Here is a 57671-nt window from a genome sequence, read left to right as displayed (position 1 = left end):
CGTCAAACGCGCGGACAATTTTGGTCGCTTGAGTAAATACGATTGGCTTAGGTTGACCCGTTGAACCAGAGGTCATTGTAAGAATAAAAGGAGCGTTAATATCTGCAAGAAAAGAATCACAATGCTCACCAGACAATGACATTAGCGAAGCCATGTCCTTTGCCCCGTCAATATGACCGCCTAACGAAATGATTTTGTCGCTAGGCAATACATCGTTTTTTACTAGTTGATTTGCAACACTTACCCATGCAATCGCGTAACTGCAATCAGCTACCTGTAACGCTTTTGATAATGCATGCCCTTTAAGCGTCAAAGGCAATGGAGCCAATGCTACTCCCAGTTTAGCTGCCGCTAATAGGCAATAAGCAAACTCTAAATTGTTTGGACAAAATAACGCCAACTTATCACCTGATTTTATGCCAAATTGTATTAAACCTGCCGCTAAATGATCTACCTTATCAATTAACTGCTGATAACATATGGATGTATTTTGGTATACGCAGGCTATCTTATCGGGTTGGCTCACTGCATGAGATTGAACTAACTGGTAAATATTATTATTATGCATTTGGATCCCACATCACAAAATTAAATTGTTCATCGGCTAAAGGGAATAACTGTTGGGTTGTAGTATATTCAACAGAGTCGATAGGCGTTGACACAAACCCCATATATTTATTGAGCAAATTGACGAATTTATTATCTTTGTGGATCACGGCAAGCCAAATAGCGTTGGGATGACTGGCTTTACAAAAATCAAGCTGCCATTGAAGGGTCAACATAGCCAAATTAAAAGGCACATCATTGCGTGCTGTAAACCAACCACCATATAAATAATCATGCGAGTTTGCAGATACATACTGGTGCCATACATACATAGCAGGAATACCTATTTTCTCAACAACATACGATTTTCTTTCACTTCGAAACCACCATAAGTAATGTTCAAGCCTTGGAATATCTGTGTTAATGGTCATCTTTTGTGAATTACTTGGTAAATTCCTAGCAATTAAGTAATTATTTACATCGCTATCCTCAACCTCGCGTACTGCGTATTGCGTGGTAAGTTGGGCAATGTGGTTTGCGTCCCTTACTTGGCTACTTATGTCAGTTACGTCAAACTCCTGCGCTTGCAAAATTGCAGCAACTCTCTTTACACCTAAACCATCAACAGTAACAATTGCATTATGGCGTAGCTTTTTAATACGAGGTAAACAACAAATAAAGCCACCCAGCTGAGCGCCTAATAAACATGCTTGGGAATCTGTGAATTCATCTAGATGTAAAAAGTGCCCTAATTGCTGTAAGTGAGTTATATCATTTTCTTGATTAGCTGCGATAGAAAATGTGATTGCAGGTACTTTTAATGCGGCCAGCTCGTATAACGATGTACCCAATGCTCCAATAAATAAATCAGTATTGCGGTATTCGTTTGCTATAGATAAAGGAGAACATAAAATCGTTATGTTTTTAAATTTCTCCCCAAGGCGAGTAATAACCTGTTTATTTTCAGCTTTAGGACCAACTACAACCGTAAATTGGATTTGACTATGTAGCTCATGAGGTACTGAATTAACTAATGATGCAAAAATGCTAAGATCGCCACCACCACCTAAAGAACAAAGAATATTCGTTTTATTTTTACTTTTTGAAACGTGCGTATTCAAAGTTTGGCTAAATGGGGGGGCTAATAATGAAAAATCAGGCCCTAAAAAATGACGAGTTTTTGCTGATGATTTTTTATCATAGCGTTTGTGGGTTAGCTCTCCCACCCACTTAGCATCGAATAAAAAATCACAATCATGTTCTCTGCCTAAGTCATCAAATACCGCTAATTTTGCGCCTACACTACCAATTTGTTTTTCATATTCAATATCTAAATCGTAATGATCGAGTATTACCAAATCAGCATTTGAGGTTTTTATTACGCTTAGTAAAGTAGCAATATCTTGTTTGGACGCCGTTTTAACAAAATGTATATCATCACATATCAGCTTTTGTATAAAAGGCGCTAAATCAGCTTGTTGAATATCCAAAACCAAAGTGAGGCTAGCTTGAGTATTTGACTGCAACTCAAGCAGCAGCCACTTTATACGCATTAAATGGCCAATACCTAAACACGTAGAAACTCGAGCTACAATATTCATTGCTTACTCAATAGCGTTTCAATCAAACCACCCACAGTTGCATTATTTTCATCCATGAGTTCATCAGGGCTCAGATGAATATTAGTAAGCATCTCAAGCTCCATAATCATGCTAAGAATTTCAAATGAATCAATGCTACCTGAACCAGTAAAATTAAAGTGATTAATATTTTTCTTTGAAATACTAATACCGCGTGCGATTAAAAAATCACAAAAAAAACCTTGTAATAACTCTTCATTTATCATGCTAATTATTCCATATCCTGCCAACATAGCTGTGTACCGCGAGGTAAAAATAGGCGCGCCTTCCTACCAATAACATTCGGTAATTCTTTTGGGGCTAACTCACCACCACCTGGTCGAAGATTCGCAACATTATCAACGGTTAAAATCTCTCCTGATTCAATATCTTTAGTCGTGTATAAGCAACGGCGATTAGGTGAAGGTTTAAGGGGATAATGTACTATTCCAATCGCTTTTTCGACTTGTCGAACACCATGTATTAATGCTTTAAGTTCATCTGGTGTCATTGAAAAAAAGCTATCAGCCGTTTCATCATCTTTGCTTAATACAAAATGTTTTTCGATAACATGTGCGCCAAAAGCGACTGATGCTATGGGTACATCATTACCTAAAGTATGATCTGAAAGCCCCACTGGGCACTTAAAACTATCCGCTAGATGAGGAATTGTGGCTAAATTTATTGACTCTGCAGGGGCTGGATAAGTACTAGTACATTTTAATACGCACAACTCTTTTACCCCCGCTTGCTCTGCAACTTGAACCGCATCAGTTATTTCAGCAAGGGTTGCACCACCGGTTGACATGATCATCGGTTTTCCAGTTGCTGCGACTTTTCGAATCAGCGCATGATCAATCAACTCAGGTGAAGCAATTTTATATGCCGGTGAATCTAACGATTCCAATAAATCCACAGCAGAGTCATCAAATGGAGAAGAGAAAATTGTTATACCTATTTCATTTGCCAATTGGACCAACGGAGCATGAAAATCCCATGGCATATATGCACCTTCGTAAAGATCATATAAGTATTGCCCTTTCCATGGCCCAGTTGCTTCAAAGTGCGGTAATTTACAATCCATCGTTAAAGTATCTGCACGGTACGTTTGCAACTTGATTGCATCCGCTCCAGCCTCTTTAGCCGCCCTTACCAACGCCTTTGCCTGCTCTAAATCTTGCCCGTGATTAGCTGACATTTCGGCAATAATATACACAGGGTAGCCTGACCCGATAGTTCTACCATTAATGGTAATTTCAGAATTAAACGCCATTTACGATCCCTAAATTGCACTGTCAAAAACCATTACATTTAAGCAAACTTTATACCTAAACCTATTCGACTAGCTTATAAATTAATAAATCACATTGATCCAAAAGGATTTTAACCTTTAAGTTATGTGCAAGAGTGTAATGATTTGCTATATTTATCTCAATAATAATTATGATTACCATTAAACATGTCTGATGTATTAGTAATAATTCAAGCACGTATGACATCAACTCGATTGCCTGCAAAAGTGATGTTACCACTGTGTGGCAAACCCGTGTTACAAGTTATGCTTGAACGCTTACCTAGTTGGCATAAACATATCATTATTGCAACGACGAATGATGGAACTGAACAACCCATTTTAGATTTGTGCGCGCAGTTAAATATAAAAACCTATCAAGGCGACACGCACGACGTGCTAAGTCGTTATTATTTAGCTGCAAAGCATTATGGCGCAAAACCATCAACAACCATAGTCAGGTTAACCAGTGATTGCCCCTTGATTGATGAAGCGCTTTGTACGCAAGTCATTAATGAAAGAACGAGTCAAAATTATGACATGGTTAATTTAGGCCCGCACAGTGGTTACCCTAGGGGACTAGATTGTTGTGCTTTTTCTTTCAAATTATTAGAAAATACTTATTTAAAAGCCACATCACCCGCCGATCGTGAACATGTGACGTTAGGCATGGCAAAATTTAATACCATAACGACCCACACATTCAGTGCGCATGAAGATTATAGCCACTTTCGCCTAACACTTGATGAACCAGACGATTACAAAGCAATTACCGCTGTTTATGATCATTTTTTGAATAAAGTTGATTTTTCTTATAATGATTTAATAAAAACATTAAAGGAAAACCCTTACCTCACCGATATAAATAAACACGTAGAGCAAAAATCTACTTAAGTTAGGCATAATAATTGTATGTCATTGAACATTATATTTATGACTACCAAAGAATTAGAGAATATTAAATGAATCCAAAAACAATATTAGTTACCGGTGCAACTGGCTATAAAGGAACCGTATTGGTTCCAAAGCTACTGGCTTTAGGCCATCGCGTAATCGCATTTGACACCCAATGGTTTGGTAATTTTTTGCCCTCTCATGACAACCTCTCAGTCATTAAAGGTGACGTACGCGACACTGATACGATTAACTTAGACGGTGTGGATTCTATTATTCATCTTGCTTCTATCGCAAACGATCCCTGTGGTGATTTAAACCCTAAATTAACATGGGAAGTGAGTGCGTTAGCAACTATGCGCTTAGCCGATAAAGCAAAGCGCTCTGGGGTGAAGCAGTTTATTTATGCGTCATCTGGTAGCGTATACGGTATCAAAGATGAAGAACATGTAACTGAAGACTTAACGCTTGAACCTATTTCAGAATACAACAAAACAAAAATGGTTGCAGAGCGTGTTTTACTTAGTTATGCCAGCGATATGGCGGTACAAATTGTTCGCCCAGCAACCGTATGCGGCGTATCTAAACGTATGCGTTTAGATGTTTCTGTTAATATGCTGACAATGCAAGCTCTGAAAAATGGAAAGATTACGGTTTTTGGTGGCGATCAAGTCAGACCAAATATTCATATTGACGATATCACGGATCTCTATATTTATATGTTAGATAATCCAGATAAAGTCTCAGGTGTGTTTAATGCAGGGTTTGAAAATATTTCAATTATGGATATTGCAAAAATGGTGCAGGCTAAAATAGCGTGTGAGATTGATGTAACGCCTTCAAATGACCCTCGTTGTTACCGTATTAACTCAGATAAATTACTCGCAACTGGTTTTACACCCAATAAAAATGTCGACACTGCCATTATCGAAATTATTACAGCTTACAAACAAGGTTTACTAAAAGATGAAGATCATTTTTACAACCTTAAATGGATGCAAAGAGAGGTTCTATGATTAACAACCAGCGAACCCCAGCGGTACCTAATGATTTAGTAGAAGACCTAACAACAAACTATATAGCCAGCCTAACGGCTGTGCTAAAACAGCTAGATAGCAAAAAAATTAAAATCCTTGTTGATGCTTTGCTAACTATGAAAGCAAATAATGGCACGTTGTATTTATGTGGAAATGGTGGTTCGGCTGCAAATGCAATCCACCTAGCAAATGACTTTACATTTGGTATAAGCCCGCAAGGTAATGCACTTAAAGTTGAAGCGTTACCTGCTAACAGCTCTGTTTTAACTTGCTTAGGTAATGATATTGGTTATGAAAATATCTTTGCACATCAGCTAAAAGTTAAAGCGAATAGTCATGATATTTTACTAATTTTATCTGGCAGTGGTAACTCTGAAAATATAATTAGAGCGACTCAACAAGCACTCGATATTGGTATGAAAACAGTCGGTATTTTAGGATTTTGTGGCGGTAAAGTTAAGCCTATGCTTGACCAAGTTTTCCATTTCGAAATCCAGGATATGCAAATATCAGAAGATACCCAAGTTATTGTCGGGCATATTTTAATGAAAGCTCTTTATCTGGAATTACAAAATGACTGACTCACCAATTATTGTTATAGGAAGTAATTCTTTTTCTGGCGCCTCTTTTTGCTCTCACATGCTAAAGCAAGGTAAAAAAATCCTCGCGATCAGCCGCTCTAGTGAACCCGTTAATGCCCTGTTACCTTATAAATGGCAAGATTGCCACACAACGAATCTAGCATTTAAACAACTCGATTTAAATCATCATTTAGATGACATATTAACACATATCAAACAAGAGAATGTTGGCACAGTTTATAACTTTGCAGCCCAAAGTATGGTGGGACAAAGCTGGGAATACCCAGAGCATTGGTTTATGACCAACGCAGTGTCAACTATCAAATTACACAATGCACTTCGTCAACTCGACAGTTTAGATAAATACATACATATCTCTACACCTGAAGTGTACGGTAGCTGCGAAGGATTGGTTCCTGAGCATCGGAACTACCAACCAAGCACGCCCTATGCTGTATCACGAGCTGCTGCTGATATGAGTCTTCATACATTTTCTGATGTTTATGATTTCCCTGTTGTTTTTACTAGAGCAGCCAACGTGTTCGGTGAAGGACAACAACTGTATAGAATAATTCCAAAAACAATACTGTCTATATTATTAGGCAAAAAGCTACCGCTTCATGGTGGCGGCTACTCTACTCGCTCATTTATCCATATTGATGATGTGTCTAGTGCAACACAGTTAATTGGAGAGCAAGGACGTAATGGCGAAATTTATCATATTTCAACAAAGCGTATGATCACAATCCGCGCAATTGTGGAGATGTTATGCAAAATGTTAAACGTCCCATTTGAACAGACATGTGAAATAACAGGTGACCGACTTGGTAAAGACGCTGCTTACCTGCTTGATACTCAAAAAATCAGATCAGAATTACAATGGCAAGACAGTATTTCACTCGAAGACGGCCTTGCCAAAACAATTGATTGGGTCAAAAGCAACCTTGATACTCTAAAAACACAACCACATAACTATATTCATAAAGCCTGAGGTATTCATGCTAGGAAAAGAATTAGATTTATTAAAAAACTACCCTAAATCAAAAAGAGACACCAAGGGAAGAGCCAATGTAATTACCGAAGCTGATAGAGAAATTGCTCGCCAATATGGTAAAGATTTTTTTGATGGTGATCGTACCTATGGATACGGTGGTTTTAGCTACATGTCTCGCTTTTGGCAACCGGTTGTTCCTGATCTTCAATCTCACTTTCAATTAACAAAAGAAAGTTCTTTACTGGATGTAGGTTGCGCCAAAGGCTTCATGCTCTATGACCTGCAACAGCATATCAAAGGTATAAAATTAGCTGGGTTGGATATTTCTAGTTATGCTTTAGAGCATGCCAAAGAAGAAGTTAAGCACTTACTTCAACAAGGGGATGCAAAGAGTTTACCTTTCGATGACGACAGCTTTGATGTCGTTATGTCAATCAATACTATCCATAATTTAGATGAAAAAGAATGTGCTATCGCGTTACAAGAAATTGAACGTGTAAGTAAAGGAAAGTCATTTATAACTGTTGATGCCTATCGAAATGATGAAGAAAAAGAGCGTATGCTCGAATGGGCATTAACCGCAAAGACCATCATGCATGTTGATGATTGGAAGGTATTCTTTAAAGACCATGGTTACACTGGCGATTTTTACTGGTTCATACCATAGAGATAACTATGAATTTAGAGCAAATAGCAGCAAAAATACGATACACATTATGTGACGTATCGAGTAAAACAAAAACCCCACACTTGGGTAGTTCACTGTCATGTACTGATATATTAACAGCACTTTATTGGCAAGTACTCAATGTAGAACCATCAACACCATCAATGCCAAGCAGGGATTACTTCTTGCTTGGTAAAGGCCATGCTGCAAGTGCACTTTATACCACACTTGCCTACAGGGGTTTTTACCCAGTGGTAGATCTTTATCAACACGGCCAAACCGACTCTGTTTTTGAAGAGCACCCCGGCATAAACTCCCCTAAAGGAGTTGATACCGTTTCGGGATCACTTGGCCATGCACTTTCACTTGCAACAGGTATGGCATTAACCTGTAAAATTCAAAAAAAAACTAATCGCTTTTATGTTCTCATGGGCGATGGTGAGCTCAATGAAGGAACGATTTGGGAAGCGGCCATGTTTGCAGCCGGTAAAAAACTATCCAATCTCGTTGCCATCATTGATTTTAATAAACTTCAAGGCACTGGTGAAAGCTGTGAAATAATGCACCTTGAACCATTAGAAGAAAAATGGCGGGCATTTGGCTGGCACACAATTCGCCTTGATGGTCATGATATTTTGGCTATCAGCGACGCTTTAAAGGATGCGCAATCTTACGACAAACCGGTGTGTATAATCGCTGATACAATTAAAGGAAAAGGTATTTCTTTCATGGAAAACGATAACAACTGGCATTATCGTATACCAACTCAAGATGAAGTTGAAAAAGCAAAACAGGAGTTGGGGCTAAAATGAGAAATGCATTTGCAAATTGTTTGACCGAATTAGCTAAATCCGACACCAGTTTAATGCTTTTCTACGCTGATATCGGTAATCGTTTATTCAATAATCTAAAAGAAATTGCTCCCGATAGAACAATCAATGCAGGCATCGCCGAAGCAAATATGGCATCAATGGCTGCGGGCTCCGCAATGATGGGCCAAAAACCTTTTATTTATACCATTACGCCATTTACTACAGCGAGAAACTTTGAACAAATAAAAATAGATATCGCTTATCAAAACCAACCCGTTATCATCGTTGGCACGGGCTCAGGCTTATCCTATGCTAATTTAGGGCCCACACATCATTCGTTTGAAGATATCGCGTTAATGCGAAGCTTGCCAAATATGAATATTGTATGTCCTGCCGATTCAGACGAACTTAGCGTATTAATGCCCCAATTAATCAAACTCAACCAGCCGTGTTACTTTAGAATTGGTAAAAAAAATGAGCCAAAGGTTCACAAAATTTTACCTGACTTAAAGTTTGGACATGCATATACAATGCAAGAGGGTCAAACAGTCGCAATATTAGCAACGGGCACGATTATGCCACTCGCAAATGATTTGTTCATTGAACTTCAAAGTAAAGGCATTAACGCCGAGCTTGTCAGTTTTCATACAGTAAAACCCCTTGATACTCAATATTTAGCCTTAGCTTGTGAGCGCTTTGAACATATAATCACTCTTGAAGAACACAATGTGAATGGCGGCTTTGGCAGTGCCGTACTTGAATATATTAGTGAACAACCTAAAACACCAAGAGTACACCGTTTTGGTATCCCTGATAAATTTATTGATCAAGTTCATAGTACTGAAGATGCACGTAAAAAAGCAGGTTTAACTGTTTTAGATATAATCACAACACTAAAAAATAGAGCTGTAATATGATTATCGGTATCGATTTTGATAATACTATTGCTGACTATACAGGTGTGTTTCATCGCGTTGGAGTGAAATTAGGCTGGCTTCCAAAAGAAGTGGGACAAACAAAAGAAGATGTGAAAGCATACTTTATTAATGCTGGAAATGAACCAAAGTGGACTGAATTACAAGGTATCGTATATGGGAAAGAAATTAACCAAGCTAAACCATACCTAGGTTGCCTAGAGGCAATAAAAAGCTTAAAAAAAGAAGGTCATAGTATTTTCATCGTGTCGCATAAGACTAAATACCCAATTATTGGTGATAAAACTAACTTTCATATTGCGGCCACTAATTGGCTAAAAAGTCATGGTTTTACTAATTGTACCGATGGACCTATTGCCTCTGAAAACATATCATTTCATGAAAAACAAGAAATAAAAATAAATCGGATTTCAACTCTCCAATGTGATTTTTTTATTGATGATCTTAGTAGTGTCTTAAATAGCGCTTTATTTCCATTACCAACAGAAAAAATTCTTTTTAATCAAAAGCCACATCCGAGCATTGAGTTAAATACGAGTGATTGGAAGAAAGTTCATCCAATGATTAACTCTTTCATAAATAGGAGGAATTAAAATGGTGATTTGGCTAACAGGTCGTCAAGGTGCAGGGAAGACAACCTTGGCAAAAATATTGCATAACATATTGGATGAAAAGTTAAACAAAGTAATCCTTCTTGATGGAGATAAACTGCGTGAGGTTTTGGGTAATCAAAATTACGATAACGACTCTCGCTCAGCACTAGCAATGACTTATGCTAGGCTATCAAACATGCTATCTCAACAAGGAGCTACCGTTATTTGTGCAACAGTATCCATGTTTCACAGTGTCAGGGAATGGAACAGGTCAAATAACGCACAATATTTTGAAGTGTATATTAAAGTTGAACCTGACGTATTAATTAAAAGAAACCAAAAACAGCTATATTCCGAAGCTGCGCTAAATAATAAGAATTATCTACATGGGTATGATATTCCTTTTGAAGAACCATTAGCACCGGATTTAATACTTAATAATAACGGTCTAGAAACGCCGCTTGAAGCAGTCAACAAAATTGTAATGGAATTAATAAAATGAAAAAAAAACTTGGTGATTTCACTGGCCTAGCAAAAAATTACTCATTATATAGACCTAGTTACTGCCCTTTAGTATGTAAAGCCATTTTAGGGTTAATCGATAAGAATAATAATGAGATCGATTTTGTAGATGTCGGTGCTGGTACTGGTATTTGGACTCGTATGATCAACCACGCTGGCTTAAATAGTACTGTCGCAATTGAGCCTAATGATGATATGAGAAAGCATGGTATTTTGGACAGTCAAAAAACAAACATCACCTGGGTAAATGGCTCTGGTGAAAATACAACGCTAAATGACAACAGTGCCGATTTACTTTCCATGGCTTCATCATTTCACTGGGTAGATTTTGAAAAAGCAATAAAAGAATTTTCTCGAGTACTACGCCCGGGCGGTTTTTTTACAGCAGTATGGAATCCTCGACATATTGAGTGCAATCCATTACTTGTCGAAATTGAAGAAAAGTTATATGAAATAGCGCCTCATATAAAACGCGTGTCATCTGGGAACTCTGATTTTACCGATACACTAACAGAACGTCTAAGAAATGCCGATGTATTCTCCGATGCTATTTACTTAGAAGGGTTTCATACTATAAAACAAACACCTGAAGAGTATTTAGGCGTCTGGTGGTCAGTGAACGATATTCGAGCACAAGCAGGTGAAGATAAATTTATGCAATTTATGGCTTTTGTCGAAGAAAAAACAAGTAACTTAGATTTTATTGAGACAACTTATAAAACAAGAGCTTGGCTAGCTAGAGTCCGTTAGAATGATTTTTACTACCAAATCGCAAAATCTAATCTCTTTACAGAACATTTTAACAACTGCGAAGATACTCCCGCAATTTTGTTTTACAGCAGAACAATGGAAAAATGAATCTAACGATGTTCTGAATAGTTTTTTTACATTATATAAATGGAGTGATAAAAAGCTAATTGTAAGAAGTAGTGCTGTCTGTGAGGATAGCGCCTTTCAATCATATGCTGGTTATTATGACTCCATACTCAATGTCGAAGGAGTGAAAAAACTAGAAAGTGCGATAGAAAGTGTTTATCAATCATTTGAAAACTACACCCCTAATGATGAAATATTCATTCAACCGATGCTGGAAAATGTAGACATTAGCGGAGTCGCTTTTACAAAAGATCCTTCTAACAATACGCCTTACTATGTTTTAAACTACTCATTGTCCAGTTCAACTGACGCCATAACCGCAGGTACTTCCAATGAGAATGTCAGTTATATATCAAAGCAATTTGATGGATTAGATAAAGAGTCTTGGCAATTTAAATTATGCTCTCTATGTAAAGAACTCGAAAAAATATATGGGCTTGATGCACTAGATATTGAATTTGCAGTTGATAAAAATAAACATTTATACCTATTTCAAGTTAGACCCTTGATAATTAAAAGCCTAGATAATTTTTGCGATCAAGAACATTTTAAAATATTAAAAACGCTAGAAGCAACTATAAGTAGATTCATAAAGCCACACCCTTATTTAAATGGAGAGCGCTCTGTTTTAGGCATTATGCCTGATTGGAATCCAGCCGAAATTATTGGTGTTCGACCTCGCCCACTCGCTCTTTCTTTATATAAAGAGTTAATTACCGATTCAACATGGGCATATCAAAGAAATAATTATGGTTATAAGCAACTAAGAAGCTTTCCTCTTTTACTTTCCTTAGCTGGCTTACCTTATATTGATGTAAGAGTAAGTTTTAATTCATTTATACCTAAAGATACACCTGATAGGCTTGCTGAAAAATTAGTTAATTATTATATAAACGAATTAAAAAATGCCCCCGAAAAGCATGACAAAGTTGAGTTTGATATTATATTTTCTTGCTTTACTTTAGATTTGAATGAGCGTTTAAAACGCTTAAGTGAAGCTGGATTTTCCGAATCTGAATTAATAACATTCACTGAATCACTAAAAAAATTAACAAATAATATAATTAAAAATGATGGCTTATGGAAAAAAGACATCGAAAAGATTAACACACTCCCTAATCGTCGAATAAAAATATTAAGTAGCGGCTTATCTAAAGTAGAGAAAATCCACTGGTTGCTGGAAGATTGTAAAAGATATGGCACACTTCCATTTGCAGGGCTTGCGAGAGCTGGTTTTATTGCGGTGCAATTTTTACGCTCAATGGTTGCTAAAAATATAATAACAGAGCAAGACTACAATAAGTTTTTGTCTTCAATTGCGACTGTTAGTTCCACATTAAAACAAGATTTCATTAACCTCCCTCTATCAAGTTTTTTACAGCAGTATGGGCATCTTCGCCCAGGCACATACGACATACTTTCTCCTCGTTATGACAAGGCACCAGAGCGTTACTTTAATCAATCAGATAAAAATGTTAAAGAGCAAACTTTCGATAACTTTACTTTGAGTTTAGAACAGCTTTCCGCTCTTAAAGAGTTATTAGAAAAAAGTGGCATTGAACATGATGTGATATCTCTGTTCTCATTTATAAAAGGTGCAATAGAGGGAAGAGAATATGCCAAGTTTATCTTCACTCATAGCCTAAGTGATGCTCTTGAGCTTATTACAGAGTTAGGACTTGAACATCAGTTAAATACAGATGATATGTCATATGTTGATATATCATCCATACTTAAAACTTATTCAAGTAGCGATGATCTACTAAATATTATTAAAAGCTCTATCGATACTGGGAAAAAAAATCACCTAAAAGCACAGCAGATCACACTCCCGCCACTAATATCGAGTCCATCTGATGCATACTTTTTTAACATGCCTGAAGGTGAACCTAACTATATTACACAAGGTAAAATAACTGCCGAAACAACGATGAATCCAGCTGCATATGAAGAACTGGCAGGAAAAATTGTTTTTATTCCTTCAGCAGATCCTGGATTTGATTGGTTGTTTTCTCATCCAATTGCAGGGCTTATTACTAAATATGGGGGATGTAATAGCCATATGGCGATTAGAGCTGGTGAGCTTAATATACCTTCAGTTATCGGCGCGGGTGAAATTTTATATGCAAAATGGCTTAAAGCCGAAAAATTAGAGCTAGATGCAAACAATAAAAAAGTGATAATTATCAGATGAAATTAATTGGTATAACACAACGAGTTGATATTCATCCAACCTATGGTGAACGTCGTGATGCTTTAGATCAGCGATGGTATCAATTCTTTTTATATTGCGGATTCATACCAATTCTAATCCCTAACTGTATAAAAACTTGTCGTGCTCTGCTTGCTAGAGTCCAGTTAGATGGCTTTGTTTTCACAGGAGGCAATTCGCCAATGCACTATGCTGGGGATGCCCCAGAAAGAGATGATGTAGAGGCTTTTCTAATAGAACATTGCGAAACTGTAGGCTTACCTATTCTAGGCGTATGCAGAGGGATGCAAATGATACAACTTCATTATGGTGGCTCGTTAGACTGTATAAAAGGCCACGTTAATAAGATAATTGAAATAAAAACGGATGAAGAGCAGTTACCTAGATTTGTAAACTCATATCATACTCTAGGGACCACTACAACAAAAAAGCCTTTATTAACAAAAGCTAAAAGTAGTGACAATATAGTCAAAGCAATAGAGCATAGCCGCTATAGTATCTTTGGGATTATGTGGCACCCTGAAAGAAATACCCCCTACTGCGATGAAGATATACAACTTTTCAAGGATATATTTTAAAATGAAAGCCATTATACTTGCCGCAGGTACAGGCTCAAGACTCGAGCATTTAACAACAGATAAGCCAAAGTGCTTAGTGGAGTTATGGCACGAACCATTGCTTAAAAGGCAATTACGCCAACTCAATTCTTTAGGAATAAAAGACACATTAGTCATCACTGGGTTTAAAAGTGAAGCAATATTAGAGTATACAAATAACATTGTGATTAATACTGAATACGATAGCTCGAATATGGTATTTAGCTTAGCTAAGTCAATCGATTGGATTAAAAAACATGCTGACGAAGAATTCATTGTTCTCTATGCAGACATTGCCTACCATACCGATACATTAAAAGAACTAATTAAGCATAAGTCTTCATTCCCTTTAACTGTCCTTGGTAATTTAAAATGGCAAGAACTTTGGGAAATGCGTATGGAAAACCCATATGATGACGCTGAAAGCTTTATATACAATGATCAATTAACATTAACAAATATTGGCAATAAGCTTACAAGTCAATCACAAGCAATGGCCCAATTTATGGGGATGTTTAAAGTAGAAGCAACAGTGCTAATAGAGCAACTGCAACTATTTATTAATGAATCTCATGATTTTAGTGTAAAAAATATGTATATGACTTCGCTTTTACAAAAATTAGCGAACCAATATTTCGTCGACGTACTTTTAATCGACGGTCGCTGGATTGAACTTGATACATTAGCTGATTACACTCTTTATAGTACACAAAATCGCCTTTTCTTTGGCTTAGACTAAGAATAATAAATGTATACAATAATATATGGTATAAGTTCACCGACAGAACTATTTTTAAAATCTTCAATCAATACAGGTAATAATCTATTTGCTTGTACGGATGGTGGAGAGTCCTACAAAGGCACTCAAGCTCTTAGCCTTGAAGATTTGGCGTTAGTCCCTCATGATCAAATTGATAGAATTATTATTTGTTCCATGTTTGTTTCTGAAATATGTAATGGTTTACGTGAAAAAGGCCTGCCATTAGAGCGCACTTATTTTTTTGACCATACAAAGAAAAAACTAATTCATTACAATGCATTATTAGCTAAGCAAGTCAGTAGTGAAGATATCTTATATGCCGTTTACGACCTATCAGTTCATTTAGCATGTTTTGATGTAATTAACTTTGTGGTGTTAGCTGAAATTGCGAGAATAGAGCAACATAAAACATATATTCAATTTATTTTAGTCCACGATCGTTCAACAGTCGGTGAAAACTTTAATACACTTCGATTTCATGATGCTGATGATTACGCATGGCGGATTGAGAAAATAGTCAAAACAGTTTTTACCTGTGTTCCTAGCTACATATCTATTACTGAATTTCCTTTTAAAGAGGACGCTTTTATTTTCCTTGCAACAAAAGAGAACGTCTTCCCTGAATCGTATTATACAAATAAAAAGTCACCCGCTATCAACACTCTCTTACTAAGAAGTGTACCTTTGAAATATGATATGAGCGTCCTCAGCGCACCTTTAGTAGGTAAAAATCTTGCTGCATCTTTTTTAAATTCATTACCCGATAATAAAAAGATCATCGTAATAACACTTCGAGAATACGAAGCGCAGCCAAAAAGAAATAGTGACATTGCTCAGTGGTCTGCATTCCTTGATTCACTTGATTTGACAATATATTGCCCTGTGATTATAAGAGATACATATCAAAGCACTGAAAAACCTGACGACAGGTTAAAAAAATACATCCACTGCCCCCAGGCTTCAATGGACTTTTGTGTCCGTTTAGCACTGTACGAACTAGCCTATATTAATATGGGAGTCTCTAGTGGGCCTAACTACAGTATTAGCTTTGTTAAGGGTGCCCGCTCTATAATTTTCCAAATGATTGATGAAAACAACCCTGCGAGCTCATCTTGGACAGCAAAGCGTTCGGGTTTAGAAATAGGAAAAGATTTTTTCTTTAATGATAGTAAACTTCAAATGACTATTTGGGAAAAAGACGACTTGAATCATCTACAGCACGCTTTCGATATATTAGTAGCGCGTATTAATAAATTAACAAAAATCAATCCCCAACAAGCAGGTCAGTAATATGAACTTTAAAGTCGCGGTCGGAGTATGCTATGGCAGAGGGGGCTCTTTTTTTCTCCACTCACTCCTTGATGGGCATCCAGAAGTCATTAGCCTCCCCCCTTATATGATGAACTTGGCTCAGCATATTTTTAATACAGCGGATCTTGAAAATAAAGAATTTACCGAACAATTCATCTTAGACTTTAACAATCTATTTGTTGAAAGTTACTCTCAGTGTGTTAGTAACCAGTATATTAACTTTAATAATAATATGGCTAGAACGCAAACAGGGTTACTAAATTTAGATAAGAAAAAGTTTAAAGAAGCGCTTATTTTAGAGTTAGAAAATAAGCCTAAAGCATTCAATATTCGATTTATAGCTATTCATATTATTATATATCAGCTTCTAGGCATTAACACTTCAGATAAAAAAGTTATTTTTTATCAATTACATACTCCTAATTATACTGTAATGAGGAAAATGTATGACGAGTTCAATCACTTATTAGTTTGCCATTCAGTAAGAGATCCTATCGCGTCTTTTATTAGGATGTCTCTTGCTCATTGCAATGACTTGCAAAAGTTACCTGACTATGAAATATCGTTAGGGAGATCTACGGTTGAGTCATGCTTTAGACATTTCTTATATGCTGGAAGCGATCTAACTGGATGTGAAAACAGTAAGAGCCTAGCGATAAAGTTAGAACAACTCCATGCAACCCCTCAACAAACACTTCAACTGGTTACCTCATTTTTACAAATAGGATGGCATGATATTTTACTTGCTGAGACGATTAATCATGGTCAAAATTGGCAAGGGATCATCGGGGATACTACAGGCTTTAATCTTGAAAAAACATTAAACAATAATAGAAAGTATCGCTCTTATGTTGATGAATATGACTTAATTCGATTAGAAAAAATTGCTCGCCAACGTTTTTTAAAATGGGAATACCCTCTGCAATATGAAGATATCACAGAAAAATTAGATTTTGAAAAACCCTATGCTTTCGAGACGTTTTCATTAACTGTATCGAATAAAAATAAAAACCTAACAGATAGAAATGTTGATGCCGATATAACAGTCTGTAGAGGCGAATTACATACAGCCATCCTTAAAACGATCAATTATATGCCAGAGCAATTTGGTGCATTTACCTCAATTTCAACAAATGAGTAATTATTATGGATAACCAAGAACCAACTTATATAGAAGACTACCATGACTTTTTAGACGAAACAGAGCAATCAAAGTTGGGGCTAATGAGTAATGGAACATGGGATCTGGATCCAAGACGCCTCGGTATTATGCTTTCACGATATAAATTTGTATCAAAGATGCTCTCTGGACATAAAAAAACGGTGGAGATTGGTTGTGGTGATGCATTTGGTAGTCGTGTCGTCAGACAAGAAGTTAAGGAACTAACCGTTGCCGATATAGAGCCTCGTTTTATCGAAGATATTATTAAACGTAACTCTGTTAAATGGCCATTAATCCCTGTTGTACATGATATTTTAGAGAAGCCATTTGAGAGCACATTTGATTCGGCCTATTCCTTAGATGTACTTGAACATATTCCAGCAAAATTTGAAGATACATTTATCAATAATATAAAACTATCGCTCAACAATGACGGGGTTGTCATTTTAGGTATGCCATCGTTAGAATCTCAACAATATGCATCACCAGCAAGTAAAGCAGGCCATATCAATTGTAAATCTGGCCATGAATTTAAAGCGCTATGTGATAAGCATTTTAAGCATGTGTTTTTATTTTCTATGAATGATGAAGTTGTCCATACAGGCTTTTATCCTATGGCACACTATTTACTTGCTTTGTGTGTTAAGTAATTAAATGAACGATTTTTTATATAAGCATTTAAAAGCTCCCTGTCATATAAATGAAATTTCAGGCGGTGCAAATAGTCGTGTCTTTAATGTTAAAGATAGTGGAAATGAGTATATATTTAAGCAGTTTTTTACTAAGAACAATGATTATAAAGTTAAGTGTGAGCGAGAATTTTCATTTTTAAAGGCACTAACCCAATATAAAGAAAATAACACAGCTACACCAGTTGCCTGCGATATTGAGTTGGGTTATTTACTTATGTCAAAACTACCTGGTGAGAAAGTAACTCAACCAACAGAACAAAATATAAAAAGTGCATTTAGTTTTATTGTTAATTGTAACTCTCAGCAGCAAAAATTACAGATAATAAATGCAAAAGATGCGGTAAAAAAATTAGCTGACTTTGAATTACTTGTTACTAATCGGTTTTCAATAATTCAAAAGCAAGAAGTTATTTCATCAGCTTTTTTAAGTTTAGTTGAAAATAAAATAATGCCTTTTTTTTATAAAGTACAAAAAGACAACCGTCAACTTAATGGGCAAATGTCGCTTGACTGCAATTACTTATCGCCTTCAGATTTCGGTTTTCATAATATTTTAATAGATCAGAATGAGCTTTATTTTTATGATTTTGAGTATGCTGGCATCGACTCACTTTGGAAACTTACAGCCGATTTTTTCTCTCAACCTCAAATCCCTGTGCCTATTGATAAAATAAGCATTATTAAAGAGTTGCCGTTATTTGGTTTTTTAACTAAAAACAAAAGAGAATTTATAACCGCTTTTCAAATGACTAGAATTAAATGGTGTTTTATTATTGGTAATGTCTTTATTTCAGAAATATATAAAAGAAGGGAATTTGCGGATAAAGCACATATTTTAGATGAAGAAAACACCATAGCAAAAATAGAACGTTATTTAATTGAAACGCATTTTCAAACAAAAATATTAGAAGATATTCTTTAAGGATTATAGCTTGTGAAATGTATCATTTGTAATAATGAAATATCCTCAAGTGTGGATATGTTACATATTAATAAACCAATTGCATCTGATTGTCGAAACGTAAGTTTTACTGCTGATATTTTCCAATGCCAACATTGCCAGCATTATCAAAAGAATATAGATGCTCATTATTTAAATAACATAAATGAAATCTACACTCACTATCGACCTTACTCAGTTCAAAATGGTAAAGAGCAGCTTAATTTTACTGCAGATATCCCCTTTACTCGTTGTAGTGAAATACTAAAAATATCAGAGGAATTTTTGCCTCACGCAAATGCTCAATTTATTGATATAGGTACTGGCAGCGGTGTAATGTTAGAGGCTGTTTCACAGCGTTATTCAAACTGGACTAAAAGTGCACATGATGTATCGGGTGATTACCAGTTAAACTTAACTCAGAAATATAACCTTGCCTCTTTTTATAAAGGCAACTTAAGTAAGATAGATCATCGTTTTGATATAATTACATTGATTCATGTTTTAGAGCATATTACTTCACCACCTCAATTTTTAGATAGTATTAATGCCTTATTGTCTAATAATGGCATAGCCGTAATTCAAGTGCCTAATATTGCCGAGAATGAATGGGACTTTTCTATTTATGATCATGTTTCACATTTCACAAAACATACATTAAAAACACTACTTGATCAGCATTTTAAAAACGTATTCTTTCCTATCAAACAATTAAATAAAGAGATTACTGTTTTAGTATCAAACACCCATACCTTCCCAAAACAAGCGACAAGCCCAATAAAAAATGAGCAGCCACTTTTAGAATCATTTAATCTAAAAATACAGCAGCTGAAAAAATTACCAGCCTGCCACATCTTAGGGACGGGTCCAGCAGCGAGCTTTTGTGCTCATTTTTTAGGTGAAAAATTTCTTGGCTGGGTCGATGAAGATCCTTTAAAAATAGGCAAGGTTATGGCAAATAAAACGATACAAGATGCGAGTGAGCTTCATACATCTCCAATCTTTCTACCTTACCCCTTGTCACAAGTTGAGCAAATAAAAAATCGACTTCCGCAAAATAATTATATTTACTAAATGGAAATACATAAATGAAAGCTGCAGTGTTATTTAAAACAGGAGAGCCTTTAAGAGTGATAGATAACCTCGTTGCTCCTACACTCATAAGAGGGCAAATAAAAGTAGATATCATCTATACTGGGTTATGCCACTCACAACTAATGGAAGCCAAAGGGCTTAGAGGTGAAGATAAATACTTACCTCATTTATTAGGTCACGAAGCTGTCGCAAAAGTAAAAGAAATTGGTCCGCAAGTAAGTAAGGTCGCGATTGGCGATATTGTTGTGCTTGGTTGGATAAAGGGGGAAGGAATAGATGCCCCAGGTGGTATTTATACATACAACGACATTAAAATTAATGCAGGTAGCGTAACCACATTCTCTGAAGAATCCATTGTCTCTGAAAATAGAGTCGTTAAGCTTCCAGAAGGTATGCCATTACAGCTTGCTATACTGCTGGGCTGTGCGTTACCAACAGGTGCAGGGCTAGTTTTAAATCAACTAAAGCCCAAAGAAGACACTAATATTGCCATATTCGGTCTAGGCGGCATTGGTCTAAGTGCACTGATCACAACAACATTATTCAAACCAAATAAACTGATTGCTGTTGATATTGAGCCTGAAAAGCTTGAGTTGGCTAAAGCCTTAGGTGCCACTCACTGCTTTAATGCAAATTCACCAACTTACCTAGAAGAAATTAAAGAGTTAACTTCGGGCGGATGTGATTATACCGTTGAGGCGGGGGGGACATGTCGCTCCATAGAAGCCGCCTTTGAAGTAACAAAAGAGCAAGGAGGTGAATGTATTTTTGCCTCTCACCCTAAAGAAGGTGAAAAGATAAGCTTAGAGCCACACGCCTTTCATCGTGGAAAAAAGATATCTGGTAGCTGGGGTGGTAATTCGTACCCAGACTCTGATATACCCAAACTAGTAAATTTATACAAAGAGCATAATCTACCTCTTGATAAACTACTCTCAGCTAGCTACTCATTAGATGACATAAATAATGCGCTGAACGACCTCGATGAACGAAAAATAACTCGTGCATTAATTTCTATCAACCCACAATTAGATCCAATTAATAACTCATGAATATAGATAACCCAACATTAATAATTGGCGGTGATTCTGTTGTTGGTCGTTATCTACGTGATGAAAATCCCGATTACTTTTATACCTCTAGAAAAGAGAATAGCGAAGCTATTTACTTCGACTTACTCCAGCTAGATAGTTTCAACATAATTGAAAAAGCGATTGTTGAGTATAAAATCAGCACGGTAATTATACTTGCCAGTATAACATCCATTAAACAATGCGAACTGCAGCCTGAACTTACCCTACTCGTAAATGTACAGCGAACTAAATTATTACTTGAAAAAGTGAATAAACTCGGCTGTTTTGTTGTTTTTATATCTACTAATCATGTGTTTGATTGTAAATCAGCTTACAGTGTATGGGATGGGATTAAATCACCCTGCTCAAATTATGGACAACAAAAGCTTCAGGTTGAAAACTATATCGTCGAAAATAATTTTAATGCGAGTATTATTAGACCATCTAAAATTATTCATCGCCCATACTCTTTAATTGAAAGCATGATCGAATCTCTTAACAAAAAGCAGGTGTTTAATGCATTCAATGACCATTACTTTGCGCCAATATCAATTCAGTTTTTTTCAACACTGTTAAAACTGATCATTCAAAATAAAAAGAAAGGGATTTTTCAAATTAGTGGAAAATCAGATCTAAGCTATTATGTTTTTTTAAGAATGCTTGCGAGTAAATTAGACTTAAACTCATCTTTAATCACACCTGTAAGTGCACTCTCAAAAGGTGTTACTCCAAATAAATATGGAACCCTTGAAGCGTATAATACTCTAACCAATACTTTACTATATCAATCTATTGAAGATACCATAAACGATTACTGCCAAGAAAATTAAGGTCATAAAGTGAAAAGAAAAACGGTTTTAGTCATCGGCAATTTCGATATACTCCATCCTGGGCATATTAGGTTGCTAAAGTTCGCTAAAGAATGCGGTGATTACCTTATAGTCGCAGTGAATAATGACAGTAATATGCTAATAAAAAGTAGGGTGTCAGAATTGCATCGCCTTGAAATGGTTCAATCACTTGAGTGTGTGGATGAAGCATTTTTGACTGAACTATGCAGTAATTCTTTAATTGCAAATTATCAGCCTTACGCAGTTGTAAAGGGTAAAGAGTTTGAAGAAAAAGAAAACCCTGAATACAAAGCACTAAAAAAATATGGGGGAAAGTTGATTTTTGGCTCTGGTGAGTTTGAATCTAATTCCGAACAATACATTACAAGAACAATAAGCCATGGTCATAACTTTGATTACAAAAAATGTCAAAGTTATGCAACAAGGCACCAGTTTGATTATCAATCAATCAATACGGTATTCTCTCAATTTCGTGAAAACCGTGTTGCTGTAATTGGCGAAATAATCGTTGATGAATATATTCAAGGTACGGCTGTAGGTTTATCTCAAGAAGATCCTACCATTGTAATGACACCAGACAGAACAGATACTTTTCTAGGCGGGGCTGCAATTACAGCTGGCCATATAAAAGGGCTTGGTGCAAAAAATGTAAAGCTTTTTTCTGTACTTGGTAAGGATGATAAGGCTGATTACGTAAAAAATCATATTAACGCATACAATATTGATACTATACTTTTCGATGATGGCAGTCGCCCTACACCATTAAAATCACGATATAGAGCTGGGAATAAAACACTTCTAAGGGTCAATCAAGTTCGACAGCATAAAATTTCTAAAGAAATTCAAACCGATTTATACATGCAACTTGAAAGTAGTATTAACAACTTCGATTTACTGGTATTTTCTGATTTTAATTATGGATTATTACCTCAAACTCTGGTCGATAAAGTCATTGCTTTATGCAAAGAAAACGATGTACATGTTGTCGCTGACAGTCAAACATCATCTCAAGTTGGTGATATCGCGCGTTATAAAGATATGATGCTAGTTACACCAACAGAAAAAGAAGTCCGCGTTGCTTTAAATAATATCGATGATGGCTTGCCCGTTCTAGCACAAAAACTCTGCGAAAAGGCGAATCCAACATATCTAGTTATTACCCTTGCAGGAGAAGGTGTTTTTATTCATCTGCCAAATCAAAACGGTCAATGGGAAAATGATATGCTGCCAGCTATTAACAGTAATGCGGTTGATCCTGCAGGAGCTGGTGATTGTTTCTTAGCGGCTAGCAGCCTTGCTTTATGTTCAGGCGCTACGCCATGGCAAGCATTTTATATTGCCAGTATCGCAGCTGCTTGCCAAGTTGATACTCTCGGAAACCAGCCACTGTCTTTTAACACTCTGCAACAACGTGTTTTGGAGTCATTTAAACTATGAAAGCAATATTATTAGCAGCAGGATTAGGCACTAGACTCAAACCTCTAACCAATACGATTCCAAAATGTTTAGTGCCTATATCTGGCCGCCCTCTTTTATCTTACTGGTTAGAAAAATTAGCTAATTTGGGTATAAATGAAATACTTATTAACGTTCACTATCTCGCTGAGCAAGTAGAAAACTACATAAGCCAATCTCCCTATAGAGATAAAATAACTATCGTTAAAGAAACCGCATTACTTGGCACTGGCGGAACATTAAAAAACAATGCTCAATTTTGGAAAGATGAAGAAGTAATCGTTATTCATGCTGATAATTTTTGCCTCAGTGATTTAAGCGGCCTTATTAATTCACACAACGTTAAACCTGCTCATGTAGATATGTCGCTATTACTATTTACGTCGAATCAACCGACTCAATGCGGCATTGTCGTTATGGATGCTGATAATGTTATCCATGAATTCCATGAAAAAGTGAGTAACCCACCAGGCAACTTAGCAAGTGGAGCGTTGTTTGTTTTTTCTGACTCTGTTTATGAGCGGTATTTTAAAGAATTAAAAGAGCATACCTTTTACGATTTAAGTAAAGATATAGTGCCTAATATGATTGGAAAAATGCAAGGATGGATCGTAGATGATGAGTATATGGATATCGGCACGCCCGAGAGCTATGAGCGTGCCCAAAAACTAATATAAAAAATTTACACGCCTTTATTCATCACTTTAAGTTGTTCGTCATTGAGAAAATCACAGGGCTTTTTGTAATTATCTTCAAAGTAGCTTTTCATATCAATAATATAATCTTGCCAAAGCGAGAAAAGCTCATCAAATTGTTCTAATGTAAATGCTTCATTTTCATAACTATAAAGCAATGTAATTAGTGGGCAGTGATAATATAATAACGAGCCTTTCATCATATGGTAAATATGACCTAATGGTGAATTTTTAAATGAATACACATACCGTTGCTGTCTTTTAAGTAAATCTGCGGCTTCTTTGATTGTTGTATAAGGTTCGTTACTAATAACTAATAAATGGCTGCACATATCAATAAAGCGCTGTATTTCGTAATCTTCATCATTTAATTTATCCAAACTCAGATTTTCAAAGTATCGCTTCTTGATTAACTCTACCAAAGGAGGCTTATCTAAGCTGTTTTCTGAGTCAATTAATTCATCCGCAGCTAATGAAATAGCGCCTTTAATTTTAGCCCCGTTACCAATATTAAATACATCAGCCAAGGGGTTTAACTCTACTAGTTTTTCCAACTGACTATGTGAAATTTTATATAAGTCGTTAGTATAAACAAAACCATCACCTAAATTACCCGGTAGAGTTTTCTCTGTAACAGGCACACACCCAATACCCTCTTCATCGTCTTTATCTTTTTTATAAAAGCTATGATCACTATGATGCTTTCCAGAAGGTAAACTTCCATTATCAACACCAAATAGATAAACATTCTTAAAACCAAAATTTAAGAAAAATGACAGCGCAGTATTAGAGACAAGTGGGTTGCTATATGGAATTAATGGCAATGTTTTAGAGCGATTTTTTAATGATAGAAAATTAATTAAATCAGTCCCCCCTTCATTACCTTTCAGCGCTAACCCAGACCATTCATATAACTCTGTCGTCTTAGGGTGAACCATATTAACGGCTAATAAATTAACTCGTTTATACGCTTCGATTGGTAAGGAGTCAGCGACTATCTTATAATTAGCGTAAGGCCTTTCTACTAACACATGAAAATCAGCTTGAATACCTATTCGCTCTAAAGATACTAGAGCAGACCCTGCAGCTACAACAATCCCTTTATTTTGATTGTTTTTTAAATAGTCAATAGCCTCATCTAACGATGGGCCATTGCCAACTAAAAACACTGGAATATCTAATAACGAAGCCGGTAGTTTGTCTTTATTCGTAAGAAAAAATTGGTTACTTTCAAGGTGAGAAATTGAGTGAGCAAACCCAGTTATTGCATCATTAAAAAAACCATGTCCCATTTGGAAGCGGAAGTAATCCGCAGCCCAGTTGGCTATTAACTCATTAATGTCACGTCCTGGCGTATGTTGGTAACAAAAGCTTCTGACCGCTGAAAACGCCCCTATATCTTCAACTACACTTTCTAAATCTTGAATGAACGTGTTTTTATCTGCTCCCAGATTAAAGAAAAGACAGTTTCCTTGATCATCAATTTTTTCAATAACATCAAACCAATCAATACAAAATAAACTTGCATAAAACTGCTCTAGATCAGGCTCAATAATAAATAAATAATCGAACTCAGTATGCTTTAATAATTCTGGTATGTGATACCCTAATCCTACGCCAAAAATAATACCTGATGGAAAATCACCAGGTAATTGCTCTATTTTTTTCTCGTCAAACTCTCTCAATTTACGCATAAACTGACCAAGTTTGACCATATACTCAGTGTGAAGGCGTTTATCTGAACTGCTATCCGGATACCCTGTATAGTCCGTTAGACTAAGAACAGGATGGGCAATCTGGCGTTTAACTTGCTCTTGGCTCTGCTCAAGCGGGTTCTGAGAATAAAGGGGGGCTGGGGCATTTTCAGGTATTATATTGCCATGACCACTTAGCGTTACGTGAATACAGAAATCATCTCGTAATGTTAAATTAGATAAAGCACCTATAATTTCAGGGTAATACTGTGTGAAGCACTGCCAATTTCTTTCAAAACGTTGATTTGCTTCAGTTGCAAAAATAGCTTCTCGCTCTTGGTGTTTAATTGTATCTTCTAGCTTTTCTGATAATAGGTTAAGCTCTTCATTAATATCATTACTATTCATCGTTGCTATTACCTATTTGATACTTTTATAAACATTTATTTTTTTCTGCGTATTTAAGTGAACACCAATCTTTTTTGCAATAACGCCTTTCCTCTGTATTAACTCCTGTACTGTCGTATTTAACCGTGTTGAGAAGTCAGATAAAAAAAGAGCATCATCTTCAGTTAATACTGTCGGGGAATTGAATACATTTTTTAATAAATCATCTAATTGGTTTAATTCACTTTGAGCTGAATCAATATCATCTTCGAATATGTATTGATTGATTTTTGATAACTTAGGAAGCAATTGTGATAACAGATTAGCCGACATTCGCGTCTATACCATTCTCATTTAGTGTTTGTTGGCGAACATCATGCGGAATTGCATCCCAAGCAGATTTAATCTCTTTTAACAAATTAGAAACCTCATCAACTATTTCAGGATCATTCTTTATAGTTGCATCGACTAAACGGTCAATCATATATGAATAAAGTGCATATAAATTCTCGGTCACTTCGCCACCTACTTCAAAATCTAAGCACCCTCGCAAGGCCTCGATTATGGCGGTTGCCTTAGATAAGTGTTCTGCTTTTGCTTCCATGTGCTTCTTTTCAATGGCTACTTTTGACATTACCATTTTTTCAATAGCACCCGCCATTAACATTTGGATAATTTCATAGCGATCCGCACCTGCAACTCGAGTCTTAAGTGCTTCTTTTTGATAATTTTTTACTTTTGCATTATACATATTAAAACCTTTTAAAATCAAAAATAGTCATTATGATTTGTTTCTTGTAAACCCAGGCAAGCTAGATAGTTGTGCGCTAAGGTAGGTCTGCGTTGATTGCATTTGTGCCAATAAAACATCTAACCCAGAATACTGTTTTCTTAGTCGCCCTTCTAACTCACCCATTCTAAACTCATGATTAATAACATCATCTTCTAAATCATCAATTTGAGTATTTAAGTTTGTTTCACGTTGCTTCATTATTCCATCCGAATCAACGTAATTTCCTAATAATTCCTCAAATTGTTTTGCTAGGCCGTTATCACCAGCAAATGCTTTACCAATGTCGTCAAAATTTTCATCCATAGCAACACTCAGGCTACGCACGAGTGATGACTTTTCTAAGTAACCATCTTTTTTAACACCTAAACCAATATCAAATATACTTTCAAAAGGGCCAGAATCAGTTAAATTAGTAGCAAGTGTATTCACAAGCTGTGAACTTAATGAACGAATTGTCGCATCACTATTTAGCGGCTTACCGACTCGAGATTGAAACCCTAACTGACCAACTACATTATTATAGTTTGCAATAAATTCATCGATTAGTTTTGTTGGACTCTCACGGTCATAACTAACCGCAAGCTTTGCTGTTTCACCATCAACACTTTGGCGTTTAGCTGTGATCGTCATATCTTGCACTGCATCTTTAAACGTATTGGTGTCGTTTGTTATTGAAATACCATCGACTTTAATTATTGCACTTTGGGCTTGGTTTTCAGCAGCTATACCAATACCACCAGCACCGCCAGCGTTTGCTACGGTTGATACGTTATCAAGTTCGGCATTGTCATTAGTGATCACAAGATCATTGTTATCGCCAGTTACATTTGATGTTAAAACTAGCTTAGCCTCAGTGCCTGTGTTAATTATATTTGCTGTCACACCAAAGTTATCATCAGAGTCATTTATCGCATCACGTAATTCAGCTAGAGTAGCGCCTGCATCCACAGTTAAATCAAAGCTTTTGTCTGGGCCTGCAGCAAAAGAAAGCGTTCCTCCAGAAGCACTAACCACATCATCAGTGGTTGTAAAAAGCGAGTCATTAGAAACGGCACGGCTGCCCTGAGCGAGCGCTACAACTTCGATTTTAAAGTCGCCAGGCGTAATATCTTTTGTTGGGGTAACTGAGACGAGATCGCCGTCATCACTGGTTGGTTGCGTGATGTTAGCAATTCGTTTATTGAAGTTATCTGGATCCGCTAGTTTCTCTATCGTATCTTGTAACTTAGAAAGTGCGCCTTTTATTTCACCAATAGCAGAAAGCTCTACTTTGAGTGATTCTTCTTTTTTTACAAAGGCATTCATTTTTGGAACATTTTCAGCGGCAACTGATGCGCTAATGATACTTTCGAGATCCAGCCCCGATCCAATACCTGCGGATGTAATTAGTGGCATACTTCTCTCCTACTATCTGTTCCAAAAAGTGTTAGGCGGTTTGATTCAATAGCAAACCTTTGTTAGTAAGTTTATCGGCAAATTCATCTAAAGCTTTAGCTACTTCTCTAAATTCTTTAGTCGGTATTTCACGAATAACCTCTTCGCTTTTCTTATCAAATACTTTGATAATCGGCGGATCACCATCTTCATCAAATTCAAACACTAAATTAGTTGAAGTAACGGGTATATATTTATTTAATTTTTCTAAGTTCTCTTTTACTTCTTCGATCAGCGCTTTTCTTTCACCTTCTGAATCTAGCTCTTTGCCGTCTTCAACAAACGCAGGTTCTCTTCCAGCAATTTTTACGCCACCTTGTTCAACATTTACTTTTTTATTAACTTCATTTAATTCACTTTTATTTGTAAAAGATGAATTAGCAGACAGATTTTCGTTTGATTTGATTATTGCACTTAAATCAGCCATGGTAGGTCTCCTTCAAAACACAAACAAAGTATAAGTCATTATCAAGCAAAAGCTCAATAATGACTTAGAAACCCATTAGCCTAGTAACGACAGCGCTACTTGTGGACGCTGGTTTGCTTGACTTAGAATTGATTGGCTTGCCTGTTGAAGTATTTGTGACTTTGTTAGGCTCGCTGTCTCAGCTGCGAAATCAGTATCTTTTATACGTGATTTTGCTGCACTTAAGTTCTCAGAGATATTTGATTGGTTACGGATTGTTGATTGGAATCGGTTTTGTACCGCACCAAGCTCTGCACGTTTTTTATCAACCACAGCAATCATCGCATCCATACCAGCCATTACAGCTTGTGCATTTGCTTGAGAAGATACACTGATCCCCGACGCTGAAAAGACTGATGAGAAAGCAGTTTCATCTGCAGATGCACCCACTTGTGTACTAATTGTACCTGCTGTAGCACTTAAACTTGCACCCGTTACAGCACTCGCAACACTGGCAATACCTGACATAGTAAAGCCGCCGTCAGCTGCAATAGAGTTAGCTGTGCCACCAACATCTTTCATACTAAAGCTAATATTTTGAATCGCATCAGCACCTACTTGAAAGTTGGCAGAAAATGAGCCATCTAATAAGTTTTGACCACCAAACGTAGTATCGGCAGCTACACGGTTTACTTCTGACGATAATGAACGAATTTCTTCTTGGATAGCCAAGCGATCTTCATCAGTATTAGAACCATTTGATGCTTGCTGTGCCAATGTTCGCATACGCTGAAACATAGATGTTGTTTCATCAAGCGCACCTTCAGCAGTTTGTGCAAGTGAAATACCATCATTTGCGTTACGATTACCTTGATCTAAGCCGCTTATTTGGCTAGTCAAACGGTTAGATATTTGCATACCTGCAGCATCATCTTTCGCACTATTAATACGAAAACCTGATGAAAGGCGTTGAAAGGATGTATCTAGTTGGTTGCCAGACTTCATTAACTGGCGTTGTGCGTTCAAAGAACTCACATTAGTATTTACATATAAAGCCATAATAGCCTCCGCTTTATCATTTTAAATAGAATAACAACGGGATACCCCTACCCTGTTATTATTCCAGACTGAGAGTCCTAGATTTTTAGTTCTCTAAGTCAGTTATCGTCAGATAAAACGGAAACTTTAGCTTTATTTATAATTTTTTAACAATTCTATTTTATTTTAGCCCTGTAACAAGCTTAATGCAGCCTGAGGTCGTTGATTCGCTTGACCTAAAATTGTTTGGCTTGCTTGTTGTAATATTTGGTTTTTAGTTAAATTTGCTGTTTCCATGGCGAAGTCTGCATCTTTAATACGTGACTTAGCAGAGGCTAAGTTTTCAGAAATATTAGCTTGGTTTCGTATTGTAGACTGAAACCGATTTTGAACTGCACCGAGTTCAGCACGCTTTTTATCTACAACGGCAATAAGTGAATCCATTCCAGCCAAAACAGCTTGCGCGTTTACTTGTGACGACACACTAATACCCGCGGCTGTAAATACAGCAGAAAAATCTAAAGTTGTCGATGCCGTTGCACCATCAACAGAACTGACATTTGCTGCAAGTGTTGAAAGCGCCTTTCCACCTACTGCAGATGCTACACCTGCAACACCTGAAATAGTGAAACCACCATTAGCCGCTAATGAATTGGCCGTATCACCAACTGATTGCATACTAAACCCAATTGTTTGCACAGCATCAGCGCCGACTTGAAAGCTTGCAGAGTAAGAACCATCTAGTAAATTTTGGCCGCCGAATGTGGTATCACTGGCGATTCGATTAACTTCATCTGATAGCTGCCTGATCTCTTCTTGGATCGCAAGCCTATCTTCATCAGTATTAGAGCCGTTTGCTGATTGCTGTGCCAATGTTCGAATACGCTGAAATGTTGATGTAATTTCATCAAGTGCACCTTCGGCAGTTTGTGCTAAAGAAATGCCATCATTCGCATTACGATTGCCTTGGTTTAAGCCTAGGATTTGCGACTGTAAACGATCCGATATTTGTAAACCAGCGGCATCATCAGCAGCACTATTAATACGCAACCCAGATGATAAACGTTTAAATGATGTATCTAAGTCGTTTCCAGTTCTTTCTAGCTGTCTTTGTGCATTTAACGCACTGACATTCGTGTTTACAAATAAAGCCATAATAAACTCTCTTCTTATCTGTCAAATTAAAGCCACTTTAATTAAGTGGAATTTTGACAAAGTGACTAGTTACAGCAGCCAAGATATATTGGCCCGGGGCAATAAACTGCCACTTTGCAGGTTAATTTAAAAACTTAATAAGTATTGAGCAATCTTTAGGCCAACTTTATGATTATTTATTGACCCCATAAAAAAAGGGCCTTTAAAAGGCCCTTGAAAGATAAGTTTGAGAGTAGGTTTAAAACAAAAACATTGGCATAGTTTATGCTTTGTATATTATGTTCTTACAAATGTGAGAACACTTCAGGATTTTTAAGCGCCTCCGCTTTATCAATCCGTTTCAGCGCCTTTGTTAATACCCCATTAGACAAAGGCGCTACATTCTTAGTCAATTAATTGACGTCGCTTCAAAATTAATAAATCAGTTATTAACCTAGAAGACTTAATGCTGCCTGTGGACGCTGATTAGCCTGGCTAAGAATTGTTTGGCTTGCCTGTTGTAGAATCTGCATTTTAGTTAAGTTAGCAGTTTCTTGTGCAAAGTCAGTATCTTTAATACGTGATTTTGCAGCACTTAAGTTTTCAGAAATATTCGATTGGTTACGAATAGTTGACTGGAACCTGTTTTGAACAGCACCTAGCTCCGCACGTTTTTTATCTACTACCGCGATAAGCGAATCCATACCCGCCATCACCGCTTGTGCATTGGCTTGTGAAGATACACTGATACCACCAGCAGTAAACACTGATGAAAATGCTGTTTCATCTGCTGATGCGCCTACTTGCGAACTAATCGTTCCAGCTGTAGCACTTAAGCTAGCACCGGTTACCGCACTGGCAACACCTGCAATGCCTGACATGGTGAAACCACCATTATCCGCTATAGAGTTAGCCGTTCCACCAACTGATGCCATACTAAAGCTGATATTCTGAACAGCGTCAGCGCCTACTTGGAAGTTAGCTGAGAAAGAGCCATCTAATAGGTTTTGACCACCAAACGTTGTATCTGCAGCAACACGATTCACTTCTGATGATAATGAACGAATCTCTTCTTGAATTGCTAAGCGATCTTCATCTGTGTTTGAACCATTCGCTGCTTGTTGTGCAAGTGTACGCATACGTTGAAACATTGAAGTTGTTTCGTCTAATGCACCCTCAGCAGTTTGAGCTAATGAAATACCATCGTTTGCGTTACGGTTACCTTGGTTAAGGCCATTAATTTGTGACGTTAAACGGTCAGAAATTTGTAGACCCGCTGCATCATCTTTCGCACTGTTGATACGAAAACCTGATGATAAACGTTGAAATGATGTATCTAGTGCATTACCAGAATTGTTTAATTGTCTTTGTGCGTTTAACGCGCTAACATTTGTATTTACATATAAAGCCATGATATCTCTCCCGAAGTAAACTTATCATTTACTCTCAAACTTACTGGATTAAGCAGTGGTTGTTATTTTCAACGCTTTGCTTGGTTAATTAAGTTATCGGTCTACTCAAAAAATCCTTTAGCTTTTTTTTAAGTTTTTTTAATAAAAAACATTAATCCATTGTAATTTAATAACTTTTAAATTAAATACAATTGATTTCAATGGTCAAATAATGCAGAGATCACTACTGCTATTTTTTACTAAGATAATATTTTAGGAAGCTATAAGTATCTAAATATAAAAGATATAAGTTTAAAGGAAGGAAAAAATAAGAGTAAGGCAACAGATTGCCTTACTCTTTATACTTTATAGATAATCGAACAGTGATAAATTAGCTAAGCGGCCAAATGTTGCCTGCGAGGCTTGTAATGCAGTTTCTTGTTTGGTGAGTTCAGTTATGGCTTCGGCCATATCGAGTTCAACTAAGTCAGCTCGCGATGCTTTATTATTCACATCACGATCGCTGTTAGAGTCTGTTACCTTTTCCGTTGTATTAAGTCGCCCACCCAAACCGGCTTGCGTCAAAGAGACATTATTTTTTGCATTATCAATTTGAGTCATTGCATCAGCTAATACTTGCTCATAATCATCTTGGTTAATTGTGGTGTCAGTCAAGCCTGCGATTAAATCACTTAATGTATTTAAAATATTCTCTTTTTGAGGGGCTTCTAATGTAAAATCCACTTGCCCACTCGCTACAGGACTAATGTCAATTTCCATTCCTGCAAAGTTGATTGTTCCGTTATCAAAGCTACCTGATTCAATAATGTTCCCCCCCTGCTCTACTTGATATGTATTAGGGGTCCCCGCGGTCGTTATCACATTATATGTATTTGCGCCTGCGACTGCATTTGGATCTGCGTTATAACTCGCTTTGTGAAACGCATCAAACTCAGCCTGTTCTTTTACATAAACTTTGGCGCTTGTGATCCCACCGCTTGCAACACCATCATTGGATGTGAGGTTTAAGCGCGCATTTACTTTTTCAAACACATCAAAACCATTGTCGCTGGATTTTATTTCTACACCTTCAGCTACTTTGATCTTATGTTGGCCTTGATCACCGCCGTACTCATACTTACTCGACGTAGAATTAAAGCTGTAAGTTTGCGTGTTATCTTGGTAACCAGAAAAAATATACTTATTGTCTTCTGTTTTAGCATTCATTAAATCATGTACATTACTTTGAATTGATTTGATTTCTTCCGCAATACCTTGACGATCTATATCGCTATATGCACCATTACCAGCCTGAATAGCTAATGTATGTGCTTTTTCAAGTGAAAGTTTGATATTTTCAAGCACACTTTCTTGAATATTTAAACGACTGGTCAACATAGTAATATTTTTACTAAACTGTTCATTTGTTTGAATTTTATCTGTATACAGTAATGCACGTGCAGTCGCTGAGGGGTCATCTGAGGCAGTTAAAACACGTTTTTGAGTATTAACTTGCTCTTGTGCTTTATTGACATTTTGTTGGTTTTTCAAAATAGAATTCACACTACTTTGATACATTAAATTGTTTGATAAACGCATAATTACCTCGTAGCACCAAGTAAAGTGTCAAAAATAGTACGGGATGTCGCAAGCACCTGAGCTGACGCTGCATAAGATTGCTGAAAGCGCAGTAAATTGGCCGCCTCTTCATCAAGATTAACCCCTGATAATGATTCATACCAAGCCTCTGATTGCTTTGCTAACGCTTCAAAGGCTGCACCATTTGTTTTTGCTTGGTTAGTTACAACGCCTACATCTGTTACTAAAGCCCCATAAGCTTGATTAAAGGTCTTATGATTATCTGCTGTCGCTGTGGTGACAACATTTTGACGCACTAACTCACCATTTTGTAACTCAGCTAGTTTTAACCCATTACGGTTATCATCAAAGCCACCTGTATTAAACTCTAATGTAAAGGTATCACCTGTTGCTGGCGTGCCTTCAATATTAAAATCAAAACCATAACCATCAAACGGAGCGCCTGCTTGAGCTAAAATATTCTCAGCCGGTGGCGTTATTGTAAATGTACTCGTACCGCTGCCGTCTGTAATTGTATACTCGTTTAAATTCGCTGTTTTAACTAAACTAACATCACCATTAGTCAGCCCTGGCGGTGTTGCTGTAAAACCACCGGAGTCAATACTCGTCACATCACCTACAGATATACTCGCTTCACTGGTGTTATTAATATCATTTGCGGTACGAATTGGAGCAGCTAATGCTAAATCTTCTGGCCTATTCGTTGCCATTTCTAAGCTAGATGCAGCCTGAGCATTCAGTTTTATTTGAAATTGATCATCAACGTTTCCCGTACCAGAGACATTAATCTGCAAACCAAACGATTCACCACTGGTAATCGTTGATGAATCAACAATACCGCCAACAATATTAGCCGTAGAGGCACTGCCGAGTGGCTCACCTTTATTATCAACAGGCTGAATTTCAACTGTCGTTGCACTGGTGTAAGTAATAACAAAGTCACTTGCAGGTATTTCGCTGCCTTTGCCAGGCTCTAATGTGGCAGTCATTGCCGCAGTACCTGTATTAGCTTGGTATGCAAACCCACCGGTTGTAGGTATAGTAAAAATATCACCACCTAGCTCACCATTACCATCCATTCCAAGCCTATTTTGCTGATTAAATGCATCTGCAATCGCAAGTCCCATTTGCCCTAACTGGTTTTGTGCTGGTACTAATACATCATCACGAAATGCCAGCAATCCGCCTATTTTACCTTTTAGTTTACCTACATCAACTTCAAGCGGCACAGCTTTGCCGTCGTTTATATCTAGGTGAAGTTCTTTAAAGTTAGGATCAGGGTCACCGCGCATTGAAAATAAATTAAATGAACCACTTTGCATTACAAGTGCTTCTCCTGTGCCCATAAACACCAGTTTTTCACCATTAGGGCCGTCTAACGTTTCAATATCAACCAACTCTGATAGCTCGCGTATTGCTTGATCACGTTCGTTAAACATGGAACTTGCATCAGCAGCATTTCGCGTACCATTAACAGCTGCGACTTGTTTGTTAAGCTTGCTGATATTTTGTACTAACGTATTCGCTTCCCCAGAAAATATTTCAAGCTGCTCGTTCACAATATTTTTTTGATCAAATACGATCCCAGATAAACGCTCCATTTGACTAATTAAATTTTGCGCATCAGTCATTACTAGCGAGCGGGCAACCGTTGAAGAGGGCTGATTTAAACTCTCCTGCACATTATTAAAAAGGGAGTTTATACTGGTAGATAAGCTATTAGACTCTTGAGAGAATAATGTATCTACTCGGCCAGCTTCGCTAACAAACTGATCAAAGAATGCTTTATTTGAAGTATCGCGATTTAGTTGTTTTTGTGCGAACTCATTAAGTAATCTGTACGTATCACCACGACCAACTTGATTGTCGATCATAGTCATGTGCTCTGTACGCTCGCGCACATAGCCCACTGTATTTACATTGGCAATATTCTTGCTGGTCGTTTGCAGTAATTCTGTATTAGCACGTACACCAGAATTAGCAATGTCTAACAAATTAAACGACATTTTAATTTACTCCTTGGCGAACCAATGTTGCCGCCAATGTTTTAAGCTCAGTGCGATTAAGTACCTGCTTAATTTTATCGGCATAATTGGGGTCGGTTGCATACCCCGCTTTTTGTAATGAATCTAAAAAAGCGGCAGGTTTTGCGGTATTTTGTAAGGCTTCTTGATAACGTGGGTTTTGCGTCAAAAATTCAACAAAGTCATTTACACTGTCTTTGATTGAGTCATAGGCTCTAAAGCTAGCCTGTTTTTTAACAGGCATACCTTCTTCAAATTCAAGTGTAACTTTACTGGCTTTATCACCTTGCCAGCTTCTATCTGACTTAATATTGAATAAATTAAATGAGCTATTACCATCACTTTTATTAATAATGTGTTTCCCCCAGCCAGTCTCAAGTGCAGCTTGTGCAACCATTACAGCTGGGTTTAACCCTATTTTTTCTGCGGCTGTTTTAGCGTGCTCCCACACACTTGAGATAAACTCTTCAGCATTTTCAAACTGTGGTTTTTGCTGCTTTTGCGCTTTACTGGCAGAGGCTGAGTCAACGCTAGCATCAGTACTTTTACCGTTTGCACGGTTATCACTTGAAAACTCATTAACTGAGCGCAGTACAGACCCTGGCATAAAGTTTTTAGTATCTGGGGAGAGTTGTTGAACAATAATATCAGCCAAACCTAGCGAGCCTTTTGAAGAAAGCTCAACGGATAGTTGCTGGTCATGCATTTCTTCAAAGAACTTTACACCGCTTGAATTAAATGGACTTTCTTTATCCTCAAAGGCTTCATTTGCTTTGCGCATACTTTTAAGTAACATTTGCGTAAAGATAGATTCAAATTGTGCCGCTGCTTTTTTCAGCGCTTCTTTAGACGCTTCAGGCGAAGCCCCGCCCTTTAAGGCCTCTTGACGAAGTGAGTCAAGATTCCCTAAATCAAAGAAGTTTTGTTTATCGAGATGATTAGTATCCATCAGCAATTTGACACAATAGTTAATAATACTACTAACAATGCAATAATTGAGCCAAATATCATGTTGGCGTGTTGGCGTGTTGGCGTGTTGGCGTGTTGGCGTGTTGGCGTGTTGGCGTGAAAGTAAAACAAGTATGCTAGGTGGTTACAAAGTAAAGTTAGCCTCGGCTAGATTTTTTATCCAGTAAACAAATGTCTACAATGTCGCGAAGGCGGTAATGTAGACATTCGTGAATGTCACTAATAGATCACATGTTAAATCACAACAAGCTGTCCATTTATTGCCCCAGCTTCTTTTAGTGCTTCTAAAATGGCCATTAAATCACCAGGTGCTGCGCCCACTTCATTAATAGCACGCACTAAGTCATCAAGGCTTACACCTGGATTAAAAACAAAAGCACGCGAATCATCTTCATTCACATCTATTATACTTTGATTAGTAACTACCGTTTCCCCTTCAGCCAGTGGATTTGGCTGCGCCACATTTTGCTGCTCTGCAATTGTTACCGTTAAACCACCATGAGTAATTGCCGCAGGTTGTAATTTTACATTTTTGCCAATCACAATCGTACCAGTGCGCGAATTAACAATGATTTTTGCGGCGGTATCAGCAGGCTTAAACTCTAAATTTTCAAGTGTTGATAAGTAAGAAACACGTTGCGATGCATCTCTTGGAGCAATTACACGTATTGATGCGGCATCTATCGCTGTTGCGCTATTTGGCCCGACCAGATCATTTATCACCTGCTCTAAACGTTTTGCCGTTGTAAAGTCAGGGCGATTTAAATTAAATGTAATGTAGTCGCCTTGCATAAAAGGGCTTTTAATCGCACGCTCCACCGTCGCACCATTTGGAATACGCCCCACTGTGGGTGTATTTATAACAACACGGCTACCATCGGCCCCTTCAGCGCCAAGTCCACCAACAATTAAACTCCCTTGCGCTATTGCATACGTATTACCATCAACCCCTTTTAGAAAGGTTTGAATTAAGGTACCACCACGTAAACTACCCGCGCTGCCAATTGAAGAAACGGTAATATCAATTCTTTGTCCTGGTTTTCTAAATGCGGGCAATTCTGCATGGACTGCAACAGCAGCCACATTTTTAATTTTTGGTTTTAAAGTAGCTGGTAATGTAATACCAAAACTATTTAACATACCTTTAAAGCTTTGTTCAGTGAATCTGCTTTGCTCACCAGTGCCAGGTAAACCTACAACCAAACCATACCCTACGAGTTGATTTGAACGAACACCTTCAACCATTGATACATCTTTAATACGCTCTGCAAAAACATTGGCGTGCCAACCTAATAAGCAAAGAGTAATTAATACTTTAAAGCCATTCATAATAACGATCCTTTAAAAAGGGAACAGTGCACTACTGAAGAACTGCGTTAACCAACCCGCACTTTGAGACTCTTGTAATTGCCCTTTGCCTGAATATTGAATTCTCGCATTAGCAATGCGATTAGAGGTAACTGTATTATCTGCAGTAACATCTTGTGGACGCACAAGCCCTTCGAGTCGAATAAACTCTTCACCTGTATTCAACGTCAGCCACTTTTCACCACGAATCACTAAATTTCCATTTGGTAACACACGCATTACGTTTACTGAAATATCACCAAATAAACTATTTGATTGGTTTGATTTTAAATCGCCATTAAAAGACGAGCCACTGCCAATGCCAAATTGAATGCTATCGCCACCAATATTAACCGGCAACCCCCCTAACCCAACAACAGGATCAAGACTTGCATCACTTGTTTTATCAGTTTGAGTTTTTGCAGCTTTTGATGACTGTGTTGACTCTTGCAGTTTCACCGTAATAATATCACCTGTGCGCAGTGCTTTTTTATCTGAATAAAGATCATTCGATAAATAACTATCAAATAGTGAACCTGTCGCTACAACTTGCTCTGTTGCAGGCTCTGGATACATAGGCGCATAGTAAGGGTCATCCTGAACCACATCAGTATTTTGGCTTGTCATACAGCCACTTAAAAATAATACACCCGTTAAGGTTATGGTAAAATTACGCATCACTTTGCCCCTAATCATTAAAGTTGCTGATTGATATAACTCATCATTTCATCCACAGCTGAAATAACTTTTGAGTTCATTTCATAAATACGCTGCGTCTCAATCAAGTTAACCAACTCTTCGGTCACATTAACATTAGACGTTTCTAATGCGCCTTGTACCACAGAACCTAAGCCTTCTAGACCTGGATTACCTTGCACTGGAGCACCACTGACGGCAGTCTCTGTATATAAGTTTTGACCAACAGGCTCTAAACCCGATGGATTAATAAAATCACTAATTGTTAGCTGCCCAATCACGACATTCTCAGCCTGCCCTGCAACACGTACAGATACTTCGCCGTCTTGCGAAATTGTGATGGACTGTGCATCATCAGGTACATTCATTTCAGGTTGAACCGGAAAACCTGCACCAGCGGTTACAATTCGACCATCTTCATCTGTCGTAAATTGGCCGTTTCGCGAATAGGCAATATTGCCATCTGGTTGTAGTATTTCGAAAAAACCAGGACCCGAAATCATCCAATCTAAGGAGTTTTCAGTGGTCAACATATTACCTTGAGAAAAGTTCTTTTGGTTGGCAACAACCTTAGCACCCGCACCAAGCATTAAACCTGATGGCATTTCTGTATCTTGCGATGAACGACCACCCGGCTGGTTAATATTTTGATAAAGTAAGTCTTCAAACACCGCTCGGCTCTTTTTATAACCGACAGTACTGGCATTGGCTAAGTTATTTGAGATCACCGAAATATCGGTTTGTTGGGCATCTAAGCCTGTTTTACTGATCCACAATGCAGGATTCATTTTTGTGTCCTCTCAATAAGGTTAAACAATGCGCATCAACTGAGTTTGACGTTCGTCAATTTCTTCAGCTGTTTTCATTAACTTAACTTGTAATTCAAATTGGCGTTGATGGCTTATCATATCCACCATCTCATGTACGGGGTTCACGTTTGACATCTCTAACATACCGCTCATCACTTTAACGTTTGGTGAGATATCACAAAACCCACATAAATCATCAATGAGTAACTCAGGCTTTGGTCTAAACAGGCCATCATTGCCTTTTTCAAGTTCAGAGTTATTTGCCTTAATGACCTTAAGGCGATCAACCACCTCTAAGAAGTTTGCTGGCGCACCTTGCGGGCGAACCTGAATCGCTCCGTCTTCACTAAACTCTAATTTTTCAATTGGTAACGGCAAAATGATCGGGCCACCCTCACCTATTACCTGACGACCATGACTCGTTATTAAAGCACCATCAGGGGTGATATTTAGTGTACCAACTTTGGTATAAGCTTCTTTGCCTGATGCATCTTGAACACTTAGCCAACCTTTATCGCTCAAAGCAATATCTAAATCACGGCCCGTTTCAACGATACCGCCTGAGGTCATGTTTGAACCTGGTCGCTCTTGCATTGAGAAAACGCGGGTAGGTAAGCCTTCTCCAAAAGCTTGCATCGAACGAGCTTGTGCAAAGTCCGCTTTAAATCCAGTCGTATTGGCATTTGCTAAATTGTTTGCTTTGAGCGCGAGGCCCCGCATACTTTGCTTAGCCCCAGACGCTGCAATGTAGACCATCTTGTCCATAACATCGACTCACGTTAAAATTCTATAACGTAATAAATGCAAGATAAGTGCCACAATAAATTGACGCTAATTTAAGCTAAGGCCCACGGGCAAAGAATAAGAATAAATTAGGCAAAGCAGTAATCAAATCGGGGGATTAAAAAAGGCCGCCAATTGCAGGCAGCCTAGGTGTCGGATCGTAAATAAGAACCTTACAGTATTAACTCTTAACTTAAGTTCAAGTTAATAATTAACGGATCTGCAAGATTGCTTGTTGTAATGTAGAGTTAACTTCAAGTGCACGTGAATTTGCTTGGAAGTTACGTTGTGCACTGATCAAATCAACCAATTCATTGGTTAAGTTTACATTTGACTGCTCTAGAGCAGATGAGTTAATTGAACCCAATGTACCTGATCCTGGCTCACCAGCAATTGGCTCACCCGATGTTAAGCTCTTTTTCCATGAAGTATCACCTGCTTGCTGTAGGCCTTGTGAGTTTGAAAAGCGAACCATAGCCACTTGGCCTAAGAATGAGGTATCACCATTGCTGTATGACGCAACGACCTTACCATCTGTACCAATATCAATCCCCGCTAAACGCCCCACTGTTGCACCATCTTGCTCAAGTGCTTTAACTTCAAAACGACTTGCGTATTGAGTTGGTACTTTATTACTCGTACCTGCAGAGTCACGCCAATTTACCGTAATTTCGTTCGGAAATTGTGCGCCATTACTCAATAAAGTGCTTAAACCTGCCGCAGCACCTGATGGCAATACTACATCAGGAAAAGTTGTTTCTGGCGCTGCTACATCAGGTAAACCTGCGGCAGTAAATTGCAATGAATCAATCGGGGTATGTGCTCCAGTTGCTGTTGCAGCACCCGTTATATCAAACGGTTGTTTATCCATCGTGGCATAAACACTCCAGCTATTTGCATTGGTCGCAGGATCTTGCTTTACAAAAAATAACTGCGCAACGTGAGGTTGACCTAGCGAATCATAAATTGTTGTAGACGTTGACGAGTTATAACTCGTGCTATCGGTAGGATCAAATGTAGAAGTAGTAGGCACATCTGAACGCGAATCTAAATTCATTGAGCTATAAATATTGCTCGTATGACGCGGTGCTCCTGATGCATCAGGGATCTGAATCGGTGAAGTCGTACTTAAACTTACAGATGTTGTATTGCCTGTAGAAGGGTCAACAGGGAAGCCTTGCAAGTAATTACCACGTGCATCAACAACAAAGTTATCTTTATTGAGCTTAAAAGCACCTGCACGAGAATATGAAAAATCTTGCGATGCTATATCTTCACTCATTGCAAAATAACCTTCACCCGTGATTGCTAAATCTAATGAGTTTTGAGTAAACTTAAGTGAACCTTGGTGGAATTGTTGCGCCACCATGGTGGTTTGTACACCATCACCATTTTTTGTTTTGCCCGAGCTAAAAACTGACGATGCATACACATCAGCAAATTCAGCGCGCGACTCTTTAAAACCGGTCGTATTTACGTTAGCAATATTATTTGCAGTTACATCCAAATCTTTTTGTGCGGCTGCAATGCCAGTTAATGCAATATTGAAGCTCATAATTCACCTCTAATCTGTCAATGTTTAGCCGAAAGAAGGCTAACTAATTATTAAAATTTCTACGCGATTTCTGCAACGTCAGTTAGCCTAACCGCACCTTCTTTTGTGTTAACGATAATGCCATTAGCACCATTAATATTCACACTTTCGATATTCTTAAAAGTTGCAACAGGTAAACTTGTAAACTCACCATTAAGCTGCCCTTCTGCTTTAATTTTGTACTCACCTGGAGGTAAACGTTCCCCATCGGCATTTTTACCATCCCATGCAAAACGCACAGCACCCGCTGGTTGAGCCCCCATATCAATGGTACGTACCAACTGCCCTGAAGAATCTTCGATTCGTAGCATCAAGCTTTCAACGGGGCCTTCAGCAACAGCAGTCCCGCGAGCATCACCTGTGTCATTCAAATCTAACTTATCAGACTCTAATAACGCCTGCTTACCCACTAGAGTTGAGGCTTGTAATGCTGAATTCGATGTCATTGACGCTGCCAGTGACTGAAAGTTGCTATTTAAATTCGAGATCCCTTCAGCCATAGTAAAACTGGTCATCTGTGCGATCATCTGATCATTGTCGGCCGGCTTACTAGGATCTTGAAATGACAACTGTTGAGTTAGCAGCGAGAAAAAATCTTCTTGCGTTAACTCATCGCTTTTTTGCTCGCTCGCTACCTGTTTATCTTGCCACTTGAGCGAATCTAAATAGGTTGACGATGCTGTGCTGATATCGTTACTCATAACCTTTCCTCAATTACCGCTGCCCAAGCAACAGTGTTTTGCTTAACATTTGCTTTGCTGCATCAGCAACTTGCACATTTGTTTGATAAGAGCGTGAGGCAGAAATCATATTAGCCATTTCTTCAACAACGTTAACATTAGGTTTGTAGATATAACCATTTTCATCCGCACTTGGATGGTTCGGGTTATATTCTATTTGCAGTGGCTTATTACTCTCCACGATCCCTAATACTTTTACGCCAACAGACGACCCCTGTTTGTTGCCGTGCGATTCCGATGCTTTACTCAACTCCGCAGCAAACACAGCGTGGCGTGCTCGATAAGTCTTGTCTTGGCTTGAGCTAATAGTATTGGCATTAGAAATATTACTGGCTGTGGTATTTAAGCGTACATTCTGTGCACTCATACCTGTACCTGAAATATCGAAAACGTTATATAAACTCATGCTTAGGCTCCTTGACTACCGAGGGCTTTTTTAAGGCCTTTAATTTTACCGCTCATAAACTGCAGGCTTGCCTGATACTCTAATGAGTTCTTTGTATACAAGTTTCGTTCCACTTGTATATCCACTGAGTTACCATCACCTGTATCTGTTTGATTTGGCGAGCGAAACATTTCACTATTACCTACATAACGACTGCCGCCGGCAATGTGTTTAGCGTTGGTTGTTACCATGCTGTTGCCGCTTTGCTGGTGGCTTTTTGCCGTTTTAAGTGCAGACGCAAAATCGATATCTTTCGCTTTATAGCCTGGCGTATCAGCATTAGCGATATTGGTTGCTAATAACTCTGCTCGCTGCGAACGGATCAACATTGCGTGAGGATGCACCCCAAATGCTTTATCAAAACTGATAGCCATAACCATCTCCAAAAAATTGACTTAAGTTGATTAATGCAAAAGACGAGCCAGTTTAATGAACACAATAAAGGAAGGATTAACTTATTAATTATAAAGAAAAACGGTGCTTATACGGCACCGTTTTTTTAGGAGTAGCTAGAAGTGAATTAGTTATTTTTTTTGATAAATAATTCCAGGGTTGCACCTAACCATATCAAACTCATCACTGAGTCCCGACATTGACTCTGACGCTCCTAAAAACAAAAAGCCCTTAGGGTTAAGCGCTTGAGCAAATTGGGCAATAATTTTTGCTTTCACTTCAGGTGAAAAATAAATCAATACGTTACGGCAAAAAATAATATCAAACTTCCCCATCAGCGCATACGAGTCCAATAAATTTAGGTGTCTAAAACTAACCAGTTTTTTAATAGGATCAACAACCTGCGCCATGCCATTGCCGCTGTCTTTAAAAAACTTTTTACGGCGCTCTACTGACAAACCACGAGCTAAAGCGAGTGAATCATATTCTGCATGTTTACACATATCTAGCATCGTATTAGAAATATCAGTACCAATTATCTGAGCACCCATTTTTAATACACCAGGCTGCTTAGCCTGAAATTCAGCAACCGACATTGCAATTGAGTAAGGCTCCTGCCCAGAAGAGCTCGCCGCAGACCATATTTTTAATGGCCTACGTAACTCTTTATGCTCAGGAAACAATTTAGATTGCAATAACTCAAAAGGATATTGATCCCTGAACCAAAGTGTTTCATTTGTTGTCATTGCATCAACAACTGCAGCGCGTAACTGACGCTCATGTGGGCTGAGTGTTTTACTAACCAATTGCGAAAGCGATTCAACTTTAAAGCGCACCATTAAAGGCGCAAGTCTGCTTTTAACTAAATAAAGCTTATTATCGCCTAACACAATGCCGCATTGTTGCTCTAAAAAAGAACGAAATTGATTATACTCGCCTTGCTCTAAATGCTTATTTTCCAAAGTAACACCACCTATCAGAATTAGTCACAATGAACCCATTTTTTTACTGCTGTTGCCAATTCATCTGGGTTAAATTTTGCAATAAAGTCATCAGCACCGACTTTTTCAATCATTGCTTGATTAAACACACCACTAAGCGATGTATGTAAAATAACATGTAACGGCGCAAGTTTTGGATCAGCTTTAATTTCAGCGGTAAGAGTATAGCCGTCCATTTCAGGCATTTCTACATCAGAAATCAACAAACCAACACGTTCAGTAATATCATGTTTGCAATCAAGTTCTGCAATTTCACGAAGACGAATTAATGCCTCTTTACCATTTTTAGCGAGTTCAGTTTGAACACCTAAGGGTTCCAGAGCACGTTTTACTTGGTTACGCGCAACGGCTGAGTCATCAGCAATAAAGACGATACGCTCACCTAAGTCTTTTTGAATTTCACCATCACTAGCGATTTCGGCGCTAACTTCTGTATTTACAGGGCAGATTTCATTCAAGATTTTTTCTACATCAAGAATTTCAACCAACTCATTTTCAATTTCGGTCACTGCCGTTAAATATGAATATCGACCAGCCCCAGATGGCGGCGGCATTATTTTTTCCCAATTCATATTAACAATACGTTCAACACCACCCACTAAAAACCCTTGAACGGAACGGTTATATTCAGCAATGATGATAAAACTATCTTTTATATTTTCGATTGCAGGGCCACCAACGGCCATAGATAAATCAATAACAGAAATTGTCTGCCCACGTATATGTGCAACACCTCGAATATACGCATTTGATTTTGGCATATTGGTTAAAGGAGGGCATTGTAGTACTTCTCTCACTTTAAACACGTTTATACCAAAGCGCTGCCGCCCTCTTAGCTTGAATAATAATAATTCAAGGCGGTTTTGCCCAACCAACTGAGTACGTTGGTTCACTGAGTCTAAAATGCCTGCCATTTCAATCTCCTAAAGAAAGCGAATAATAACGGAACAATAATTGCTTTCCTTCTTTAAAGCTACATAACATCGCGGGAGCGTCTATTCTTTGACGCTAAATATATATACCCTGTTTTCAACAATAAGCATAGTCGAAACATTATGAGTTTGTTAAAAAAAAGCCGAAGATACAGTGTTTTTTATTTTCTTGCTAGCCAATTTCTAGTATCACCTCTATACGCTCAATCTTACAGCAAGGAAGAATTACAAGAACTTGCGGTTTCGTATGTGGCTGATCAGTTAGGCCCTTCGCACCCAGAAACTCGCCAACTTAACGCACTCACCTTGGATAGCAGAATCCCTGATCGCAGTTGTCAAAGTCAACCTATACTAACGATTCCTACAGAACCGCCCTTTAATCGTCAGGTCACAGTTCAAGTTAAATGTGATGATACGAATAGCTGGAGCCAATATGTTCACGTACGTGTCGTTGAGCTTTCTGCAGTAGTGGTCGCCAGTGAAAACCTCGCCAGAGGCGAAGTTATTCAAGATCATCATTTAAGTTTAATTATGAAGCCTAAACATTTTGTTCGAGTTCAGCATCTCCAAGACACACAGTTACTGATTGGCAGTCGTAGTAAACGAAATATACGCAGTGGTTTTCCTATTTCTATGAACCAAATATGTATGGTTTGCAAAGGCGACAACGTCACTATTTTTGCTGTGATCCGAGGGTTAAAAATTAAAGCTTCAGGTTTAGCCCTTGAAGATGGTACTTTAGGAGAGCAGATAAAAGTTAAGAATAAAAAATCAGGGAAAATTTTAAATGCCCGTGTTGACGGTGTAGAGTCTGTGCAGGTAAATATTTAAATTTCCATATTTATGCTAAAGTAACTAACATATATGCCGATAACTAGGCATCAGTTGGGTAATGTATAGGTTAAAATCATGGTAAGCCAAGTAAATAAAGGTCAACAACAGGCTAATGTGTTGGCCAATGCTAAACAGCAAAAAGTTGATTTACAAAATAATAGTTCACAAACAGCAGTGCAAACGGCGGCTCCTAAAGCTGCAACTGACTCTGTTAGCTTAACACCTCAAGCTCAGCAGCTTAAATCACTGCAAGAAAAAACACAGCAGTCATCTGGCTTTGATAGTAAAAAAGTTGAAGAGCTGAAAAAAGCAATCAGCGAAGGTAAATATCAAGTTGATACTGAAAAGTTAGCAAAAAGCATAGCTTCATTTGAGTTTGATGTGTATGGCTGATCATAATTCTTTAATATGCTCTAAGCTCACAATGCAGTTAAATTGCTTAACCTCATTGGCCAGTATTTTAGATGATGAATTAACAGCCATTGCATCTCGCCGTGGTGAAGGATTAAAAGATCTTGCCCAACAGAAGCTTAGTTTTTTAAGTAAAATTCAAACGCTCGATAAAGAACTAAAAACCTTAATGACGACTAATGATGAGCAATCAGCTGAACTCCCTGAACTTATTCATAATGTCCGAAAGCAACTAGAGTTTTGTAAGAAAAAAAACGACGTTAATGCTCATGCTGCTCATCAAGCAAATTTAACAGTTAGACAATTGAAAGATATATTAATTGGCGCGCCAACATCTATGACTTATGACCAAGGCGGCAGTGCTGTTCATGGTAATAATGAATTAGTTAGAAATCTAAAAGCATAAGCTTCTTCGTAACCAACACTTAAGATTATATTAAGCATTCCCTACTGCATCCAAATTTTAATGAAAGCGGCCTGTCATTTCTTTTAAAAAAGTCATACTTAGCACATATCAATAAAAATATAGCGCCTCGGGCATTGCATAACAAACTCTTAGTAATACGTTACTTTTTTAACTTCTCTTGGCTTAATTTCACCAATATATAAATCATGTACCCGCTTCATATCAAGATGCAACTCTGTAGCGTAGGTGTCGCCAACAGCATATGTTTTAACGACCTGCGCGCCTTTAATCACCCCTTGAACTTGACTTTGTAGCCGATCATTTTGCGCAATACTGCCTTGCACTGTTGTACCAGCGGTAATTTTTTGCCCATACACTTGCTCAGCAAGCTCACGGTAAGCTTCAAGCTTAGATGCTTTAATTGCCATGAGTGAACGTTGTGACTGGTTTTCCCCCTGTTGAGCGCTTATGGGGGCATACCCTATTGCTTTTAATATTGGGTAGTTATCTGGCTCTACATACTTATATTCCACATGTTTATCAAAAATACTACTACAGCCAGCTAAGCTCAGGCTTGCTAAAGTACAAAACAAAATTACAGTACGCATGGCATTTTCACGCTTTTAAAGAGTCATAATCGTCAGATTAATGCACAATTAATGCCAAGGTTAGTGTGTAATTCTGTTTTAAAAGCCTATAATTAAACAACTGGTACAGTCCTTGCTCTGTTATTCATAATAGCAAATGTAGGTATGGGGTTAGGAAAATGAAACGCGTGTTATCAATTATAGTGATCATCACTAGCTGGCTAAGCATTAGCTTTTTCTCTGTAAATGCATTTGCGCAATGGTACGAATCAACCGGCCACGCCAGTATTAAAAATAACGATATTAGCGGCGCTAAGTCAGCGGCTATAAAAGATGCGATCACGCAGGCATTAGTGTTCTCTGGTGCACGCGTTACGTCAATGCAAACCTTAGTTGACGGCGTGCTAATGCAAGATCAGTTAAAAATAAAAAGCCACGGTGAAATTCAAAAAATAGAGATGATCAGCGAAGACCGAAGATCTGACCAGCTCGCGATTACGTTGCGTTTAGATATTTTCCCACAACAAGAGCACTGCCCGGCAAGCCAATTTAATAAATTTGTTGCGATCACTCAGACCCAATTAGTCAATCGTGAACAAGCAATGATGGGTCAAATTTTTGACATTGACAAAGCCACCAGCGAATCTCTCTATAAGACTTTAAATAAGTCGGCCATGAACGCTAAGCCCACCGCCTACTTTAATTTTCCTATTCGCGTTGGTGAGTTTTTTAATCAGCAATACGATTACAGTAACGCCCTATTAGAAGAAATTGCTATGCGCAGCAATTCGCAATACGTGTTATTAAGCCAAATGGTCGACATTTCAAATAGCGACAAACTTAATAGCGACTATGCCTTTTGGCAAGATGAAACATACCAACGTTCATACAAGGTCGACTTTGCACTATTTGATGGCACCACCTATGAGCGATTATGGCAAAAAAGCTATCGTAGCCAAGCTATTTGGCCTTTTGAAAAAACCGAGATTATTGATGTATTTAGCGAAAAATTTTGGGGCTCTGATTATGGTAAAAGCATCGAAGAAATAAACCAAACAGCGAGTTACGACTTACAAGCAGCAATGGCGTGCCTTGAAACACAAGGTAAGATTTTACATATTGAAAACGATAAATTAATTATTAATTTAGGGAAAGCGCACGGCCTAGAAAAAGGCCAGTTATTAAGTATTGCCCACCATAACTATTTAACAGACGCTGCGGGTAATAAAATGCCACACCTGATCACGACATTAAACACAGTACAAGTAAATCAGGTATACCAGCAAAGCGCAGTTGCGGTCAGTGTGAATCAGCAACCTTTACCCAACATTCAAATTAATGATGTAGTACAGTTAATTAACGTAGAGCCTTAGTCAATTATCGAGGTTGGTATTGGTATCGTGCGCAGCACAATTAAATACCATTACCGCCCCAAAAAAAAGTGCAGTTTTACGCTTATAGTCCTTCATATTCAGCCTTCCTTGGTTTTAAAATTTGCTTTCTACAGTCAACCATATCCCAACAATCCGTTTCAGGTACGCCGTAATACCAGGCTCTAAAAATCGGTTGATACTTTTCAATCACCCGTTGTTGCATACGTTTTGAAAAATGAGGTAAGTAAAAAGTTTTGATCACCGTAATGTGCCTTTTAATCGTCTGTCCTAAATTAAAACGCGCTTGGCGATACCGAATGTCTGCTTTTTTATATTCTCTGCTCTCAGGTGTAAAGTTTTGCATGTCTTGTTTAGGGCCAGTCGCCCACCCAGCTACTTTATTCATTTGTTCAGCAAACGGCTTAACGGTAAACGTGATATGTATGGGGTCATCAGCATCGGTGGGCCCAAAGCCTCGCGGAAATCCGCCTTGGTGATAATTAGGATGGGTAACCGTAAACTCAATCGATGCATAGGCATTGGGCTGTAATAAATCCAAACGCTCGCGTGGGAAGGTGACTGGCTCATTAGCATAGGCAGCTTTAAAATATTTATAACCAAATTCAATACCACAACTACTGTGGCCACACGACTCTGAATAGGCCGACTTTATCAAAAAAGGGAATTCTGGCACTGAGCCATCTTCTGTTTCAATCGTCACAACAATAGGCCCGCGATAACCATGCGCTTTATCAAATAAAAAATCACAGCCCGATGTCAAAAAACACGCCAGCACTACACTACTCATGGTCATTACTAAATTTTTCACACTATTAACCTTCTATTTTAATAATTATTTAGCGCTAATTAGACTCAACCTTTTTACCTGACTGCGCGACAATTGTGCAATTAAAGAATCTATAGCATTTACTCTTGAAGCTGCTGTGACTACCAAAAGTGACGTTTTTTTTCAAAAGAGGAAGGAGTGAGATTAACGGTGAGAAAATATGAATATTCGCTTTATTATAATCACTTCCATATGATGAAAATAAAAAGCAGAGCTTAACTCTGCCTTTAAAAACAACTTTACATTAATATCACCCAGCCGTTTCAAAAAACCTATATAAACAAACAAAAAAGGCATTTAATGATTAGGCTAAAAATAAAAAATCATAACAAAAAACTAGAATAATCACGTTTTAATAAAATGGGTATTAACGTAGAGCCTTAACCAATTGTTGACCAAGGCTTGGGTGTTCACTGAGCCATAGAGCTAATTTATCTACCCCAGCCAAATGGGGGTAATGTTTACGACTCGCAAGCACAATGCTACGTTGTTGAGGCGGAAATATCGGTAAATAACTAATGCCAGCGCGCTCAACGCATGCCAGCTTTGGCACAAACGTTACACCATCATCCATAGCTACTAGCGCAAGTAATGTCTCAAGGCTGTTCCCTAAATATTCATTTGATACATCGACCCCTGCGGCAAAACAAAACTGCTGCGCTTGATCTTTAAAGCAGTGCCCATCGCTAAGCATTAATAAGCTACATGAGCGTAGTTCGTCTAAGGCAATTTTATCGCGCTGTGCTAATGTATTTTGCTCAGACATTGCCACTAAAAAATCTTCTTTGTATAAATTAATCGTATGATAAAGTTTAAGTTCAGGCACATCTGCTAGTATAGCGATGTCGAGTTCGCCGTTATCAAGCGCATTTAATAATGTGGCGGTTTGCATTTCAACAAAGGCAAATTGACTCTGCGCAAACGCTTCTTTCATCGATGTGAGTAAAGTAGGTAATAAATACGGTGCAATTGTTGGAATAATGCCTATTCTTACTTTACCTTGTAGTGGCGCCGATGAGGTGGCCGCTAGCTCTTTTAATATTTGGGTTTGCTCTAAGATCACTTTGATCTGCGTTAACAAACGTTCACCCTGCGTGGTTAAAGTAACGTGCTTGGTAGAGCGGTCAAATAGTGTGACTCCTAGCTCGTGTTCTAATTTTTTTATTTGACCACTCAGGGTGGGTTGACTGACATAACAGGCATCGGCTGCTTTACGAAAATGCTTAAAGTGCGCAACAGCTTTTACATATTCTAAGTCTTTTAAATTCATTGCAAACTCACTACTAATCGGTATTACCTATCACTATAATACAAACAAACGATTGGAACTATTGTTAATTTACACGCATAATGGCTATCAACAAATCAAGAGGAACAAAAAACATGTTAAAGAATATTGAAGGTCAAACAATCCCACAAGTTACATTCGCAACGCGTCAAAACGACGAGTGGAAATCAGTGACTACTGATGAAATTTTTAAAGGTAAAACAGTTGTTGTGTTTTCACTACCGGGTGCATTTACACCAACGTGTTCATCTACACACTTACCACGCTATAACGAGTTAGCGGGTGTGCTTAAACAAAATGGCGTAGATGAAATTGTATGTTTATCAGTAAACGACACCTTTGTAATGAACGCATGGTCCGCTGACCAAGAAGCACAAAACATCACTGTATTACCTGACGGTAACGGCGAATTCACTGACGGCATGGGCATGTTAGTTGATAAAAGCGAGATAGGTTTTGGCAAACGTAGCTGGCGCTATTCAATGCTGGTTAAAGATGGCGTGATTGACAAAATGTTTATCGAACCAGATTTACCAGGTGACCCGTTTGAAGTATCAGACGCAGACACAATGCTTGAGTACATCAACCCAGAGCAAGTTAAGCCTCAAGCAGTAAGCTTATTTACTAAACCTGGCTGCCCATTTTGTAAAAAAGCGAAAGCATTATTGACTGAGAAAGGTCTTGTGTATGAAGAGATCATTATGGGTGCAGGCGCATCACTAACGAGCCTTAAAGCAATCTCTGGCCGTGAAACTGTGCCACAAGTATTTATCGGCGGAAAGCACATTGGTGGCTCTGACGATTTAGAAAAATATTTTGCTTAATATTTAACACCCCTCGCATAATTAATATTAGGGGCTAACAGCCCCTTTTTTTTGCCAAATATTCGCAAACAGGATACCACTATGAAAGAACTGCAAACCGACGTTGTTGTAATTGGTGCTGGCACCGCAGGCTTAAGCGCATACCGCAACGCAAAACAACACACAGCTAACGTATTAATGATTGAAGCAGGCCCATACGGTACAACCTGTGCGCGTGTTGGTTGTATGCCGAGTAAGTTATTAATTGCCGCAGCAGAAGCCGCACACGCTATTGAAGCGGCACCTGCGTTTGGTGTGCATAGCTCAAAGCCTACTATTAACGGTAAAGAAGTCATGGCACGAGTGCGCAGCGAACGTGACCGTTTTGCAGGATTTGTAGTAGAAGCCGTAGATGAAATACCCGCTGATGATAAAATTCGTGGTTATGCTAAGTTTTTAGATACAAATCGTGTGCAAATTGACGACCACACAATTATTACAGCCAAACGTTTTGTTATTGCCACCGGTTCGCGACCTGCATACCCAGGCGTATTTAATAACTTTGGCGACAGACTCATTATTAACGACGACGTGTTCGATTGGCAGGATCTACCTGAATCAGTTGCCGTATTTGGCCCCGGCGTTATTGGCCTTGAAATAGGGCAAGCTTTGCACCGTTTAGGCGTTAACGTTAAACTATTCGGTGTAGGTGGCGCGATTGGCCCAGTGACTGATCCAGTTATTAAAGATTACGCAAATACCGTATTCGCGGAAGAGTTTTATGTTGATACCGATTCCAATGTCTCTGATATGAAACACGTTGGTGATAAAGCACAACTTACCTATGTAGACAAAAACGGTGAAAAACAAACAGAGCAATTTGATTATGTGCTAGCAGCCACAGGTCGCGTGCCAAATACCGATAAACTAGGCCTTGAAAACACAGGTATTGAGCTTGATGAACGCGGCGTGCCGCTTGCCAATAAATACACCATGCAATGTGGCGATTCAAACATATTTATCGCAGGGGATGCCAGTAACATGATCCCTCTATTACATGAAGCCAGCGATCAAGGTACTATCGCAGGGCAAAATGCAGGACGATTCCCTAATGTACAATCCGGCCTGCGCCGTGCACCTATTGCCGCAGTATTTAGCGACCCACAAATTGCCATGGTGGGTGAAAGCTACAAGCAAATAACCGCCCGCTTTGGTGAGTGCGGTTGTTTTGAAATTGGTGAAGTCAGCTTTGAAAACCAAGGCCGAAGCCGCGTAATGCTAAAAAACAAAGGCCACATGCGTTTATACGCAGAACAAGGCACTGGCTTGTTTTTAGGTGCTGAGTTTATCGGTCCACAAGCCGAGCATATCGCCCACTTACTGGCATGGGCTGTACAAAACAAAATGACCGTGCCGCAAATGCTCGACATGCCATTTTATCACCCTGTAATCGAAGAAGGCCTACGTACCGCCCTGCGTGATTTAAATGCCAAACTTAAATTTGGCCCAGACATTATCAACCAATGTATGGAATGTGGCCCAGGGAATTAGGGGGTAGGTTACTAGAGGAGGCCTAGGCCTCCTTTGTACTATTTAAAACAATTAATAAAAGTCCAACAAAATAAACTTTTCAATTTAAGTTCGCAGTTGCTAAGGTTGCTGCGCAGTTTATGTGTAAGTTTTCGCTATAGCTGCTGTGTTGCCATGCATCACCCTATATATTTTTCACACAAATTAAACATTAGTAAAAATATGAAAATACAAACTTTATGATGAGTGTCATTTTTATTTAATATCTTCGCGATCCCTCAAAAGCGACTGTACAACAAGGTAAAACATCACCGTTTAAAATGGCAGTAAATTTAATTCATACAACACAACCACATTTATTCGCGCATAAAAACGTGGGAAACATCATTTATTCGCGCATAAAAGTGTAAAAACTTGCATTTTTTCGCGCAATAAAGTGTAATTAATCATCTAATGAGTAATGCGAGACCTGCCATGCAACGATTAATTTTAGAAAAGTTATTAGGTTGGAAATCTAAACCTACACGAAAACCATTATTAATTGATGGCGCTCGCCAAACAGGTAAAACTTATTTATTACAAACTCTATTAGGCAGTACCTTTGCAAACGTGATTCGAATCGATTTTTTAGAATCCCCACAAATGAGCGAAGCATTCGCTGATTCGTTATCGCCCGATGACGTACTATCTAATATTGAGCTACTTACAGGAAAAACGTTTGACCCTAATACAGATCTACTGATCCTTGATGAAATAGGCGAATGCCCTAAAGCAGTCACATCCCTCAAATACTTTGCTGAACAAGCGCCGCATATGCACATTGCTGCCAGTGGTTCTAATATCGGTTTATTAAACTCCTTCCCGGTTGGTAAGGTGGAACAGCATAATCTACGCCCTCTCACATTTCGTGAATTTCTGATCGCCTCAAAAGAAACCGCTCTAATTAAGGCATTTGCAGCGCAAACAAACTCAAGTGCAGCACATAGTAAATTATTTTCAAAACTCACTGATTATTACTTTACTGGTGGTATGCCAGAAGCTGTAAATACATGGTTTGATTTATCTGCTCACAGTATCATTGACCGCGTTCAAGCTGTAACAGATATTCATAAAAATTTAGTACTGGGGTATCAACGAGACTTCGGAAAATACTCAGGAAAAGTAGATGCAGGTTTAATCGAAGCTGTATTTAACAATGTTCCAGCACAGTTATCTTCAGTTATGGATGAATCGGTTAATCGCTTTAAATTTAAAGGAGTGCACGATAAAAAATCTCGCTATGGTGATTTTGAAAGCGCTATTTCTTGGTTAAACAAGTGCCGCTTGATACTCAAAAACCACCCTATTGATAGCACACCTAAAAGCCCATTAGCAGCATATAAAAAAGACAACATCGTTAAATTATTTCTTTTTGATGTGGGCTTATTAAATCATATGCTAAACATTGGGTATAAAGAAATAAAACAACAAGGCTATGAATACAAAGGCTTTGTGGCCGAAAACTTTGTACAACAGGAACTTGCTGCACAAGGCATTGACCCAACATATTCATGGGGTGATGCAAGAGCGGAGATCGAATTTGTGCTCTCTGATGATGAAGGCAACATACTGCCTATCGAAGTAAAAAGTGGTAAACGCACCAAAGCAAAATCACTGCAATCGTACATAAATAAATGCCAGCCAATCAAAACAATTAAACTCACAGGCACGCAAGGCTCATCATCACTGGAAAAGGAATATATTGTCCTCCCGCTCTACTACAGTGAATATGTAGTAAGCAAACACCTGAGGCTGATGAATTTAATTTGATGATGAATTTAATTTGACACCCATCTTAATTATTTACCGAAAGCAAAAAAGCAAGCGCATCGATTGAAATCAGCAGTAAGTGTACATTTCCAACATAATCACGATTTCGCCCTCCTTAGCTCAGTTCATAAGCGCAGCCCCCTAAATTACAGACATAAAATTTTTTGCCTTAAGGCAATAGTCGACGTTTTAATTATGCTAAAAATTACGCCAGTAGCTTTTCGCAGTTGCTAAGGTTACTGCGCCGTTTTCTATTTAAGTTTTCGCTATAGCTGGTGTGTGATGTTGGCCTGCCTACTGCGCCATGAAATACGCACGCGTAAATTGCGTGGTCAGTTTTAACCAATTTTCTGAGGAAATATTGACTCTTTCTAGTAAAGGTAAGGTGTACTTTCAATATACCCACACTTACCTTCTCGTATACAGCGCCCTGTTAAACTTTAGGATGGGTGTCATCATTGTTTTTAGGATGGGTGTCATCATTGTTTTTAGGATGGGTGTCAACATTGTTTCTTTTTAGGCATACATTAACCGTGGTGTCGGCGGATATGCTTTACTAAACCTGATTCGTTAAACTCTAATGAAACAATATTAGCTTTACTATATTCAATGGTTTTATCTAAATGCGCAGGCTTAACTTTCCCCCTTTCAGTCATTTTTATAAAAACAACATTAGCCCCTACCATAATTTCGTTTACCTCAATATTGCTATTTATAACTTCATCTTTTAGTTTACCAATCATATCTGAACGGAGTTTCGATTTATCAGTATACATAAACTTGAATTTAACATGTTCATCGATGAAGTTATCAGATAATAGCGATATATAATGATCTATTTCTTTAGTGGTTGTATTTGGTTGTTGGCGAGCATTTTTGGCTGATACAAATGCCTTTGCTTTCTCGATTAATTGATCTGCCGTGAACTTGTCATTTGCAAAACTTGAAAAAGATAAAATAAGGGATATAAATACTAAAGTTAATTTTTTCACTGAACTCTCCTTGTATGCCTAACAAGCCTGTAGAATAACTCGTATTTAATATATTTTTATTAATGGTTCAACCATAGCTGAGTTCCTATTTTGGTTCAATAACTTTACGATGGGTGTCAACGTTGTTTTGAGTAACCAACTAGTTTATCTTAGATGACATTTTAACATCTAAAGTGTGAATATTTAGAGTTTAGCAAACCCAAGGCTTAGACCAATCAAAATTGTAATATTTATTAGTACAAGCTCGCTTTGCTGCTGATAATAGCGATTGGAAAGGCTACATACTCGCTATGGGCGGTTTACACACAAAACTAAAAGATAGACCTATCAAATTACATTACGGTTTAAACTTCGTTGAAGAAACTGGCGAGTGTTTGCAAAGCTATTACGATGGTGAACTCATACTCAAAGTAAAAGGCTTATGGTTCGCTGGTAAAGCTATAATCACAAGGCACTATTCATGGAAGGTAGAAAAGGCATAACCTAAAGCTATAACTTAAAATTAAATTGCAGCCAAATACAGCATTTCAAATAGCTGAAGTCCTTAACTAAGTTTTAGCTCATATCAAACATCAAGACTAAGCCAAGAATAATCTTTAGCTAACCACTTGCCAGAATGGCAAAATGGCTCTTACTTGGAGTTCTGTAAATAACTGTACTAGTAATATTTACACTATGAAATAAGATTTATCCCTATGGCATTAAACTTTAAAATCTCTTTAGCTATAACCAATAATTAAAGTGTCACCAATTACTCCCTTTATAGGAGATTCCGATGGGTGGGAATAATTTAGAGTTGATAAAAAATCTTCTTCTGTTGGCAGCTCAATATTAAATTGGGGAGTTATGTTGTGGTCAACTAATTCCGGACAGTGAATTAAGTTTTTCTTCGGCTACTCCAGGGGCAACCATTTGGTTGTGGCTATGCGGCCTGCGCCAGTTATAGTAATTCATCAAATAATAGCTAATATCT

At 38.0% G+C, this 57671-nt stretch carries 58 protein-coding genes and 1 pseudogene (1 of these 59 running past the window's edge); 29 read left to right on the top strand and 30 right to left on the bottom strand.

Features of this window, described 5'->3' with window-relative positions:
* The 4 genes in view from HJP15_RS04575 to pseI are tightly spaced (at most 5 nt apart) and all read right to left on the bottom strand, a layout consistent with a single transcriptional unit that may run on beyond the window.
* Positions 1-568, bottom strand: the 5' portion of a protein-coding gene (locus HJP15_RS04575) for a class I adenylate-forming enzyme family protein (RefSeq protein WP_170173160.1). The gene continues 956 nt to the left of window position 1, outside the view; the window shows 568 of its 1524 coding nt (coding positions 1-568); the start codon lies at positions 566-568; the stop codon falls past the left edge of the window.
* Entirely contained in the window at positions 561-2147 is a 1587-nt protein-coding gene (gene pseG / locus HJP15_RS04570) for a UDP-2,4-diacetamido-2,4,6-trideoxy-beta-L-altropyranose hydrolase (RefSeq protein ID WP_170173159.1), read from the bottom strand. Before pseG ends, HJP15_RS04575 begins: the two co-directional genes overlap by 8 nt.
* A complete protein-coding gene (locus HJP15_RS04565; RefSeq protein WP_170173158.1) occupies positions 2144-2392 on the bottom strand; it encodes a hypothetical protein in 249 nt (82 codons plus the stop codon). Before HJP15_RS04565 ends, pseG begins: the two co-directional genes overlap by 4 nt.
* A gap of 5 nt (positions 2393-2397) precedes the next feature.
* Entirely contained in the window at positions 2398-3438 is a 1041-nt protein-coding gene (pseI, locus tag HJP15_RS04560; protein ID WP_170173157.1) for a pseudaminic acid synthase, read from the bottom strand.
* A 186-nt stretch (positions 3439-3624) separates the two neighbouring features.
* Here pseI and HJP15_RS04555 point away from each other — a divergent pair, with 186 nt between their 5' ends.
* The 22 genes from HJP15_RS04555 (at position 3625) to HJP15_RS04450 (ending at position 24191) form a co-directional block, all read left to right on the top strand.
* Complete coding sequence (locus HJP15_RS04555; protein WP_082355637.1) at positions 3625-4350, top strand: cytidylyltransferase domain-containing protein; 726 nt, start codon at positions 3625-3627, stop codon at positions 4348-4350.
* Positions 4351-4418: 68 nt separating this feature from the next.
* Positions 4419-5366, top strand: coding sequence for an NAD-dependent epimerase/dehydratase family protein (locus HJP15_RS04550; protein ID WP_170173156.1), 948 nt, complete (start codon positions 4419-4421; stop codon positions 5364-5366).
* Positions 5363-5968, top strand: coding sequence for an SIS domain-containing protein (locus HJP15_RS04545; protein ID WP_082355636.1), 606 nt, complete (start codon positions 5363-5365; stop codon positions 5966-5968). Before HJP15_RS04550 ends, HJP15_RS04545 begins: the two co-directional genes overlap by 4 nt.
* Positions 5961-6959 (top strand): GDP-mannose 4,6-dehydratase, encoded by a 999-nt coding sequence (locus tag HJP15_RS04540; protein ID WP_170173155.1) that lies wholly within the window; start codon positions 5961-5963, stop codon positions 6957-6959. Before HJP15_RS04545 ends, HJP15_RS04540 begins: the two co-directional genes overlap by 8 nt.
* 7 nt (positions 6960-6966) lie before the next feature.
* On the top strand, positions 6967-7629 hold the full coding sequence (locus tag HJP15_RS04535) for a class I SAM-dependent methyltransferase (protein ID WP_054453867.1): 663 nt from the start codon (positions 6967-6969) through the stop codon (positions 7627-7629).
* A gap of 8 nt (positions 7630-7637) precedes the next feature.
* The gene (locus HJP15_RS04530) at positions 7638-8441 is read left to right on the top strand and encodes a transketolase (RefSeq protein ID WP_170173154.1); all 804 of its coding nucleotides are present in this window, start codon (positions 7638-7640) and stop codon (positions 8439-8441) included.
* The gene (locus HJP15_RS04525) at positions 8438-9358 is read left to right on the top strand and encodes a transketolase family protein (protein WP_170173153.1); all 921 of its coding nucleotides are present in this window, start codon (positions 8438-8440) and stop codon (positions 9356-9358) included. The genes HJP15_RS04530 and HJP15_RS04525 overlap by 4 nt, the downstream gene beginning before the upstream one ends.
* Positions 9355-9969 (top strand): HAD family hydrolase, encoded by a 615-nt coding sequence (locus HJP15_RS04520; protein ID WP_212760625.1) that lies wholly within the window; start codon positions 9355-9357, stop codon positions 9967-9969. Before HJP15_RS04525 ends, HJP15_RS04520 begins: the two co-directional genes overlap by 4 nt.
* A 1-nt stretch (position 9970) precedes the next feature.
* Positions 9971-10471, top strand: coding sequence for an adenylyl-sulfate kinase (locus tag HJP15_RS04515; RefSeq protein ID WP_054203333.1), 501 nt, complete (start codon positions 9971-9973; stop codon positions 10469-10471).
* Entirely contained in the window at positions 10468-11241 is a 774-nt protein-coding gene (locus HJP15_RS04510) for a class I SAM-dependent methyltransferase (RefSeq protein WP_054453866.1), read from the top strand. The genes HJP15_RS04515 and HJP15_RS04510 overlap by 4 nt, the downstream gene beginning before the upstream one ends.
* Before the next feature lies 1 nt (position 11242).
* The gene (locus HJP15_RS04505) at positions 11243-13561 is read left to right on the top strand and encodes a PEP/pyruvate-binding domain-containing protein (RefSeq protein WP_170173152.1); all 2319 of its coding nucleotides are present in this window, start codon (positions 11243-11245) and stop codon (positions 13559-13561) included.
* Positions 13558-14157, top strand: a complete 600-nt coding sequence (locus HJP15_RS04500; protein WP_054203336.1) for a gamma-glutamyl-gamma-aminobutyrate hydrolase family protein — start codon at positions 13558-13560, stop codon at positions 14155-14157. The genes HJP15_RS04505 and HJP15_RS04500 overlap by 4 nt, the downstream gene beginning before the upstream one ends.
* 1 nt (position 14158) lies before the next feature.
* On the top strand, positions 14159-14914 hold the full coding sequence (locus tag HJP15_RS04495; protein WP_054203337.1) for a phosphocholine cytidylyltransferase family protein: 756 nt from the start codon (positions 14159-14161) through the stop codon (positions 14912-14914).
* Between the two features lie 9 nt (positions 14915-14923).
* A complete protein-coding gene (locus tag HJP15_RS04490; RefSeq protein WP_170173151.1) occupies positions 14924-16225 on the top strand; it encodes a hypothetical protein in 1302 nt (433 codons plus the stop codon).
* 1 nt (position 16226) lies between these two features.
* Positions 16227-17387 carry a sulfotransferase gene (locus tag HJP15_RS04485; protein WP_170173150.1) on the top strand — a complete coding sequence of 387 codons (1161 nt, stop codon included), beginning with the start codon at positions 16227-16229 and terminating at the stop codon, positions 17385-17387.
* A gap of 5 nt (positions 17388-17392) precedes the next feature.
* Positions 17393-18058, top strand: coding sequence for a class I SAM-dependent methyltransferase (locus HJP15_RS04480; protein WP_054203340.1), 666 nt, complete (start codon positions 17393-17395; stop codon positions 18056-18058).
* A 4-nt stretch (positions 18059-18062) separates the two neighbouring features.
* Positions 18063-19022 (top strand): phosphotransferase, encoded by a 960-nt coding sequence (locus HJP15_RS04475; RefSeq protein WP_054203341.1) that lies wholly within the window; start codon positions 18063-18065, stop codon positions 19020-19022.
* Between the two features lie 57 nt (positions 19023-19079).
* Positions 19080-20114: a class I SAM-dependent methyltransferase gene (locus tag HJP15_RS04470; RefSeq protein ID WP_170173149.1), complete on the top strand. Its 1035-nt coding sequence runs from the start codon at positions 19080-19082 to the stop codon at positions 20112-20114.
* A gap of 14 nt (positions 20115-20128) precedes the next feature.
* Positions 20129-21187, top strand: a complete 1059-nt coding sequence (locus HJP15_RS04465; protein WP_054203343.1) for a zinc-binding dehydrogenase — start codon at positions 20129-20131, stop codon at positions 21185-21187.
* Positions 21184-22038, top strand: a complete 855-nt coding sequence (locus tag HJP15_RS04460) for a sugar nucleotide-binding protein (RefSeq protein WP_054203344.1) — start codon at positions 21184-21186, stop codon at positions 22036-22038. Before HJP15_RS04465 ends, HJP15_RS04460 begins: the two co-directional genes overlap by 4 nt.
* A 9-nt stretch (positions 22039-22047) precedes the next feature.
* Positions 22048-23496 carry a PfkB family carbohydrate kinase gene (locus tag HJP15_RS04455; RefSeq protein ID WP_170173148.1) on the top strand — a complete coding sequence of 483 codons (1449 nt, stop codon included), beginning with the start codon at positions 22048-22050 and terminating at the stop codon, positions 23494-23496.
* Positions 23493-24191, top strand: a complete 699-nt coding sequence (locus HJP15_RS04450) for a nucleotidyltransferase family protein (RefSeq protein WP_054203346.1) — start codon at positions 23493-23495, stop codon at positions 24189-24191. The genes HJP15_RS04455 and HJP15_RS04450 overlap by 4 nt, the downstream gene beginning before the upstream one ends.
* A 5-nt stretch (positions 24192-24196) precedes the next feature.
* On the opposite strand, the gene HJP15_RS04445 is transcribed toward HJP15_RS04450, so the two are convergent.
* The 21 genes from HJP15_RS04445 to HJP15_RS04345 all read right to left on the bottom strand — a co-directional run bounded on the left by HJP15_RS04445 (position 24197) and on the right by HJP15_RS04345 (position 45800).
* A complete protein-coding gene (locus HJP15_RS04445; protein ID WP_054453858.1) occupies positions 24197-26311 on the bottom strand; it encodes a motility associated factor glycosyltransferase family protein in 2115 nt (704 codons plus the stop codon).
* Between the two features lie 12 nt (positions 26312-26323).
* On the bottom strand, positions 26324-26623 hold the full coding sequence (locus HJP15_RS04440; protein WP_054203348.1) for a hypothetical protein: 300 nt from the start codon (positions 26621-26623) through the stop codon (positions 26324-26326).
* Positions 26613-27041 (bottom strand): flagellar export chaperone FliS, encoded by a 429-nt coding sequence (gene fliS / locus HJP15_RS04435; protein WP_054203349.1) that lies wholly within the window; start codon positions 27039-27041, stop codon positions 26613-26615. Before fliS ends, HJP15_RS04440 begins: the two co-directional genes overlap by 11 nt.
* A 30-nt stretch (positions 27042-27071) precedes the next feature.
* Positions 27072-28478 carry a flagellar filament capping protein FliD gene (gene fliD, locus HJP15_RS04430; protein WP_170173147.1) on the bottom strand — a complete coding sequence of 469 codons (1407 nt, stop codon included), beginning with the start codon at positions 28476-28478 and terminating at the stop codon, positions 27072-27074.
* A 31-nt stretch (positions 28479-28509) separates the two neighbouring features.
* Positions 28510-28944 carry a flagellar protein FlaG gene (locus HJP15_RS04425; protein WP_054203351.1) on the bottom strand — a complete coding sequence of 145 codons (435 nt, stop codon included), beginning with the start codon at positions 28942-28944 and terminating at the stop codon, positions 28510-28512.
* Between the two features lie 75 nt (positions 28945-29019).
* Complete coding sequence (locus HJP15_RS04420; RefSeq protein WP_054203352.1) at positions 29020-29982, bottom strand: flagellin N-terminal helical domain-containing protein; 963 nt, start codon at positions 29980-29982, stop codon at positions 29020-29022.
* A 165-nt stretch (positions 29983-30147) separates the two neighbouring features.
* The gene (locus HJP15_RS04415; protein ID WP_054203353.1) at positions 30148-31116 is read right to left on the bottom strand and encodes a flagellin N-terminal helical domain-containing protein; all 969 of its coding nucleotides are present in this window, start codon (positions 31114-31116) and stop codon (positions 30148-30150) included.
* Positions 31117-31544: 428 nt separating this feature from the next.
* Positions 31545-32507 (bottom strand): flagellin N-terminal helical domain-containing protein, encoded by a 963-nt coding sequence (locus HJP15_RS04410; RefSeq protein WP_054203354.1) that lies wholly within the window; start codon positions 32505-32507, stop codon positions 31545-31547.
* 345 nt (positions 32508-32852) lie between these two features.
* Positions 32853-34085, bottom strand: a complete 1233-nt coding sequence (flgL, locus tag HJP15_RS04405) for a flagellar hook-associated protein FlgL (protein WP_054453854.1) — start codon at positions 34083-34085, stop codon at positions 32853-32855.
* A 2-nt stretch (positions 34086-34087) separates the two neighbouring features.
* The gene (gene flgK / locus HJP15_RS04400; protein ID WP_054453851.1) at positions 34088-36091 is read right to left on the bottom strand and encodes a flagellar hook-associated protein FlgK; all 2004 of its coding nucleotides are present in this window, start codon (positions 36089-36091) and stop codon (positions 34088-34090) included.
* A gap of 1 nt (position 36092) precedes the next feature.
* Positions 36093-37058 carry a flagellar assembly peptidoglycan hydrolase FlgJ gene (gene flgJ / locus HJP15_RS04395; RefSeq protein WP_054203357.1) on the bottom strand — a complete coding sequence of 322 codons (966 nt, stop codon included), beginning with the start codon at positions 37056-37058 and terminating at the stop codon, positions 36093-36095.
* A gap of 254 nt (positions 37059-37312) precedes the next feature.
* Entirely contained in the window at positions 37313-38407 is a 1095-nt protein-coding gene (locus tag HJP15_RS04390) for a flagellar basal body P-ring protein FlgI (protein WP_054203358.1), read from the bottom strand.
* Between the two features lie 12 nt (positions 38408-38419).
* Positions 38420-39103: a flagellar basal body L-ring protein FlgH gene (gene flgH, locus HJP15_RS04385; RefSeq protein ID WP_054203359.1), complete on the bottom strand. Its 684-nt coding sequence runs from the start codon at positions 39101-39103 to the stop codon at positions 38420-38422.
* 17 nt (positions 39104-39120) lie between these two features.
* Positions 39121-39909 (bottom strand): flagellar basal-body rod protein FlgG, encoded by a 789-nt coding sequence (flgG, locus tag HJP15_RS04380; RefSeq protein WP_054203360.1) that lies wholly within the window; start codon positions 39907-39909, stop codon positions 39121-39123.
* A 21-nt stretch (positions 39910-39930) separates the two neighbouring features.
* Positions 39931-40695, bottom strand: a complete 765-nt coding sequence (locus HJP15_RS04375; protein ID WP_054203361.1) for a flagellar basal body rod protein FlgF — start codon at positions 40693-40695, stop codon at positions 39931-39933.
* A gap of 229 nt (positions 40696-40924) precedes the next feature.
* Positions 40925-42268, bottom strand: a complete 1344-nt coding sequence (gene flgE / locus HJP15_RS04370) for a flagellar hook protein FlgE (protein WP_054203362.1) — start codon at positions 42266-42268, stop codon at positions 40925-40927.
* A gap of 59 nt (positions 42269-42327) precedes the next feature.
* On the bottom strand, positions 42328-43008 hold the full coding sequence (locus HJP15_RS04365; RefSeq protein ID WP_054203363.1) for a flagellar hook assembly protein FlgD: 681 nt from the start codon (positions 43006-43008) through the stop codon (positions 42328-42330).
* 13 nt (positions 43009-43021) lie between these two features.
* Entirely contained in the window at positions 43022-43453 is a 432-nt protein-coding gene (gene flgC / locus HJP15_RS04360) for a flagellar basal body rod protein FlgC (RefSeq protein ID WP_054203364.1), read from the bottom strand.
* 2 nt (positions 43454-43455) lie between these two features.
* Positions 43456-43866 (bottom strand): flagellar basal body rod protein FlgB, encoded by a 411-nt coding sequence (gene flgB, locus HJP15_RS04355; RefSeq protein WP_054203365.1) that lies wholly within the window; start codon positions 43864-43866, stop codon positions 43456-43458.
* A gap of 150 nt (positions 43867-44016) precedes the next feature.
* Complete coding sequence (locus HJP15_RS04350) at positions 44017-44847, bottom strand: CheR family methyltransferase (RefSeq protein WP_054203366.1); 831 nt, start codon at positions 44845-44847, stop codon at positions 44017-44019.
* 20 nt (positions 44848-44867) lie between these two features.
* Positions 44868-45800 carry a chemotaxis protein gene (locus HJP15_RS04345; protein WP_054203367.1) on the bottom strand — a complete coding sequence of 311 codons (933 nt, stop codon included), beginning with the start codon at positions 45798-45800 and terminating at the stop codon, positions 44868-44870.
* A 141-nt stretch (positions 45801-45941) separates the two neighbouring features.
* Between HJP15_RS04345 and flgA the strand changes: the two genes are divergently transcribed.
* From flgA to flgN, 3 genes are all read left to right on the top strand, one after another.
* On the top strand, positions 45942-46649 hold the full coding sequence (gene flgA, locus HJP15_RS04340; protein WP_170173146.1) for a flagellar basal body P-ring formation chaperone FlgA: 708 nt from the start codon (positions 45942-45944) through the stop codon (positions 46647-46649).
* Between the two features lie 78 nt (positions 46650-46727).
* Positions 46728-47045, top strand: coding sequence for a flagellar biosynthesis anti-sigma factor FlgM (gene flgM, locus HJP15_RS04335; protein WP_054203369.1), 318 nt, complete (start codon positions 46728-46730; stop codon positions 47043-47045).
* On the top strand, positions 47038-47469 hold the full coding sequence (gene flgN / locus HJP15_RS04330; protein WP_054203370.1) for a flagellar export chaperone FlgN: 432 nt from the start codon (positions 47038-47040) through the stop codon (positions 47467-47469). Before flgM ends, flgN begins: the two co-directional genes overlap by 8 nt.
* A 149-nt stretch (positions 47470-47618) precedes the next feature.
* Here flgN and HJP15_RS04325 read toward each other — a convergent pair whose 3' ends face one another.
* Complete coding sequence (locus HJP15_RS04325) at positions 47619-48077, bottom strand: LPP20 family lipoprotein (protein WP_054203371.1); 459 nt, start codon at positions 48075-48077, stop codon at positions 47619-47621.
* Positions 48078-48235: 158 nt separating this feature from the next.
* Here HJP15_RS04325 and HJP15_RS04320 point away from each other — a divergent pair, with 158 nt between their 5' ends.
* The gene (locus tag HJP15_RS04320) at positions 48236-49429 is read left to right on the top strand and encodes a flagellar assembly protein FlgT (protein WP_054203372.1); all 1194 of its coding nucleotides are present in this window, start codon (positions 48236-48238) and stop codon (positions 49427-49429) included.
* Positions 49430-49511: 82 nt separating this feature from the next.
* Here HJP15_RS04320 and HJP15_RS04315 read toward each other — a convergent pair whose 3' ends face one another.
* Positions 49512-50258, bottom strand: coding sequence for a hypothetical protein (locus HJP15_RS04315; RefSeq protein ID WP_349304609.1), 747 nt, complete (start codon positions 50256-50258; stop codon positions 49512-49514).
* A gap of 385 nt (positions 50259-50643) precedes the next feature.
* On the bottom strand, positions 50644-51546 hold the full coding sequence (locus tag HJP15_RS04310) for a LysR substrate-binding domain-containing protein (RefSeq protein ID WP_170173145.1): 903 nt from the start codon (positions 51544-51546) through the stop codon (positions 50644-50646).
* Between the two features lie 113 nt (positions 51547-51659).
* Between HJP15_RS04310 and HJP15_RS04305 the strand changes: the two genes are divergently transcribed.
* From HJP15_RS04305 to HJP15_RS04295, 3 genes are all read left to right on the top strand, one after another.
* Positions 51660-52388 (top strand): glutathione peroxidase, encoded by a 729-nt coding sequence (locus tag HJP15_RS04305; protein WP_054203378.1) that lies wholly within the window; start codon positions 51660-51662, stop codon positions 52386-52388.
* Between the two features lie 81 nt (positions 52389-52469).
* A complete protein-coding gene (locus HJP15_RS04300) occupies positions 52470-53918 on the top strand; it encodes a dihydrolipoyl dehydrogenase (RefSeq protein ID WP_054203379.1) in 1449 nt (482 codons plus the stop codon).
* Between the two features lie 453 nt (positions 53919-54371).
* The gene (locus tag HJP15_RS04295; RefSeq protein ID WP_170173144.1) at positions 54372-55706 is read left to right on the top strand and encodes an ATP-binding protein; all 1335 of its coding nucleotides are present in this window, start codon (positions 54372-54374) and stop codon (positions 55704-55706) included.
* A gap of 205 nt (positions 55707-55911) precedes the next feature.
* On the opposite strand, the pseudogene HJP15_RS21830 reads toward HJP15_RS04295, so the two are convergent.
* Both HJP15_RS21830 and HJP15_RS04290 read right to left on the bottom strand, forming a co-directional pair.
* A pseudogene (locus HJP15_RS21830) lies at positions 55912-56143 on the bottom strand (transposase); the annotation flags it as partial.
* Between the two features lie 90 nt (positions 56144-56233).
* The gene (locus HJP15_RS04290; protein WP_170173143.1) at positions 56234-56698 is read right to left on the bottom strand and encodes a nuclear transport factor 2 family protein; all 465 of its coding nucleotides are present in this window, start codon (positions 56696-56698) and stop codon (positions 56234-56236) included.
* Between the last annotated feature and the right edge of the window lie 973 nt (positions 56699-57671).

Origin of the sequence: Pseudoalteromonas sp. NEC-BIFX-2020_002, assembly GCF_013002825.1 — a bacterium.
GTDB lineage: Bacteria > Pseudomonadota > Gammaproteobacteria > Enterobacterales > Alteromonadaceae > Pseudoalteromonas > Pseudoalteromonas neustonica.
Note: the sequence above shows the minus strand (reverse complement) of the source record. Positions and strands in the feature narration are given on the sequence as shown.

Bases quoted from the DNA above. Each gene is read 5' to 3' on its own strand.
- pseG (WP_170173159.1), bottom strand. From the start codon at position 2,147: ATGAATATTGTAGCTCGAGTTTCTACGTGTTTAGGTATTGGCCATTTA.
- HJP15_RS04565 (WP_170173158.1), bottom strand. From the start codon at position 2,392: ATGATAAATGAAGAGTTATTACAAGGTTTTTTTTGTGATTTTTTAATC.
- pseI (WP_170173157.1), bottom strand. From the start codon at position 3,438: ATGGCGTTTAATTCTGAAATTACCATTAATGGTAGAACTATCGGGTCA.
- HJP15_RS04555 (WP_082355637.1), top strand. From the start codon at position 3,625: ATGTCTGATGTATTAGTAATAATTCAAGCACGTATGACATCAACTCGA.
- HJP15_RS04550 (WP_170173156.1), top strand. From the start codon at position 4,419: ATGAATCCAAAAACAATATTAGTTACCGGTGCAACTGGCTATAAAGGA.
- HJP15_RS04545 (WP_082355636.1), top strand. From the start codon at position 5,363: ATGATTAACAACCAGCGAACCCCAGCGGTACCTAATGATTTAGTAGAA.
- HJP15_RS04540 (WP_170173155.1), top strand. From the start codon at position 5,961: ATGACTGACTCACCAATTATTGTTATAGGAAGTAATTCTTTTTCTGGC.
- HJP15_RS04535 (WP_054453867.1), top strand. From the start codon at position 6,967: ATGCTAGGAAAAGAATTAGATTTATTAAAAAACTACCCTAAATCAAAA.
- HJP15_RS04530 (WP_170173154.1), top strand. From the start codon at position 7,638: ATGAATTTAGAGCAAATAGCAGCAAAAATACGATACACATTATGTGAC.
- HJP15_RS04525 (WP_170173153.1), top strand. From the start codon at position 8,438: ATGAGAAATGCATTTGCAAATTGTTTGACCGAATTAGCTAAATCCGAC.
- HJP15_RS04520 (WP_212760625.1), top strand. From the start codon at position 9,355: ATGATTATCGGTATCGATTTTGATAATACTATTGCTGACTATACAGGT.
- HJP15_RS04515 (WP_054203333.1), top strand. From the start codon at position 9,971: ATGGTGATTTGGCTAACAGGTCGTCAAGGTGCAGGGAAGACAACCTTG.
- HJP15_RS04510 (WP_054453866.1), top strand. From the start codon at position 10,468: ATGAAAAAAAAACTTGGTGATTTCACTGGCCTAGCAAAAAATTACTCA.
- HJP15_RS04505 (WP_170173152.1), top strand. From the start codon at position 11,243: ATGATTTTTACTACCAAATCGCAAAATCTAATCTCTTTACAGAACATT.
- HJP15_RS04500 (WP_054203336.1), top strand. From the start codon at position 13,558: ATGAAATTAATTGGTATAACACAACGAGTTGATATTCATCCAACCTAT.
- HJP15_RS04495 (WP_054203337.1), top strand. From the start codon at position 14,159: ATGAAAGCCATTATACTTGCCGCAGGTACAGGCTCAAGACTCGAGCAT.
- HJP15_RS04490 (WP_170173151.1), top strand. From the start codon at position 14,924: ATGTATACAATAATATATGGTATAAGTTCACCGACAGAACTATTTTTA.
- HJP15_RS04485 (WP_170173150.1), top strand. From the start codon at position 16,227: ATGAACTTTAAAGTCGCGGTCGGAGTATGCTATGGCAGAGGGGGCTCT.
- HJP15_RS04480 (WP_054203340.1), top strand. From the start codon at position 17,393: ATGGATAACCAAGAACCAACTTATATAGAAGACTACCATGACTTTTTA.
- HJP15_RS04475 (WP_054203341.1), top strand. From the start codon at position 18,063: ATGAACGATTTTTTATATAAGCATTTAAAAGCTCCCTGTCATATAAAT.
- HJP15_RS04470 (WP_170173149.1), top strand. From the start codon at position 19,080: ATGTTACATATTAATAAACCAATTGCATCTGATTGTCGAAACGTAAGT.
- HJP15_RS04465 (WP_054203343.1), top strand. From the start codon at position 20,129: ATGAAAGCTGCAGTGTTATTTAAAACAGGAGAGCCTTTAAGAGTGATA.
- HJP15_RS04460 (WP_054203344.1), top strand. From the start codon at position 21,184: ATGAATATAGATAACCCAACATTAATAATTGGCGGTGATTCTGTTGTT.
- HJP15_RS04450 (WP_054203346.1), top strand. From the start codon at position 23,493: ATGAAAGCAATATTATTAGCAGCAGGATTAGGCACTAGACTCAAACCT.
- HJP15_RS04445 (WP_054453858.1), bottom strand. From the start codon at position 26,311: ATGAATAGTAATGATATTAATGAAGAGCTTAACCTATTATCAGAAAAG.
- HJP15_RS04440 (WP_054203348.1), bottom strand. From the start codon at position 26,623: ATGTCGGCTAATCTGTTATCACAATTGCTTCCTAAGTTATCAAAAATC.
- fliS (WP_054203349.1), bottom strand. From the start codon at position 27,041: ATGTATAATGCAAAAGTAAAAAATTATCAAAAAGAAGCACTTAAGACT.
- fliD (WP_170173147.1), bottom strand. From the start codon at position 28,478: ATGCCACTAATTACATCCGCAGGTATTGGATCGGGGCTGGATCTCGAA.
- HJP15_RS04425 (WP_054203351.1), bottom strand. From the start codon at position 28,944: ATGGCTGATTTAAGTGCAATAATCAAATCAAACGAAAATCTGTCTGCT.
- HJP15_RS04420 (WP_054203352.1), bottom strand. From the start codon at position 29,982: ATGGCTTTATATGTAAATACTAATGTGAGTTCTTTGAACGCACAACGC.
- HJP15_RS04415 (WP_054203353.1), bottom strand. From the start codon at position 31,116: ATGGCTTTATTTGTAAACACGAATGTCAGTGCGTTAAATGCACAAAGA.
- HJP15_RS04410 (WP_054203354.1), bottom strand. From the start codon at position 32,507: ATGGCTTTATATGTAAATACAAATGTTAGCGCGTTAAACGCACAAAGA.
- flgL (WP_054453854.1), bottom strand. From the start codon at position 34,085: ATGCGTTTATCAAACAATTTAATGTATCAAAGTAGTGTGAATTCTATT.
- flgK (WP_054453851.1), bottom strand. From the start codon at position 36,091: ATGTCGTTTAATTTGTTAGACATTGCTAATTCTGGTGTACGTGCTAAT.
- flgJ (WP_054203357.1), bottom strand. From the start codon at position 37,058: ATGGATACTAATCATCTCGATAAACAAAACTTCTTTGATTTAGGGAAT.
- HJP15_RS04390 (WP_054203358.1), bottom strand. From the start codon at position 38,407: ATGAATGGCTTTAAAGTATTAATTACTCTTTGCTTATTAGGTTGGCAC.
- flgH (WP_054203359.1), bottom strand. From the start codon at position 39,103: ATGCGTAATTTTACCATAACCTTAACGGGTGTATTATTTTTAAGTGGC.
- flgG (WP_054203360.1), bottom strand. From the start codon at position 39,909: ATGAATCCTGCATTGTGGATCAGTAAAACAGGCTTAGATGCCCAACAA.
- HJP15_RS04375 (WP_054203361.1), bottom strand. From the start codon at position 40,695: ATGGACAAGATGGTCTACATTGCAGCGTCTGGGGCTAAGCAAAGTATG.
- flgE (WP_054203362.1), bottom strand. From the start codon at position 42,268: ATGAGCTTCAATATTGCATTAACTGGCATTGCAGCCGCACAAAAAGAT.
- HJP15_RS04365 (WP_054203363.1), bottom strand. From the start codon at position 43,008: ATGAGTAACGATATCAGCACAGCATCGTCAACCTATTTAGATTCGCTC.
- flgC (WP_054203364.1), bottom strand. From the start codon at position 43,453: ATGAGTTTATATAACGTTTTCGATATTTCAGGTACAGGTATGAGTGCA.
- flgB (WP_054203365.1), bottom strand. From the start codon at position 43,866: ATGGCTATCAGTTTTGATAAAGCATTTGGGGTGCATCCTCACGCAATG.
- HJP15_RS04345 (WP_054203367.1), bottom strand. From the start codon at position 45,800: ATGGCAGGCATTTTAGACTCAGTGAACCAACGTACTCAGTTGGTTGGG.
- flgA (WP_170173146.1), top strand. From the start codon at position 45,942: ATGAGTTTGTTAAAAAAAAGCCGAAGATACAGTGTTTTTTATTTTCTT.
- flgM (WP_054203369.1), top strand. From the start codon at position 46,728: ATGGTAAGCCAAGTAAATAAAGGTCAACAACAGGCTAATGTGTTGGCC.
- flgN (WP_054203370.1), top strand. From the start codon at position 47,038: ATGGCTGATCATAATTCTTTAATATGCTCTAAGCTCACAATGCAGTTA.
- HJP15_RS04325 (WP_054203371.1), bottom strand. From the start codon at position 48,077: ATGCGTACTGTAATTTTGTTTTGTACTTTAGCAAGCCTGAGCTTAGCT.
- HJP15_RS04320 (WP_054203372.1), top strand. From the start codon at position 48,236: ATGAAACGCGTGTTATCAATTATAGTGATCATCACTAGCTGGCTAAGC.
- HJP15_RS04310 (WP_170173145.1), bottom strand. From the start codon at position 51,546: ATGAATTTAAAAGACTTAGAATATGTAAAAGCTGTTGCGCACTTTAAG.
- HJP15_RS04305 (WP_054203378.1), top strand. From the start codon at position 51,660: ATGTTAAAGAATATTGAAGGTCAAACAATCCCACAAGTTACATTCGCA.
- HJP15_RS04300 (WP_054203379.1), top strand. From the start codon at position 52,470: ATGAAAGAACTGCAAACCGACGTTGTTGTAATTGGTGCTGGCACCGCA.
- HJP15_RS04295 (WP_170173144.1), top strand. From the start codon at position 54,372: ATGCAACGATTAATTTTAGAAAAGTTATTAGGTTGGAAATCTAAACCT.